Below are 56,998 nucleotides of genomic sequence, written 5' to 3'. Positions count from 1 at the left end.
CGGTGCCGAGCGCCTCGGACAGGCCCCAGCGTGTCACCATCATGCGCGCCAGACGCGTCGCCTGCTCGATATCGGACGACGCACCCGAAGTCACCTTCTCGCGGCCGAAGATCAGTTCTTCGGCGACACGGCCACCCATCATGATGGCAAGGCGCGAGGTCATCTGCTCCAGCGACATCGACAGCTTGTCGCGCTCGGGCAGCTGCATGACCATACCCAGCGCACGACCGCGCGGAATGATGGTCGCCTTGTGGATCGGGTCGGTCGCGACGACGTTGAGGCCGACGATGGCGTGGCCGCCCTCGTGATAGGCCGTCAGCAGCTTCTCTTCCTCGGTCATGACGAGCGACTTGCGCTCGGCGCCCATCATCACCTTGTCCTTGGCTTCCTCGAACTCGGCCTGGGTCACCATGCGCTTGTTGCGGCGCGCGGCGGTGAGCGCGGCTTCGTTGACGAGGTTCATCAGGTCGGCGCCGGAAAAGCCCGGGGTGCCGCGCGCGATGGTCTTGAGGTTGATATCGGGCGCCAGCGGCACCTTGCGGACGTGGACCTTGAGGATCTGCTCGCGGCCGACGACGTCGGGATTGGGCACCACGACCTGGCGGTCGAAGCGGCCGGGACGCAGCAGCGCGGGATCGAGCACGTCAGGACGGTTGGTCGCGGCGATCAGGATCACGCCCTCGTTGGCCTCGAAGCCGTCCATCTCGACCAGCAACTGGTTCAGCGTCTGCTCGCGCTCGTCATTGCCGCCGCCGAGGCCGGCACCACGGTGACGACCGACGGCGTCGATTTCGTCGATGAAGATGATGCAGGGCGCGTTCTTCTTGGCCTGTTCGAACATGTCGCGGACGCGGCTGGCGCCGACGCCGACGAACATCTCGACGAAGTCAGAACCCGAAATGGTGAAGAACGGCACGTTGGCTTCGCCCGCGACCGCACGCGCGATCAGGGTCTTGCCGGTGCCGGGAGGGCCGACCAGCAGCACGCCGCGCGGAATGCGGCCGCCGAGGCGCTGGAATTTGCCGGGGTCGCGCAGAAATTCGACGATCTCCTGCAGGTCCTGCTTGGCTTCATCGACGCCGGCGACGTCCTCGAAGGTGACGCGGCCATGCGCCTCGGTCAGCATTTTTGCGCGCGACTTGCCGAAGCCCATCGCCTTGCCGGCGCCGCCCTGCATCTGCCGCGACAGGAAGATCCAGACGCCGATCAGCGCGATGAAGGGCAGCCAGGAGACCAGCAGCGAGACGAACCACGGCACGTTGTCGCCCGGCGGCTTCGCGGTGATCTGCACCTTGCTGTCATAGAGGCGCTTCACAAGCGTCGGATCGCTCGGCGCATAGGTCTGGAAGCTCGAGCCGTTGGTGAAGGTGCCGTGAATGTCCGGCCCCTGGATGACGACGTCGCGCACATTGCCGCGGTCAACCTCGCTCAAGAGCTGGGAGAAGGCGATGTCCTGCGAGGAGGCGCGCTGCCCCGGATTCTGGAAGAGCGTGAACAACGCCAACAGCAGCAAGACAATGATGACCCAGAGGGCGAAATTGCGCAGATTGGCGTTCATCGATCTTCCTTCGTGGTCGCGCGGATCGCGGCCTGATCCTCGGGCAGTTACTTTGGGCCGTACGAGGAAATCCCAAGGAATCCTCTCGGTTAGACGCATACAATTTAGGTGCCGCCCCGGTCGCTGCCAAGGGAACGAGGTGGGACTATTTATCCCATCTTAGAGCGATTCCCGCTGAAATAATGGCGGCCGGACAGGGGTTTTTCCCGCCTGGTTAAGGTGACCTGACGCCGCGCCGCCGAAACGGCCGGTGTCATGGTCCGCGGCTTAGCTCCCCTTGCGCCGCCGGGCCGGCGCCGGCGCGATGTGGATACGCCCCCCGGCAAGGCTGATCAAGGCTCCCGCAAGGGTCTGCTTCAGCACCGGCCGGCCATTTGCAGCCGCGCGCCCTGCAGCCATACGCCCCGTAGCTATGGCCTGATCGAGCGCACCCAAGAGGGATTCGACCTTGCCGAGTTCCGCCGGCCCCTCATGCCCGAACGCGTTGATGGCCCGCAGCAGGAGCCGCAGCCGGACCTCCTCCGGCAGGGCGGCAAAAGCGGAGGCCTCGAGGCTTCGAACGCCAGCCTGCGGCGCATCGCCGCGATCCCGCAAACGGAGGAAGCGCTCGGCGCCATCGACCAGCACCTCGACGGCCGCATTGGCGCGTGCCAGCCTTGCCGCGAGCCGAGCCAGGCTGCGGGCATCGCCGCCCTCTGCCGCGAGCTGCGGCAGCAGCGCACGCAGCCGCGGCCGGGTGAAGGCAGCGTCGTGGTTGGTGGGATCGTCGGCAAAGCCGATCTTCGCCCGCCTCAAGGTCGCGATCAGCTGCGACTTCGGAACATCGAGCAGCGGACGCGCAAGGACGACGCCGTCGCGCTCCGTGAGACGGGCCATCGCCGACAGCCCGGCAAGTCCGCTGCCGCGGACAAGACGCATCAACAGGGTCTCGGCCTGGTCGTCACGGGTGTGGGCGGTCAGCACATGGCTCGCGCCGGCGGCACGCGCAGCTTGCGCAAGCAGGCGGTAGCGAGCTTCGCGCGCGGCGGCCGGCAGTCCCGTTTTCGGCTTTGCCTCGCGCCAGCGCACGGTCCGGTGCGGCAAGCCAAGCGCGGTCGCCAGACGCTTGACCTCGCGCGCCTCGCGCACCGCCTCCGGCCGCAAGCCGTGGTCGATGGTGACGACGGTGAGACGCGGGCCGCGCGCGAGGCTGCGGTGCCAGCGCGCCGCAAGCCACATCAGCGCGACCGAGTCGGGCCCGCCGGAGACCGCGAGCAACAGTCCCGGCGCGCCTTTCAGGCCTGCGAACAGGCGCTTGGCCTCACGCGCCGAGATCGGTGAGTTGTCCTCTGACATGACGCTGCAATCGTCCGCGGATGGACCGACTGTTTAGCGCAGCACCATCCGTCTTGTCAGGATCAATCGCCGCGGGTCAGCACTTCACCCGCTTCTGCTCGCGGTCCACGGCGGCTTTGACGCCGCCCGAAGCGCGCGGATATTTGCGGCCGATCTCGCCGAAGGCGGCGCAGGCGGCCTCCTTCTCCTTCAGCGCGGCCAGCGACTGGCCGAGCCGCAGCAGGGCATCCGGCGCCTTGGCGGATTTGTCGTATTTGGTCGTGACGGCGAGGAAGGCTTCCGCGGAGTCGCGATATTGCTGGCGCTGGAAATAGCTTTCGCCGAGCCAGTATTGCGCGTCGCCGAGCAGCGGGTCGCTCGGATATTTCTGCGAGAAATTCTTCATGGTCTGCTCGGCCAGCGCATAGTCCTTGCGCTGCATGTAGCCGATGCCGAGGTCGAATTCGTCGCGCGGCGTTGCCGAGGGCGGCAGGGTCGCAAGGGCCGTGCCGCCCGATGGCGTGGGAGAGCCGGATTGGCCCGGCGGATAGCCGGGCTGCGCGGCCTGGGGCGCGGCCGCTTGCGGATAGCGGGCGCCGTTGTTGGCGAGATCAAGTGGTTCGCCGGCGCCACGGCCGCCGGGCGCGCCGGCAGGGGCGCCTGCCGACATCGGCTGCTGACCGCCCCCGAGCGCGCGCGGCGCACCCGGCGCATTCGGGCTCTGGTTCGGATCGAAGGCATCGCCGCGGCGGCGCGTACCCGGCGCGCCGGGCGCAGGCTGCTCCTGAACGATCGGCGCGGGAGAGGCGATCTGCGGCTGCTCGTAATTCGGCTGCTGCGACGGCTGCTGGCGATAGGCCGGCGCGGGCGGCATGGCCGCCGCCTGGCCCGGCGCACCTTGCGCGCCGCCCTCGAGCGCTCGCAGCCGATCTTCGAGCTGGCGGTTGCGATATTGCAGCTCTTCGTTCTGGCCGGTGAGCTGGCGCAGCTGGTTCTCCAGCCGCTCGATCCGCATCTCGGGATCGGCATCGTCCGACTGTGCGAGGGCGGGCGAGCACAAAGAGAGCAGCGCGGCGATCGCCACGGTGCCGGTGAGGACCTTAAATCTGGATGACATCTTGCCCTGACGACGAAAGCGAAATGGCCTGCGACCGAACACTCGACGCGCCACACATTGAAGGGGAGTACGCCAAAACTGTGACTGCAACAAACGGGTTTCTGTCACAGTTCGCTGAAACGAAACCGGCGCCCTGGAGGGCGCCGGCATAATCGGTTTCTGAAGATGAACGGCACCTGACTGATCGTCAGGAGCTCGCGTTCAGCACGGTGACAGCGCGGCGGTTCTGCGACCAGCAGGAGATGTCGTTACAGACGGCCACCGGCCGCTCCTTGCCGTAGGAGATCGTGCGCATGCGGTTCGGATCGATGCCGCGCGAGGCGAGGAACGAACGCACCGACTGGGCGCGGCGGGCGCCGAGCGCGATGTTGTATTCGCGGGTGCCGCGTTCGTCGGCATGACCTTCGACGGTGAAGCTGTAGCGCGGGTAGCTCTGGAGCCACTGCGCCTGCTTCTCCAGGGTCACGATCGCCTGCGGGGTCAGATCGGTCTGGTCGCTTTCGAAGAACACGCGGTCGCCGACGTTGACCACGAAGTCCTGCTGGCTGCCTGGCGTCGCCGCGTTGGCCATCGCATCCGTGGCAGAGTTCTTGTTGGCGCAGGCGCCCATCGACAACGCGACGGCAAGCACCGCGGCCAGCTTCAATCCCTGGAGGATACGCATAGGATGTTTCATTCCGGAGCCTCCACGCTCACGTTTCGTCCACTGCTGTCCGGTCTACAGGGGGTTGGTTAAGCGAACGTTCCGTCAACCTTGATGGAACCTTGCCTCAGCCGATCAAATGCCCCCAACCAGCGAAAAGCAAACGTCATGGTTAATGGGTTGTAAATGTGGCGCGAGGGTGAAGGCAAGCCTCACCGACCGGCAAAAACCCGGGCTTTTGCTGGAATTATGGGCTCGTCACGTGGAGACCCTGGGACCTAGCGTGGGGGCCTAGCGGGCAGAACCGGCTGCCGAGGCCGCTGCGTCCGGGGTCCGCTGCGTGGCCAGCAGCACCGGCCGCGGGGCCGCTTGGCGCGGGCTGCTGCGTTCAAACAACATGCGCCGCTCAAAAGCGCTGGAGCGCATGATCGGAAAGCGCGTCAGAACCTTTTCCCGCTGGTTCCGGAAATCAGACGCCATCAGCACGGCCTTCTTGGTGGGCCAGCCCGGAAACCCACGCGGCTCCGGTGAAATGGTCTCGTGCAGGAAGATACGACGATAAAACGCCTGATGGTCGGTCCGGATCATGGCCAGCCCGGTGTCGGCGTTGAAATGATCGCAAGCCACAAAAGCAAGCCGCACCGTCAGATAGGGCAACTCCGGAAAACGCTGGTGCTTTTCGGGATCAGCAACAAACCGACATGGATCGACGAGAACTTCGCCGCGGTCGAGGCGGGGATGCAGGACGTCGCCGAACACTTCGGTCGTGTAGGACATCCGCCAGTCCGACGTCAGGACGTGAATGCGAACGGAGCTGCAGAGCTCTCCATCGACATAGACCCCGAAATTCCAGGTGTTGGGCGCATCGTCGAAGCGATCGGTCACGCGCCGCGACTCCGACGGCGCGATCAGTCCAGCATGCAGATAGGCCCGGTACCGCATCAAATAGAGGTTGTCTCGGTCCTCTGGTGTTTCGATGAGGCGGTAATCGATGCGGTCAAACAGAGCGGCTCCCCGCGGAAGGAGCACCGTTTGCGGTTCAGCTCCAGACGTCATCAAATACCCCTACACTCCAAAGCAACTTCTGCGAGTAGGAGCGAGATTAATGGTTCGTTAACGGAATTGCAAAGGCTTAGAAACGTTAGGGTTAACCTTTGCGCCCCGCAAAAACACGGGCAAACAGAGCTAAGGGCGTTGAAGGAGTGCGGCAGAGAAAGATCAGGCGATGGATCGCGAGGACACCATGACGATCTGATCTTCGACCCCGCGACGGCCATGCGAGGCATTGAGCAATTGGCGAATCCGGACTGCGGGAACCGGTCGGCTGAACAGATAGCCCTGCCCTTCGGTCACGGTGCCGTCGGCGCTGATCAGCTCGAGCTGATCATTGGTCTCGATGCCCTCGACCACGACGGCCATGCCGAGATCGGCCGACAGCCGCGCCACGCCGCGCAGCAGCGTCAGCGGCCGGTCGGCATCGATGCCTTCGAGGAAGGAGCGGTCGATCTTCACCTTCTGCATCGGGAAATTGTGCAGGTAGCTGAGGCTCGAATAGCCGGTGCCGAAATCATCCAGCGAAATGCGCACGCCGAGCGCGTGCAATTGCGACAGGATGTCGTGCGTGAGCTGGGTGTTGCGCAACAGCGAGGATTCGGTGATCTCGATCTCCAGCCGATGCGCCGGGAGCCCCGAAACCTCCAGCGCGTAGCGGATTTCGCTCAAGACGTCGCGCTGGTGGAATTGCTGCGGCGAGAAGTTGACGGCGACGCTGACGCCCTCCGGCCATTTCATGCATTCCATGCAGGCGCGGCGCAGGATCCAGCGGCCGAGATCGACGATCAGCCCCATGTCCTCGGCGACCGGGATGATGTCGACCGGCGAGACCGTGCCGCGCACCGGATGATTCCAGCGCAGCAGCGCCTCGCACGTGGTGATCTTGCCGGACTTCAGATTGACCAGCGGCTGGTAGAACAGCTCGAACTCCTCGTTGGCGAGCGCCTTGCGCAGATCGAGCTCGAGGATGCGGCGCGCCTCGACGGTCGCCGCCATCTCGTCGCGGAAGAAGCAGAAGGTGCCGCGACCGTCGGCCTTGGCCCGGTACAGCGCCATGTCGGCGTTCTTGAGCAGCGTGTCCGCGCTGACGCCTTCCGGCGAGGTCAGCGCGATGCCGACGCTGGCGCCGATCTCGACCAGGTGATTGTCGATGCGGTAGCGCTCGCTCAGCCGTTCGACGATCCGGCGCGCCAGCGCAGCGGCGTCCTCGGGCGAGGAGATGTTCTCCTGGAACACGACGAATTCGTCGCCGCCGAAGCGGGCGACGAAATCTTCGGGGCGCAGCATCTCGCGCAGGCGGTTGGCGACTGCGCACAGGAGCTGGTCGCCGCAGGGATGGCCGAGCGTGTCGTTGACCTGCTTGAACTGGTCGAGGTCGACGAACAGCAGCGCGGAGAGGCGCTCGGCGTCGTGCGAGATCGCCAGCAGCCTTTCGATCTCGTCGCGGAAATGAACGCGGTTGGGGAGCGCGGTGAGGTCGTCGTAGCGCGCCAGATGCGTAATCTTGGCCTCGGCGCTGCGCCGCTCGGTAATGTCCTCGAGCAGCACCACCGCGCCACCATCAGCCATCGGCTGGACAGTCCAGGACAACGACCGGTTTCGCTGCGTGTCGGGATCGGCGGTGATGATCTCCTTGGCTTGCGAGCTCTCGATGTCCGCGACGATCCGCTCGCCGCTCCCAGCCGAGATGGATCCGGCGCGAACGCACGCCGCGACGATGTCGCGCGCGTTGATGCCGCGCTGCGCGAGGCCTTCCGGCAGATTCATCATTGCGCCGAAGCGGTGGTTCATGACCGCCAGCTGTCCGTCGACGCGGAACATGCAGAGGCCGTGCGGCATGTTGTTCAGCGCCGTGTCGAACTGGCCGGCGAGCGCGGCTTCACGCTCCCGTGCCACGACCGCTCCCATGAAGATTCGGTGCAAATTGACCGAGAGCTGCATGATAGCCATCAGGAACGCGGCGCTGACCACCGCCATCGCGATGTAGTAGGGCGTTCCACGCAGCGCCAAGGCAAGCACGGCCGGGCCGAAAATCAGCACGGCCTGGAGGTGGAAGATCGCGGGCCGGCCATATGCCCTGCCCGCGCCGCCCGCCGCGATACCGGTGGTGACCGACAAGGCTATCATGTGGGCCACGGCGTCGTCCGTGGCCAACAGGGCCGTGGAGCACCAGATGCCGATCGCAGCCGCCTGGATCTTTGCTCCGATCTGATAGCGCTTCTGCCAGCGTGCGGCCGCCTCGACGGTCATGACCGCCTGACGTGCCTGATAGAGGCGCAGGTCGATCGCCCGCGCGGTCCCGGCCAGGACAAGAAGCGCGACGCACGCCCAGATCAGCGGCTCGCCCGTCCTCAGCGCGGTCAGGGCCGCACCAATCGACACGAAAATGAGTCCTGCCAGCAGCGGACCAGGCGCTTCGAACAGCGAATCGATTTGCGCCGCCGAAGATTTCGGCGGCCGCTGTTCCGGCTCTCCGCTCTGACTTGCAAACTGCATCTGGTCTGTACGCGCGTCCTGTCTGGAGCGCAGTCTTACCGATCCGGTATGAAGTCTTTCTGAGGGAACATCGTTAAAGTCGAGTTGTTTTGAGCGGCGAATAGTCGAAATATATCAATAGAAACAAACCCATGGGAAAAGTTTGCCGAGTGCAACCTTAAAGAACAATTATCGCGGGGAAACATCTCGCCAAGTTTTCGACAAAGGCGCGCGGTCAAAGCACCGCGCACCGAGGGGCGGCTAGCCCGATGTCGAGGACAATAGCGGCGACCATGCCGGGTCGGAGGCGAAGCCCGGCGTCGGCACCTTCAGCTCGTTGCGCCCCGAGATGTCGACGGAGAACAGCGACGGACCGCCACTGCCGCCGGGATCGCGGAAGAACATCAGCACGCGGCCGTTCGGCGAGAAGGTCGGGCCCTCATTGTGGTAGCCGGAGGTGAGGAGCCGCTCGCCGGAGCCGTCCGGCTTCATGACGCCGATCGAAAACTGCCCGCCGCCTTGCCTGGTGAAGGCGATGTAATCGCCGCGCGGCGACCACACCGGCGTCGAATAGGTGGCATTGGTGTCGTCCTTGGAAAAGGAGATGCGCTGCGCCTGTCCGCCGCCCGCCGCCATCACATAGATCTGCGACCTGCCGCCGCGATCGGATTCGAAGCAGATGCGGGTGCCGTCCGGCGAGTAAGACGGAGAGGTGTCGATCGCCGGCGTGTCGGTGAGACGCGTGGTCGAGCGCGAGCGCAGATCCATCACGAACAGGTTGGAATTGCCGCCCTGCTGCAGGCTCATGATGACGCGCTGGCCGTCCGGCGAGAACCGCGGCGCAAAGGTCATGCCGGGGAAGTTGCCGACGATCTCGCGCTGGCCGGTCTCGATGTTGAACAGGTAGACCTTCGGATCGCCCTGGCCGAACTCCATGTAGGTGATCTCTTGCGAGTTCGGCGAGAAGCGCGGCGTCAGCACGAGGTCGGAGCCGCGGGTCAGATAGCGCACATTGGCGCCGTCCTGGTCCATCATCGCAAGCCGCTTGACGCGGCGCTCCTTCGGCCCGGTCTCGTCCACGAACACCACGCGGCTGTCGAAATAGCCCTTCTCGCCGGTCATCCGCTCGTAGATCTGGTCGGAGATGATGTGGGCGATGCGGCGCCAATATTCCGGCGAGGTGAAATATTGCTGGCCGGCGAGCTGCTGGCCGGAGACCACGTCCCAGAGGCGGAATTCTGCCTTGAGCCTTCCGTCCGGCTGACGCGTCATGCGGCCGGTGACCAGCGCCTGCGCGTTGATGGTCTTCCAGTTCTGGAATTGCGGCGCGACGTCGATGTTGCTGATGCGCTCGATGAAGGCGGCCTGGTCGATCGGCGCGAACAGGCCCGAGCGCTTCAGATTGTTGGTGATGACCTGCGTGACGCCATTGCCGACGTCGCCGTCGGCCGGCGAGCCCGGCAGGAAATTGGTGATCGCGATCGGGACCGGCTGGAATTCGGTGGGATCGATTCGAAGCCGCGGCTGGCCCTGGGCGAAGGCGTGTCCGCCCCCGAGCACCGCAAGCGTCGATCCGGTCAGGGTCATGAAGCGGCGGCGGTTCATCGATCGGACGTCATTCATCGCAAAATTCTTTTGTTCGGATGTCACAACATATCTTTCAGGCCGAAAGTCATCGGGATGAGCTTCCAGCTCTCGTACTGCGGCTTCGGCATGAACGAATAGACCTGACACTGCACGATGGCGCGCTTGGCGCTCTCTGCCACCGCCTGGGCGATTGACCGCGACGGTCCCCTCACCGCGACGACGACGGGCTCGGAGGCGAGCGATCCATCGATCTTCATGGGAATGTCGATGTCGGCTTCGTACTGATCGGCGTCCTGCCCATTATAGGTCGGCGTGAAGCAGCGCTTGACCGCACCCTGAAATGCGCCTCGCCAAGTGGCGACGTTGGCGACCGCGGTCCCGGTCGTCGATCCGAGCTGCGCGGACGCATTCATTGTCGTTCCGGTAAGCTCGTGCCGGGTCGCAGCGCGCTTGTCGAGTTCGCGCTGGATCTGCGCAGGATCGAAGCTGCGCTCCTTGGGCTTTGGCTGCTGTTGCGGCTGCACCGCCGCGACCTTGGGCTCAGGAGGCTTGGGCGGCTTCTTGGTCTCCAGCTTTTTCTGGAGCTCGGCGATCGGATCTTCCTTGGCCGGATCAGGCTTCTTTTCCGGCGGCTTCGGTTCTTCTTTCGGCTTGGCCTCGGCCACGGGCTTCGGCGGCTCGGGCTTCTTCTCGACCGGCTTCTCGACGGGTTTCGGCGGCGGTTCGGGCGTCGAGTTGGTCTTGATCAGCTCTTTCTTCTCGGTGACTTTGCCGACGGCGTCTTCCTCGGGCTTGGCCTCGGCGATCTTCTCGACCTTGGGCTTCGCCTCTTTCTTGTCGCCGGTCTTCTGCCCGTTGGTCATCTGCGCGAGCTGGTCGGTGGAGATGATGTCGATCGGCAGCGACTCTTCGGGCGCCACGAAAGCCCTGCTGCTAAAGGTGACCAGCCCCCATCCAAGCACGAGGACATGGAGGGCAATCGACGCAACGAGTGTTTTGTCGACCTTCACCTTCACGGTCTACCCCTGATCCGCTTCCGTGACGAGCGCGAGCTTCTTGAAGCCTGCACCGGACAACAGGCCCATCACCCTGGCCACCGTGCCGTAATCGGCCTTCTTGTCGGCGCGCAGATAGATGCGTTCCTCGAGCCCGCCGCGCGCGTCCGTGATCGCCTTCAGCTTCGGGATCAGCTCGTTGATCGCGATCTCGGCGTCGTTGATGAACACCTTGCCCTTGATGTCGACCGACATCTGGATCGGCTTCTGGTCGTTGTTTTCGAGGCTTTTGGCCTGGGTCTGCGGCAGGTCGAGCGGCACGCCGACCGTCAACATCGGCGCCGACACCATGAAGATGATGAGCAGCACCAGCATCACGTCCACCATCGGCGTGACGTTGATCTCGGCCACGACCGGCTTGCGCCGGCCACGGCGCCCACCGCCTCCGGACGAACTCGCGACGTTCATGCCCATGGTCTGGTGCCCAAATTGCCCTTCACACTATACATGCCGTCCGTCAGCCCCGCTCGTCGATCTGGCGCGACAGGATGGCTGAAAATTCATCGGCGAAGCCTTCGAGCCGCTGGGCCTGCCGGTTCACCTCGGAGGTGAACTTATTGTAGAAAATAGTGGCAGGAATGGCGGCGATAAGGCCGACGGCGGTCGCAAACAGCGCCTCCGCGATGCCGGGGGCCACCACCGCCAGAGAGGTATTTTTCGACGCCGCGATCGACTGGAAGCTCGACATGATGCCCCAAACGGTGCCGAACAGGCCGACGAAGGGGCCTGCGGAGCCGACGGTGGCGAGCACCAGCAGCCGGCGTTCCAGCCGCTCGACCTCGCGAGCGATCGAGACATTCATGACCTTGTCGATGCGCATCTGAAGGCCTGCGACCGAGCGGGCCTGGCTCTCGAACGAACGCTTCCACTCGCGCATCGCCGCGACGAAGCAGGCCGCCATGGAATGCGTCGGCTTGGCCGAGAGCGTGCGATAGAGGTCTTCGATCGACTCGCCGGACCAGAAGGCCTGCTCGAAACGGTCCATCGAGCGGCGGGTGCGGGCAAACAGGAAGATCTTGTCGATGGCGATCGCCCAGACCCAGACGGAGCAGGCGAGAAGCCCCAGCATCACCGCTTTCACGATCCAGTGAGCCTGCCAGAACAGCGCGATCAGCGACACGTCCGCGGAAGCGGCAACCGGAAGGGCTGACTGAGCCACGTCGGCCGGATTCATAAGCAGTATCCTCTCAAGGCGATCGTTACCTGATGTCCACGGCGGCAATGGCCGCCGGTTCCCCAATAGCCGCGCCAGAACCGGCGCGGCCGGCAAGCCCGCTCAAAGCCTTGTCTTTCTGGGGTGCAGGGGCTCGTCCAAAGCCGGCCGCCTGCATTCCCTGCCAAGATGTCAAAACTATGGGCCCGGCCCAAGGCTCAGACTTCGAGCTTTGGGCGCGATTGTCCGCAATTACCAGAGCCCGGCGATGGTTAATGCTGGGTTACCGCAGGTGAATTTGGCTGCGGGAAAGGAAGGTAGCACAGGGGGATGGGTCGCGGGTCCGGTTCCGTGGCCCGTACGCACCGCAACGCCCGCGCGGTGATCGGCCCCGGCAGACTGAGCGCGCAGAGCCGACCGCCCGCCGCATAGGCCACGCCGGCCGCTTTTTCGAGGGGCGTCAGGCCGCCGAGGCAGGTTCGGGGCAATTGGTCAGCCGCGCCGGATTGCCGATTGCGGTGCAGCCCCTTGGCACGTCGCTCGTCACGACCGTGCCGGCACCGATTTTCGCAAAATCGCCGATCCTGACGTTGCCGAGAATTGTCGCGCCGGAGCCGATGAACACGCCGCGACCAATGCGAGGCGAGCGCGCCGGCAGTTCAGTGCCGCGACCGATGCTGACATTCTGAAGGATGGTGGCCTCGTCGCCGATCACCACATTGGCACCGATCACGATGCCAGTGGCGTGGTCGAGATACACCGACGATCCAAGGCTCGCTGCCGGATGAATGCTGACCTGCAGGACGTTCGACGCCTCGTTCTGAAACAGCAGCGCCGCGTCGCGATGGTCATGGTGCCAGAGCCAGTTCGAGACACGCCAGGCCTGCAAGGCGACGTAGCCCTTGAAATGCAGCAGCGGCGCCAACAGTCCGGCGATGGCGGGATCGCGGAGCACGATGGCCCGCAAGTCGCGGCCGGCCGCCTCGATCAGATCCGGCTGGTCACTAAAGGCGTCGCGGGAAAATGTCGTGAAGCGCTCGCGTTCGGCCGCGCTGTCGCCAAGCCGGCGCCCGATCAGGTCGGACAGTGCGGCGGTGAAATCGTCATGGGCGAGGATGAGACCGACGACAGCCTTGCCGAATATGGGGTCGGCTGCCGCTGCGCGCTGCGCCTCGTCGCGGATCTCCTGCCAGAGGCTCTCGCTCGCCATGATCGCAGCTTCCGCCATCGTTGCCGCCTGCGGTGTTTTGACGCTTCCTTCTCACCGTCGGATATAGGCCCTCGGCAGCCCGCGCGCCACGCTCCCCGGGAGGCTACGAGCTTGCATGCCTGGCAGCCGGGATCATATATTATCGGTCGAGTTCCCGGGCGAAGCTATGGCCTGAGGTTGGCTTTGCCGCGTGCGGCCGCCTTGGGCCAAGGTTGTCCAGGCAAAGCATCTCGTTCAAGACCCCCGCGGTGGTCAGCCATCCGCGGGTTTTTCGTACACAGCGGCCCTCAATGCTGCCGAAGCGAATCCCGAAATCCCCGTCATCCAAGGTCACGCCAATACATGTCGCCCAACGCCCCCGCCGACGACCAACACGACGACATCATGTATCCCTCCGCGCTGCCGTTCCTGCTGGTCCATCTCGGCTGCGTTGCGGCCATCTGGACAGGCATCACCTGGCAGGCACTCGCGATCTGCGCCTCACTGTACGTCGTGCGCATGTTCGCAATCGGGGCAGGCTATCACCGCTATTTCTCCCATCGGGCTTTTGCGACCGGTCGGGTGTTTCAGTTCGTCCTGGCCTGGATCGCGCAAAGCACCGCGCAGAAAAGCGTTTTGTGGTGGGCGGCCAAGCATCGACATCATCATCTGCATTCCGATACCGAAGACGACGTGCATTCGCCGCGTCACCGAGGCTTCCTCTACAGTCATCTCGGCTGGATTTTTTACCGGGAGCACGATGGCACCGACCTCGTGAAAGTCGGCGATTTCGCCGCCTATCCGGAGCTGATGTGGCTGCATCGGCTGGAACTCCTGCCGGCCGTTACGCTGGCTGCGCTCTGCTTTCTGGTTGCCGGATGGTCCGGCCTCGTCGTCGGCTTCCTGTGGAGCACCGTGCTGGTCTATCACGCGACCTTCTGCATCAACTCCCTCGCCCATGTGCATGGACGCAAGCGATACGTGACCGGCGATGATTCCCGCAACAACTGGCTGCTGGCGCTGTTCACCCTTGGTGAGGGCTGGCACAACAATCACCACGCCTACCAAAGCAGCGTGCGACAAGGTTTTCGCTGGTGGGAAATCGACGTGACCTATTACATCCTGAAGGTGCTGTCCTGGTTCGGCGTCGTCTGGAACATGAAGACGCCGCCCGAACAGGTGCTGCGCAACGAACAGGCGCTCGGCGCGCGGGTCATCCATCGGGCGGCCCGGGAGCTTGCCGGACGGTTCGATGCGCAGACCCTGGCGCACGCGATCTCATCGGCGCTACGCGGAGCCGATTTGGCCCAGTTGCAACTGCCAACGCTGCACGACATCCTCAGTCGCGCGCATGAAGGCGTCGATGCGCTGACGCATCTGCATTTGCCGAAGATTCCGACCCGCGACGAGTTTCTCGCCGAGGCCAAGGCGATGTTCGCGCGAACGCGATCACTCAACGAGATCGTGGACTACGCCTATGAACACTTCCTGGAGTCGGTTCGCGCGCAGCTCGCCACGGCGCGCTGACCAAGACGCTCCAGACCAAGACTTTCCAGACCAAGACAAATCCAGACCTCGCGGCGGCCAGCCGCGCACTTCCAAAAACCAAACCGCCCGCCTGCGGGTTGCGCAGGCGGGCGGCTCGGGGCCATCAGGACTTTGGGGGCATGCGCCTGAAGGCTTTGAGAGGCGTCAGGTCAAGATCAACCTTGCCCGAGATCAACCTTGCTGCTGGTCGGTCGGCGGCGGGGTCGGGCGCGTCTTGTGCTGCGCCATGAACTGGTCGAACTCTGCCTTGTCCTTGGCGTGACGCAGACGGTCGAGGAAGTTCTTGAACTCGACCTGCTCCTCCTCGAGCCGCTGCAGTGTCTCGGTGCGGTACTCGTCGAAGGCGCGGTTGCCGCTCGAGGGCGGGCCGAAGCCGAAGCCGAAACCGTGGCGCTCCATGCGGCCACGCATACGGTCCATCTTGTACTGCATCCGCTCCATCTTGTTCTGCCAGCGATCCTGGTTGCTCCAGCACGACATTCTTCTGCTCCCGAGTGTGAAAAAGAGAAGGGCAAGTCCGATCGGCCACCAGAAGATGAAGCCAAGGATGGTCACGGCGATCCAGCCGGGATGCCAGGGCGTATTGAGCATGTGGGGGCGCTCATAGTGTTGGTCCGAAGGGCCGCGCCATCGATTGACATCAGCGGTGTAGGCCATTTCCCTCTCCATGACGGCATCAGCGCCGTTGTGAATGTAAATAACATTTACATAGCTAGATCATCCCGCGATTTTGTCAAGCCGACCGCCTAACAGGGCAGGCGAATTATTTGGGTAACTTTATTTCGGCTTGCCCCAGGGACCACCGGGCGGCACGCCGGAACCGGAGGATGCCTCCGGTGGTACCGGCGGCGGCTCGGCGCTTTTCGCCGGAGGACGGCGATCGGTCGGGAAGCCGAGGCCGCGCAGATAGATCAGCACCTCAGCTTCGAGCAGCTCGTCCGGCGACATCGGCAGTTTTCGACGCGCGGCGTCGCCGCGGGAGAACAGCGAGGCCACGCCATGCGCCATCGACCAGATGTGCAGCGCCATCATCATCGCCGGCGGCCGCGGCGTGCCCGGCGGCGCCAGCGCGGCAAGCCGCTCCGCCGCGGCACGAATGATGTTGAAAGCACGCTCGCTGGCGGCCTGGAGCGCCGGATTGGCATCCACCGGCACGCCCGATTCGAACATCGCGTTGTAGAACGCGGGCTCTTCGCGGGCGAAGGCGAGATAGGCCCTGCCGACACGCTCGAACGCCGTGACGGTGTCGGGCCGTCCGTCGTCCCAGGCCGCGGTCAGGCGCGATTCGAACTGCTCGAAGCCGCGCTGCGCGATCGAGGACAGCAGTTCGTCACGGTCGCGAAAATGCCGGTACGGTGCCGCCGCACTGACGCCGGCCATGCGCGCGGCATCGGCAAAGGTGAAGCCGGCGGCGCCCTTCTCGGCGATCAGCCCGAGGGCGGCCTGCAACAGGGCTTCCTTCAGATTGCCGTGGTGATAGCCGCGCTCGGCGCGGCGCGTCTCCTTGCGCCAGCTCATGTGAACGACCTTTACATGAGCCGGGCGTGAAGGTCACTAGCGGCGACGGATTTGATCGCCCGTATTCTTCCCGGTCCGGGACGGTGGCCGAAGTCCTAGCCGCCGGGGATCGGCAGCACCGGCATGATCTCGACGCGTTCGCCGGGGAAGATCGTGAAGTGCGGGTGGTTCTCGAACATCTTCGCCGCGGCTTCATGGGACGCTGCGCGCACCACGGTGAAGGCGCCCATCTCGTTGGCGATGTCGGCGATGCCCTTGCCGTCAACCTTCTTGGTCCTGCCGAGCGGGCCGCCCATGGCCTGGATCGCGCCCTGGTGCTTTTCGACCCAGCCTTTCCAGCCCGCAATGCCCTCCTGCTCCTTCGCCTTGCGCTCGGCCTCGGGCATCGCATTCCATGCGGCCCATTTGGAGCTGGTCTTGCTGCCGAGGAAAACGGCGAGATAGGTGTCGGTGCTCATCGGTTCTCTCCCTTGATGATCGGTTGACGAAGACGCGATTTTGTCGCGACCGCTGTGGTTAGTTCTTCAGATCGCCGAAGCCGGCGGCGTGCTGCACGTCGAGCGGAAAGTCGGTCATCTCCTGCACCTGGCGGATCTCGATAATTTCGTTCGCGGAGGCCGGGCATCTCTTGGCCCAGGCGATCGCCTCCGCACGCGAGGCGACCTCGATCATCCAGTAACCGCCCAAAACCTCCTTGGCCTCGGCGAAGGGGCCGTCGGTCACAACAGGCTCACCGGTCGCAAAGGAGACGCGCGCACCCATCGACGGCGGATGCAGGCCGTCGAGCGTGATCAGCACGCCGGCGTCCTTCAGCGCCTCGTTGTAGCGCATCATCGCGGCGACACGCTCGGGATCGAGCTGGACATCCGGCGGCGCGGTCTCATAGCCGAGCGGGATCATCAGCATCATGAATCGCATGGAGGTTCCTTGCTTGCTTGGTCGCCCTCGCCTCCTAGACGAACGAACTCTGGCGGAACCGACAGGTGACGAAAATTATTCTGGAGATTATTGCGCTGGCGCTAGCGCGGCTGCGGCAGGAAACGACCGTCCTGCCGGGCAGCGCCGAAATAGACCTCGATGCGGCGGACCTTGCCTCCCGCGAAGGTGAAGAACTCCGTGTTACGAAAGCTCCTGCCGTCTGTCGCCAGACAGAGATAGGTGACGAAGGCCTCGGCGCCCCGGACGAAAACCCGCTCGATGTCGTGCCGCGCAATCCAGCCGGTGTCCCTCCAGCAGCGCTCGAAATAGGCCGCCTTGTCGAGGTCGTCGTCGAACGGGCTGGTGAAGCGGAAATCATCGGCCAATGCGTCGGCGACCCGTTGCCGGTCGTTGCCGAGATAGGCTGCGAAGAGGTCTCGAATCAGGTGCTCGCGGTCAGTCATCGAACGGTTCCGTGGATAGCATCGTCTTGAAGACGATTGACGCACGGCCGCGCCGACATTGCGCACGACTGTTCCGGGCACCACGACGCGAAAAATACTGCGATCCGCGCTCCGTACAAATACGGCCCGGCCTATGAACTCCGCCGTGCACATGAATCCGGAATGCCTGTAAGCAGAGCGACATGGCCGGCGCATGCGGGAACTACGGAACAAGTGCGAATTGCTGCAAGGGTTTACAATTGCTCAACAAGCTCGTGCAATTTTTCTAAGCAGGCGAGACGGCATGGCGACCCTGCCGCTTCGCTCCGAAGAACATTGCTCGGAGCATCACGTGTTCAATTTCCAAAGCAGCAAGACCCGGCACGCGATCGCAGAAGTCGAAGCACTCGATCGCTCGCAGGCCGTGATCGAATTCGGCCTCGACGGCACCATTCTCGATGCCAATGAGAATCTCCTCAAGATGAGCGGCTATACGCTCTCGGAGATCAAGGGCAAGCATCACAGCATCTTCGTCAGCCCGACTGAACGCGAGAGCGCCCGTTACCGCGACTTCTGGGCCAGCCTGAACCGCGGCGAGTTCCAGACCACGCAATACAAGCGCTTCGGCAAGAACGGCAGGGAAGTCTGGGTCCATGCCTCCTACGCGCCGCTGCGCGACGAGAACGGCAAGGTGGTGAGCTTCATCAAGTTCGCAACCGACATCACGGCTTCCAAGATGAGGACCATCGAGGACGCGGGCAAGATCGCCGCGATCAGCCGTGCCCAGGCTGTGATCGAATTCAACATGGACGGCACCATCGTCACCGCCAACGAGAATTTCCTGGGCGCGGTGGGCTACTCGCTCGACGAGATCCAGGGCAAGCACCACAGTATGTTCGTGACGCCGGAGGATCGCGCCAGCGCGGCCTATGCCGACTTCTGGGCGCGGCTGAACCGCGGCCAGTTCGAGGCTGCCGAATACAAGCGGCTCGGCAAGGGGGGCAAGGAGATCTGGATCCTGGCGACCTACAACCCGATCCTCGACGAGACCGGCAAGCCGTTCAAGGTAGTGAAGTTCGCGACCGACGTCACCGCGCAGAAGATGAAGGCGGCCGACAACGACGGTCAGCTCGCCGCGATCCAGAAATCGCAGGCGGTGATCGAGTTCAACATGGACGGGACGATCCGCACCGCCAACGAGAACTTCCTCAAGGCGATGGGCTATTCGCTGGCCGAGATCAAGGGACAGCACCACTCCATGTTCGTCGAGCCGAACGAGAAGAATTCGGCGGCCTACCGCCAGTTCTGGGAGACGCTCAACCGCGGTGAATACCAGGCCGCCGAATACAAGCGGATCGCCAAGGGCGGCCGCGAGATCTGGATCCAGGCGTCCTACAACCCGATCCTCGACCTCAATGGCAAACCCTACAAGGTGGTGAAATATGCCACCGACATCACCGCGCAGGCGATCGGCCGCAAGAAGGCCGACAACGCGCGCGGTCTGATCGAGGCGGTCGCGGCCGGCAGCGAAGAGATGAGCGCCTCGATCCGCGAGATCTCCGCGACCATGGCGAAGTCGCGCGAGACCTCGAAGGTAGCGACCACCCGCGTCGAGGCCGCCGACGGCCAGGCGCAGCGGCTGAACGCGGCGGCGCAGGCGATGAGCGGCATCGTCGAGATGATCTCGGGCATCACCGGCCAGATCAACCTGCTCGCGCTCAACGCCACGATCGAATCGGCGCGCGCGGGCGAAGCCGGCCGCGGCTTCGCCGTGGTCGCCTCCGAGGTGAAGAGTCTCGCCAACCAGGCCAAGCAGGCGACCGACACCATCACCTCCGAAATCGACGCGCTGAACACCATCTCCGGCGACGTTGCGAGCTCGCTGACGGCAATCAAGGTCGCGATCGCCGGCGTCAACGAGTTCATCGCCTCCACCGCCGCCGCGGTCGAGGAACAGAGCATCGTGACGGCCGACATGTCGGCCAACATGCAGCGCGCCACGGCGGAGCTGGCCTAGGCTGCCTGGCGCGGCTGCAAAAGGAGAGCCTCGAAGAGCTCAAGGCGCGATAGTTTGTCGCGTCTCCTTGCGGCTTTCATGGTAGGGAGACCGCTTCAATTCCCGAACCACGGACAAGCTATGACCGCCTCCCCGCAGAAAATCGCCCTCGTCACCGGAGCCGCGCGCGGCATCGGCCTTGCGACCGCGAAGAAGTTTTTGGCTGAGGGCTGGCGGGTGGCGCTGCTCGACATCGAGGGCGAGCTGCTCGGCCGCGCCGTCGCCGAGATCGGCCGGGACGAGGCCACGCTGGCGCTCACCTGCGACGTCTCGGACGCAGCCGCGGTTGCCGCCGCGATGACGACGATCGAGCGGCGGTTTGGCCGGCTCGACGCGCTCGTCAACAATGCCGGCATTGCCGTGTTCGCGCCGCTGATGGAGACGTCGGAGACCGATTGGCGGCGCGTGCTCGAGGTCAACCTCACCGGCCCGTTCCTCTGCACCAAGGCGGCGGTGCCGCTGATGCGCGACGGCAATGGCGGCGCCATCGTCAACATCACCTCGATCTCGGCGGTGCGCGCCTCGACGCTGCGCTCGGCCTACGGCACCAGCAAGGCGGGCCTCGCGCACCTCACCAAGCAGCTCGCGGTCGAGCTCGCGTCGCTCAACATCCGCGTCAACGCGGTCGCGCCGGGGCCGGTCGACACCGCGATGGCGAAGCAGGTGCACACCAGGGAGATCCGCGCCGACTATCACGACGCCATCCCGCTCAACCGCTACGGCCTCGAAGAGGAACTCGCCGAAGCCATCTACTTCCTGTGCTCGGAACGATCGAGCTACATCACCGGCCAAATTTTGGCCGTCGATGGCGGCTTCGATGCGGCGGGCATCGGCCTGCCGACGCTGCGCGGCGAACGGCGGAACGGGTAGAACCTTGTAGGGTGGGTTACGCTTCGCTAACCACCCTACAGCACCGAATTCGCGGAGGCTTCATGCGACGCGTCACCTTCCTCAAAGCCTTGATGCTCGCATCCGCGCTGCTCGCCGCCGCGCCTGCCTTGGCCGAACTCCGCATCATCCAGTCGCCCGGCGGACGGGTCGGGCCGTTCCTCGATCTGTTCGAGAAGGTGCGCGAGAGCGGCGAGCGCGTGGTGATCGACGGTCCCTGCCTGTCCGCCTGCACGTTGTTGCTGAGCATCGTGCCGGGCGAGCGGATTTGCGTCACCAAGCGTGCCGTGCTCGGCTTTCATGCGGCGCGCTCGGTCGATCGACGTGGGCGCTTCACAGCCGAGCCGGAAGCATCCGAAGCGGTGCTCCAAGCCTATCCCGGCCCGGTGCACGACTGGATCAGCCGCCACGGCGGCCTCACCTCGCGGTTGCTGTTGCTGAAGGGGCGCGAGCTCGCCGCGATCTACCCGCGCTGCCGGTGATGATCAGGCGGACGCAAGCGGTGTGCCCGGGTTGAATCCGGCGCTGTCCGGCGATTAGGCAATCCTTCAAAATTCCGCCTATCCGGGCACGAAATCCGCTCAAGCGTTTCGCAATGGCTGCCCAATTTACGCCGTTTCCGGCTTTTCCCGACCGTCTATGATGATGCCGGCCAGACTGAGGCCGCGGCGGCGTCATATTCTCAGCAGTGGTCACAGATTAGGATGGTTACGCTTTTTCAGGGTTGCTCGTTTTCAAACGGGTCGCAGGCTGTGCAGCCCATCGATTTTCGCTACCGCCTGTCGGACCGGGGACGCATCGTCCTTGGCCCGCTGAGCTCCGAAGAGACCGTCGAATTCGAATTGCTGTCGCGGCGCGAGCGCGAGGGCCTCATGGACCTTGCGTCCGAGCTGCGGCTGCTGGAGCTTTATGTGAAGTACGTTGGCCCTGGCGCAGAAGCTGCGGGCGCACCGACGGAGCCCAAACGGCAGATAGGCGAGCCGCCGCGACGGCGGAGACCGTCCGCACGCACGGCAGGGCCGCGCAACTACATCGTCTCGATGATCGTGATCGCGAGCGTCAGCTTCACGCTCATCGCGTTGCTCGTGAGCTAGCAAACAAGCACGCCGGCAAAATTGCGCCGGGCACGCGCTTCGTGAGGCCTAATAAAACCTCTGGATCATCTGGGTCAATTCCATGCTCGCGCAGATGAGCATACCCCAAAGTGCAAAGTTGATCTGCAGCGCCGCCGCCATCGGTCGCTCCCCTTCCAAGTCCGCCCGCCCCAGTTTGTAGAATTTGTGAAGGAATAGTTATCGATTCTGTCACGGAGTTCACAGCCTAATATTGCGCCAGTTGTTGTGCGATGCGGTCCGCATCATTTCACGAAGCGGCCTCACTGCTCTCGCAATGTGGTGCGACAACAAAATCCATATTCGGCCATGTCGGCCACGCGTTTCCCTTAGGTTCCATTTGAGCGGTGCGACGCAAGCTTCCACATGTGGAGTTTGCGCGTTGCATACAACACCCAAGGGTCCGGCATGATGCGACACGGCTTTGTCTTGCTCACTTTTTGCGCAACGCTCATGGGATGCGCGGTCGCGCCTGCGCAGGAACGCCGTCCGATCGCATGGGACGGCCTCGGTCAGGATCCGAACCGCCCCTCCGTCATAAAGCGTCGTGTGGTGAACCAAGCTCCAGCAGTGAGTGATCCGAATCAGGAGCGGGAAAGAGTGCTCGGCACCTTGCGCCCGTACTCCGCGGCGTGGTGGGCAATCCATGACGAAATCGAAGCGGAGAATGACAGGCAGCTCGGCACGAAGCTCGTGATCTGCCTGCGCTGCGTTCCGTCGTCCGAACCACCGAGCGACGACGTGACCGGATCGATCCGCTGAGAGGGCACGCGGCCCCTCTCCCGCATCGTCGAGGAGAGGGGATCGCTGCTTGGCGCGTCAGGCGATCGCGCCTGTCACATTCCCTCGGCCGGGCAGTTCACCATCCAGGGAATGCCGAACTTGTCGACGCACATGCCAAAGCCCTTGGCCCAGAATGTCTTGGCGAAGGGCATGGTAACGGTACCGCCGTCGGCGAGCGCGTTGAACTTGCGCTCGCCCTCTGCGGGGTCCGCAACCGTGAACGAGATCGAAAAGCCCTGGGGCTTTTGAAAATGCTCGCCCGGTGCGTCGGAGGCCATCAACACGCTGCCGTCGGGCAGCGACATCCGCGCATGCATGATCGTCTTCTCCCGGCCGGGCGCGGCGGCCATCTCCGGCGGCGCATCCGATGAACGCATCATGGCGTCGATCTTGCCGCCGAGAACCTTGGCGTAATGATTGAACGCCGCTTCGCAGGTGTCCTGATAGAACAGATAGGGATTGAGCATCGTTTCACTCCTCTTCACTTCCGTGGGCAGCGGGGGCGCTACTTCTCTGTGAGCTTCTTCAGGCCGGCGAGGCCGGCCTCGAAATCCTTGCCGATCATGCTGTCCATGTTGATGAACACCTGCATGACCTTGGACAGGAACGGGGCCGGACCAGACATCGCCCACGTGACCAATGTGGCATCGCCTTGCGGCACAAAGGTGAACTCGGCGGTGTTGTGGCCTTCGAAAGGCCGCTCGAAATCGAGCTTGATGCGGAGTTTTGACGACGCACTCGCCTCGAGGATCTCCATATGACCGGCGCCGACATTGTTGTTGCCGTCCCAGGCATAGGTCGCACCCCTTCCTTCCGCAGTTCCGCCGAAGGTGCGCTTCATGGCGGGATCGCGGCCCTCGTAGGGTGACCAGGCTGTCCAGCGATGGAAATCGGCGACCAAAGGATAGACCGCATTGGCCGGCGCTTTCACGGCGAGGCTGCGTTCGACGCGGAATGTGTCGGGCTTCGTCAGGGCGATGACGAGCACGCCCACAATTCCGACCACGAACAGGATGGCGATGACGGCAATGGCTTTCAGCATGAATGGGCTCCCTGGATACGGCCCTAGGACGAAGGGAGGAGGTCAGGGCCGACAATTCGGAATGAATTTTTTGGCGCTGCCGTCATGGCCGGGCATGACGGTGTGGGGACATCCTGCGCTACTTCACCTTCGCGCCCTGCCTGGCGCCGCCATTGGCGCCCTTCGGCTGGCTGTCCCGGATCAGGCGATCGAGATGCATGCGGATGTGGGCAGCTTCTGCGGACGTGTTGGCAAGGGCGATCGCCCGGTCGAAGGCGACACGGGCTTCGTCATTGCGGCCAAGCTGCATCAGGAAGGCGCCGCGCACGCCGTAGAAATGGAAGTAATTGGCAAGCTTCGGCGCCAGCGGCTCGATCAGGTCGAGCGCGGCTTGCGGTCCGCGCACCTTGGACACCGCGACCGCGCGGTTGAGCGTCACCACCGGCGAGGGCTGCACCACCTCCAGCGCACCATAGAGCAGGTCGATCTGCGCCCAGTCGGTCTCCTCGGGCGCCGACGCGCAGGCATGCAGCGCGGCGATGGCGGCCTGGATCTGGTAGGGCCCACTGCGGCGATGGCGTATCGCCTTGTCGATCAGCGCGAGGCCTTCCGCGATCATGGTGCCGTTCCACAGCGACCGGTCCTGGTCGTCCAGCAGGATCAGCGAGCCATCCGCGGCAAAGCGCGAGGCACTGCGCGCATGCTGCAACAAGATGAGCGCCGTGAGCCCCATGATCTCCGGCTCGCTCTGGAACAGCCGCAACAGCAGCCGCGCCAGCCGGATCGCTTCCTCGCACAGCGGCTTTCTGATTTCGGCGGTGTCGCCGCTCGCCGAATAACCCTCGTTGAAGATCAAATAGATCATCGCGGCGACACCGGCGAGCCGCTCCGAGCGCTCGACCGCGCCCGGCGTTTCGAACGGCGTCCCGGCCTCGGCGACCTTCGCCTTGGCGCGGGTGATGCGCTGCTCCATCGCAGTCTCCGACACCAGGAAGGCACGCGCGATCTGCTTCACCGTCAGGCCGCAGACGATACGGAGTGCCAGCGCGATCTGCTGCGTCGCCGGCAGCCCTGGATGGCAGCAGATGAACATCAGCCGCAAGATGTCGTCGCGATAGTGCGAGCCGTCGAGCCGCTCGGCGAGCGCGCCCTCGGCGTCGTCAAGATCGGAGATCGCCTGGTCGTCCTCCGGCAGCGGCTGCTGCTTGCGGGTGCGGCGCACCTCGTCGATGGCAACGTTGCGGCCGACCATGATCAGCCAGGCCGCGGGATCGCGCGGCGGTCCGTTCTGCGGCCAGGTCTTCAGCGCACGCAGGCAAGCGTTCTGAAAGGCTTCCTCGGCGGTGTCGAGATCGCGGAAATAGCGCAGCAGCGCGCCGACCGCCTGAGGGCGCGCCGAGGTCAGCGCGGTCTCGATCCAGGCGGTATCGGCCTCGCTCACGTTAGATTCCCTCCGGGCCTGAACACGCCCACGGGGCGCACCTCATAGGCGCCGCCGGGATTGGCCGATCCGAGGTCGCGCGCAACGTCGAGCGCCTCGTCGAGGTTCTTGCAATCGACGATATAGAAGCCGAGCAACTGCTCCTTGGTCTCCGCATAGGGGCCGTCAAGCACCAACGGCGGGTCTTCCTTGCGCAGCGTCGCTGCCGCAGTGGTCGGCAGCAGCCGCGCCACGGGGCCGAGCCTGCCCTGCTTCGCGAGATCTTCCTGCACCACGGCGAGCTTCTTCATCACGGCCTCGTCCTGGTCCTTGCTCCAGGAGCCGACGAAGTCCTCGTCATGATAGCAAAGGATCGCATAAAGCATGGGCAGCACCTTCTCTGAACGCTTGTTTTGAAGACGATCCACTATGCCCCGCCCCGACATGGCTGCGGAAAAAAATTGCAAGAAAAGTCCGACAGATCGTGCCAAGGAGAGGCACCAAAAGCGGAACCTTATGAGGCACTTCGAATGACCGTGGGCATACTGGCCGTCCTGATCAACAGCACGCAGCAGAACTGGCTGCCGGAGCGCTGGAAGGCCCGGTTCGACGCGGTCTGCGGCGGCCGCCGCGTGGTGCTGCTGCCCGATGCCGGGCTCGATCCGGCCGAGGTGCACTATGCCGCAGTGTGGAAGCCGGTGCCGGGCGACCTCGGCTCTTTCCCCAATCTGCGGGCGATCTTCAATCTGGGTGCCGGTGTCGATGCGCTAATGGCGGACAAGAGCCTGCCCGGCGTGCCGCTGGTGCGCGTCGCCGTGCCCGATCTGACCGGCCGCATGACCGAATACGTCGTGCAGCACGTGCTGATGCACCACCGCCAGGAGCTCTATCTGCGCCAGTCGCAACGCGACAAGCGCTGGAAGCCGACATATCAATGGCCGGCGAGCGCCGTCACGGTCGGTGTCATGGGACTGGGCACGCTCGGCGCTGACGCGGCCGATGTGCTGCGGCGGCTTGGTTTCCGCGTCGCCGGCTGGAGCCGCAGCCCGCGCACCATCGCGGGCGTCGATTGCTTCCATGGCGCTGGGCAGATCGACGCGTTCCTGCGCACGACCGATATCCTCGTCAGCCTGTTGCCGCTGACGCCTGATACAAACGGCATCCTCAACCGCGACGTCTTCACCAAGCTCAACCGCAAAAGCCCGCTCGGCGCGCCCGTGCTGATCAACGCCGGCCGCGGCGGCCTTCAAAACGAAGCCGACATCCTGGCCTGCCTCGACGACGGCACACTGGGCGCCGCCTCGCTCGACGTCTTCGTGCAGGAACCGCAGCCGGCGGACAGCCGGTTCTGGACCCACCCCAAGGTGTTGCTGACGCCACACAACGCCGCCGACACCGACGCCGATGCGATCTCGGCCTATGTCGCCGAGCAGATCGCGCGGTTCGAGGCGGGTGGTGTGCTGGAGAACGTGGTGGACCGGGCGCGGGGGTACTGAGACCGCACGTAGCGCCCGAACCCGTAAGATCACGGATCGCTCGCCGGTATCCCGTTCACCCTCTCTTAGCGAGAAGTTGATAGTCGTTCTTAACCAACAGTCAAAGAACGAGTCGGACATGCGGGCGAGCCTCGGCCTCAGGATGCGGATCACGGTTGCGCTGGCGGTGACGGCCGCGGCGACCGCGCTCTTTGCGGTGCTCGGGGCGATGTGGATCATCGCGGGCATCATCGACCGCGCCGACCAGCGCGAACTGCGCAGCCATTACGATGCCCTGCAATCGCGCATCGCCGAGGAATCCCAACGGGCCGCCGCCATGAGCGCCGTCGTGGCCGCGATGCCGGCGACGCAGGACGCGATGGCCAAACAGGATCGCAACGCCCTTGTCAGCCTGTTCGGGCCGGTGTTTGCCGCCACCAAGTCGGAGTACGGCGTCGAACAGTTCCAGTTCCACCTGGCACCCGCGACCTCGTTCCTGCGCGTGCACCAACCCGCCAAATTCGGCGACGACCTCTCTGGCTTCCGCAAAACAGTGATCATCGCCAACCAGGACCGCAAGGTCGTGGTCGGCCTCGAGGGCGGCCTGGCCGGGCTCGGCATCCGCGGTGTCGTGCCGATCGCACAAGGTGGCAAGCATCTCGGTTCCGTGGAGTTTGGCCTGACCTTCGGCCAGTCCTTCCTCGACGATTTCAAGACCAACCGCCATGTCGACATCGCCTTCCATCTCGCCGATGGCGGCGGCTTCAAGCTGTTCGGCGGCACGCTGAAGGGCAAGAGCTTCTTCGACGCGGCCGATTACGGCCGCGCCGCCGGCGGCGACTTCACGGTACGGCAGGCCAAGCTCGACACCACGCCGGTGGCCGCGCTGCTCGGACCGATCAGAGATTTTTCCGGCAAGTCGCTCGGCGCGGTCGAGCTTGTGATGGACAATGCCGACTACGTGGCCTCCGCCGACCGTGCCTGGTTGCTGGCATTCGGCATCGCCGCGCTCGGGCTCGTGCTCGCCGCAATCGTCGGCTATCTCATCGCCCGCAGCATCTCGCGTCCGATCATCTCCATCACCACCGTGATGCGCGAGCTGGCTGACGGACACCTCGATGTCGCGGTTCCCGTCAGCAAGGCAAACGACGAAGTCGGCGCGATGATGAGGGCGGTCGCGGTGTTTCGCGACAATGCGATGAGCTTCAACAAGCTCCAGGCCGATCAGCTCGAGGCCAAGGCGCAGTCCGAAGCGGAGAAGCGACGCGCGTTCGCCGCGCTCGCCGACAATTTCGAAGCCAGCATCCGCGACGTCGTCACCACGGTCTCCTCGGCCGCGGTCGAGATGGAGAACACGGCGCGCTCGATGTCTGATATCGTCGAGCGGTCACGGCAGCAGACCGGCACGGTGTCGTCGGCCTCGGCGCTCGCCTCGGAGAATGTGCAGACGGTTGCCGCCGCCGCGGAAGAGCTGTCGTCGTCGATGACCGAGATCAGCCGGCGCCTTGCGCACGCGACTGCGGTGGTCGGCAAAGCTGCGAGCGACGGACGACGATCGAATGAGCGCGTGCAGAGTCTGGCCGACGCCGCGCAAAAAATCGGCGACGTCGTCTCCTTCATCAGCGGCATTGCCGAGCAAACCAATCTGCTGGCCCTCAACGCGACGATCGAGGCGGCGCGCGCGGGCGAAGCCGGCCGCGGCTTTGCGGTGGTCGCCTCCGAGGTGAAGGCGTTGGCAACCCAGACCGCCAAGGCGACCGAGGAGATCGGCGCGCAGGTGACGGCGGTACAGGGCGAGACCACCGGCGCAGTGGACGGCATCCAGTCGATCTGCGCAACGATCCAGGAGGTCGACGAGATCTCCGCCGCGATTGCCGCCGCCGTCGGCCAGCAGGGCACCGCGACGCAGGAGATCGCGCAGAACGTCCAGCAGGCAGCCGCCCGTACCGGCGAGGTCTCGCAAAACATCGCGGGCGTCACCGCAGGCATCGCCGCGACGGGAACAGCGGCGGAGGAAGTCTTGGGCTCGGCGATCGAGCTGTCAAAACAATCGCAGCGGCTGCGTGACGAAGTGGATCGTTTCCTCGCGCATATTCGCGCGGCGTAGCGGGCTACAAACTCAGTGTCGTCCTGGCGAAAGCCAGGACCCATTACCCCAGGGAGGAGCTGCGGCGCGACGGCGGCAACTCCGAATCTTCGCCAAACCAGATTCGGTGGCTATGGGTCCTGGCTTTCGCCAGGACGACGTTTGGGAGATAGCTCGCGCCACGCAACCGCCTAGCTCTTTCCGCCCACCATCACGTCGATCGCCCCCTTCACGATCGCCTCGAGCTCCTTTCGCGACACACGCGCGCGCGAACGAATGGCGATCGAGTGCACGGTCGCGGATGCGAGCTGCGCCAGCACGGCGGGATCGGCGCTCTCGGGCAACTCGCCCTTCTCCTTGGCGCGGCGGAAGCAACTCGCAAATGCCTTGTCGAGCTCGTTAAGGCCATCGAGCACCATGGCGCGGATGTCGGGATCGCCGACCGCTTCGGAGGCCGCCGTGACCACGGTGAAGCAGCCGCGCGGGCCAGTCTCGCCGGAGAGATAGATGTTCAGCGCAGAGGCGAAGATGCGCTCCAGCCGCCGGCGCACGGGCATCTCCTGGCGAAAGATCTCCACCATCGATGCGCGCGCTTCCTCGCGGTAGCGCTGGTAGCTCTTGATGTAGAGCTCGCGCTTGTCGCCGAAGGCACCATAGAGGCTCGGGCGATTCATGCCGGTGGCTTCGCTGAGATCGTCGAGCGAGGTCGCGGCGAAACCCTGCGTGCGGAACAGGTCGAGCGCCTTGCCAAGCGCGACGTCGGGTTCATAGGCGCGCGGACGGCCGCGGCGTTTGGGTTCACCGGCAGCAGCTGGCGGCTTCGATTTTTGTACCATGTCGCAATTTAATCCTTGACCGCCCCTATAATATGCAAGACAGTACAAAAATCAATCTGGCCAGGTTGAGCGACACTCCAAAAGTCACATCGAAGAATTGCCCAAGGAGGCTCAAGATGGATCTTTATTTCTCGCCGCTCGCCTGCTCGATGGCGACCCGCGTCGCGCTGTATGAAGCCGGCGCCGAGGCCAATTATCTCGAAGTCGATCCGCCGACCAAGAAAGTGCTGAGCGACGGCACCGATTTCCGTACCGTGAACCCGATCGGCCTGGTGCCGACGCTGCGTACCGACGAGGGCGTGGTGCTGACCGAGAACGCCGCGATCCTGCAATATATCGCCGACCGCTTCCCGCAATCGGGCCTCGGCGCCGCGGCGGGCATCGATCGCACGCGGCTGCATCAATGGCTCTGCTTCATCGGCACCGAGTTGCACAAGGGCCTGTTCATCCCGGTGCTCGATCGCAAGGCGCCGCAGGAGATGAAAGCCTATGCGCTGGAGAAGAACCTGTCGCGGCTGGACTATCTCGACAATTACCTGAAGGGGCGCGACTTCCTGCTCGACCATTTCAGCGTCGCCGACGCCTATCTCGTCACGGTCATCAACTGGACCATGGCGACGCCGCCGATCGAGCTCGCCAAATGGCCGAACGTGAAGGCCTATTACGAACGCCTGCGTCAACGGCCGTCGATCGCCAGGGCGATCGCGGAAGAGTTCGAGCTGTACAAGGCCGAGCAGGCGCGGAAGAAGGCCGCGGCGTAAGGACTGAACAATCGCGACGCCGTCCCGGTGGCACCACCGGGACGGCGTAAGTCTAGCCGTACAGCACCCTCGGGAGGATCGTGACGATGCCGGGCCAGAGCGTCAGCAGCAGCACGAAGCCCACCATGATGAGCAGATACGGCATCGTGACGCGCGCGATGTAGCCGAGGCCGTCCTCGGTCAAGCCCTGGATCACGAACAGGTTGAAGCCTACCGGCGGCGTGATCTGCGCCATCTCGACCGCGAGCACGAGGAAGATGCCGAACCAGATCTCGTCGAAGCCCGCGCCCTTCACGATAGGCAGTACGATCGGCAGCGTCATCACGATCATCGAGAAGCCGTCGAGGAAGCAGCCGAGGATCAGATAGAAGATAATCAGCACCACGATCAGCATGAAGGGCGACAGCCCGAGCCCCTTCACGAAGGCGGCGACTGCCTGTGGGATGCCGAGGAAGGCCGCGGCGTTGCCGAGGATCGAGGCGCCGAGCACGATCAGCGCGATCATCGAGCAGGTCACGACCGAGCCGATCAGCACGTCGCGCATCACCTGCTGCGACATCGAGCCTTGCGCCCAGGCGACCAGCGCCGCGCCGAGCACGCCGACCGCGGCGGCCTCCGACGGCGTCGCCAGCCCGCCATACATCGAGCCGAGCACGCAGGCGATCAGGAACAGCGCCGGTGCCAAGTCCTTCAACGCGGCGAAGCGCTCTCCCCACGGCACCTGCGACAGCTTGGCTTCGCTCTCCGGAACCATGCTGGGGTTGAGGGTCGTGTGCAGCATCACCCACCCCATGAAGGTGCCGGCCAGCAGCAGGCCGGGCAGCACGCCCGCCGTGAACAGTTTCAAGATCGAAACGTCGCCCAGCACGCCGTAGATGATCATGATGTTGGACGGCGGGATCAGAAAGCCGAGCGTGCCAGCGCCGGCGAGCGAGCCGATCGCGATGTCGCGGGAATAGCCGCGGCGCAGCAGTTCGTTCAGCGACATGCGGCCGATCACCTGCGTGGTCGCCGCCGACGAGCCGGATATCGCCGCGAAGATGGTGCAGCCGATCACGTTCACATGCAGAAGACGACCCGGCAGAAGCCCCGCCCAGGGCGCCAACCCCTGGAACAGCGAACGTGACAAGCGGGTGCGAAACAGCAGCTCGCCCATCAGGATGAACAGCGGCAACGCCAGCAGTTCCTGCGTCGTCAAAATGTTCCAGGCGTATTGCGGCAGCAGCTTGTCGAGCGGGATCGAGCGGAACATCGCCAGCAACAGCGTCGCGGTGAGCGCGAGCGTGAGACCGATCCACAGGCCGCCCGCCAATAGTGCAAACAGGATCACGAACAGGCTGACGACTTCGATGGTCATGCGATCTTGTGTCCGACAGTGAGCGGTGCGGTCATTCGACGGGAGAGGCCTTCATGCGGTGATCCTCCAGCGGCAGACCGAGCGCCGCCTGAATTGCACGCGCCAGGAACTGCAGCGTGAGCAGCAGCATTCCGAAGGTGACGACGGCCTGCGGAAACCACAGCGGGGTATCGCTCGAGGTCGACACCTGGCCGCGGATGAAGGCGCCCCAGGCGAACTTCGCCATCGAGGACGAAAGGAACGCCATGAAGACGAAACCTGCCAATGCGGCGAGCACCTCCATCGCGCGCTGCACCGGCGCCGGCACGTTCTTGAGCAGCAGCACGACACGGATATGGCCGCCGACGCGCAGCGTCATGGCAGCACCGAAGGTGAACGACGCCGCCATCAGATAGGAGGAATACTCCCACGCGATCGAGATCGTGGGCGGAAAGAACGGCAGGAAGTTCGAGAGGAAGCGCGTTGCGACCTCGCACAGCATCAGCAGCGTCAGCATCAAGAGGCAGCCGCCACCGATCCAGCCGTCCAGCCGGCCAAGACGGTCGATGCCGTCAAGCAGGATGCGCAGCGGCGCGGGCGCCGCTGCGTTGAGACTATGCGGAGCCGCGGGCGAAACGCTGACCATGGCCTGGTTCTCAGCGCTTCATTTCGGCGAGATAAGCCCGCACCGGCTTGTCGGCCGCGGGCACGCGCTTGAGGAACGCGTCGAGCTGCGGCGCGGTCTTGGCTCGGATGTCCGTGATCATCCCCTCCGAAACCGGCACCACCTCCATGCCGCCTTCCTTCAGGCGGTTGAGACTGTCGACGTCGGCCTTGAGCGAGTTCTCCCAGAAGGCCGGCTCCATCTTGGCGGCAATGCTGGAGACAAGCTGCTGCTGATCGGCGCTCAGTGCCTTCCAGGAATCGAGGTTGACGGTGAGCATCTGCGACGACCAGACGTGGTTAGTCGGGTAGACGTATTTCAGGAATTCCCAGAATTTTCCGTCGACGCCCGACACCGCCGAGGTGGATACGCCGGAGACCGCGCCCGAGGCCAACGCCGGGATGGTCTCGCCCCACGGAATCATCACCGGCGCCATGCCGACCACGGCCAGCATGTCGACGGCGTTCTTGTCGGGCACGCGGATCTTGATGTTCTTCAATCCGTCGACATCGGCGACCTTGACCTTGAGGTGCAGATATTGCGTCGGCCACGGCACGATGTAGAGAATTTTCTGGTTGTTGCGCGCGGCGACCTTCTCGTATTCGGGCCGCACATATTTGTGCAGCACCTTCAATTCGTCCATGGAGCCGCAGAGAAAGGGAATGCTTTCGACGCCCATGAAGGGCTCGTCGCCGACCTGCTGGATGTTGAGGACGTCGGCAAGCGGCACCAGGCCGTCGCGCACGGCGCGCAGATGCTCGGGGCCCTTGAAGCCGAGCTGGCCACCGGCCTTCACGGTGATCGCGACCGAGCCGCCGCTCTGCTTCTTCACCTCTTCCGCGAAGGCAAACGCGTTCTGGGTGTGGAAATTGCCGTCGGGCCATACCGTCGACATGTCCCAGCTCACCGTCGCCGCCCGCGCGCGGGTCGAGATGTGGCCGGCTGCGAGCAGCGTCGCTGCGCCCGTGGTAAAATTCCGTCGCGTGATCATTGAGCCCCTCCGTTCGCTACGCGCACGACGCCTGAGGCGTCATCGCGTATACCCATAAACTGCAACCGCGTTGTCGGCAGACACGAGGCCGCTTTCGATGTCGTCGTTGACGGCTGTCGGCGCGCGCTCCCGGGGATCGCCGATGCCGGCGCCGCCTGGTGTCAGCACCACCAGGCGGTCGTCCGGCGGCACCTGCTGAAAGCCTTTTCCACGCAGCTTCTTGCCGGACTTGAGGCCGACATAGCCGGCCTCGCCGTTCTTGCCGCCATCGCGGCCGCGTGGCGGATGATCGATGCGGTCGAATGCCGCCAGGATGTCGAACGGCGCATCGACGCCGCTGCCGACCTCGATGATCTGGCCGAGGCCGCCGCGGGTGCGCCCTGCCCCGCCGGAATCCGGACGCAGTTCCTTGCGCCAGAAGATCAGCGGCGTCTGCGTCTCGGCGATCTCGACCGGCGTGCCGCGCACGCCGCTGGGATAGGCGGTCGCCGACAGCCCGTCCTTCGCGAAACGCGCGCCGGTGCCGCCATTGGAGGTCACCGCCATCGAGAATCCGTAATTGCCGCCGGCGCCCGAGCGGGTCTGTCCGCGCACGTTGAGATTCCACAGGCACGAGGTGCCTTCCGCGGGCACGCGCTCGGGAATGATCTGGCGCAGGCAGCCGAACACGACGTCGGGCAGCATCTGGCCGATAATATGACGCGAGGCGACCGGCGCCGGCTTCGGCGCATTGAGGATCGCGCCCGGGGGAGCCGACACCGTCAGCGGCGAGAGCGAGCCGGCATTGTTCGGGATCTGCGAGGCGACGACGCAGCCGAGACCGAACACGGTGTAGGCGATGGTGTAGGACAGAGGCACGTTGATGCCGAACCTGGACGCGGCCGAGGTGCCTTCGAAATCGACGTGGATGCCTTCGTCCGAGATCGTCAGCGTGGCGGCCAGCGTGACCGGCGCGTCATAGCCGTCGACAACCATGGTGTTGCGCCAGCTGCCCTTCGGCAGCTTTGCGATCTCGGCCAGCACAGCCTCGCGCGAGCGGTCGCAAATGTAGTCGCCGAGTTCGTCGAGCGTGTCGATGCCGAACTCGGTCATCATCTCGACCAGGCGCTCGCAGCCGACGTCGTTGCAGCCGGCGAGCGAATAGGTGTCGCCCTCGGTGTCGATCGGCAGCCGCGTGTTGGTGCGGATCATCGCCATCAGCGTCTCGTTGACGACGCCCTGGTCGATCAGCTTCAGCATGGGGATGTAGAGCCCCTCCATGAACACGTCGGTGGCATCGGGCCCGAAGCCGATGCCGCCGATGTCCATGAGATGGCTGGTGCAGGAAAACAGCGCGACCGGCTTGCCGTCCTTGAAGCAGGGCGTGGTGACGACGAAATCGTTGAGATGGCCGGTGCCCATCCAGGGATCGTTGGTGATGTAGGCGTCGCCTTCTTTCATCGTCTCGATCGGGAAGTGGGCGATGAAGTGCTTGACCGATTCCGCCATCGAATTGACGTGGCCGGGCGTGCCGGTCACCGCCTGCGCCAGCATTCGCCCCTTGAGGTCGAACACGCCGGCCGAGAGATCGCCGCATTCGCGCACGATCGGGCTGAACGCAGTGCGGAGCAGCACCTGCGCCTGCTCCTCGACCACGGCGATCAGCCGGTGCCACATGATCTGAAGGTCGATCAGGCTCGCGCCGCTTGCCTTGCTCATGATCAGGCCGCCTTCCGTTCCATGACGATGCTGCCGGCACCGTCGATATGGGCGTCAAAACTGGTCGAGACGAAAGTTGACGTCTCGTCCTCCGCGATCACGGCGGGGCCGGCGATGGTCGCGCCCGGCGCCATGTCCTCGCGGCGATACAGCGGAATCTCGATCACCTCCCCTGCCCGGCCGTCGAAGAATTTTCGGCTACCCGACGCCTTGCCGGCGGGCATGCGTGCTACATCGGCGACGCGCGGCGGATTGCGCGCCTCGGTGGTCGCGAGCACCGACCAGCTCAAGACCTCGATCGCAGCGCCCGGGATCGACCGCTCGAACATCGCCGCATAATCCGCTTCGAACTTCTGGCGCAGGCCGGCCAGATCGGTCGTCGCCAACCGCCGGTTCGGCAACTCGATCGAGATCTCGTGGCCCTGGCCGACATAGCGCATGAAGGCCGCGCGGCGCTCGCGGACCGGCGCCCCGGCAGCACCCGTCTCAACCAGAGCACGCGCTTCGGTCACCATCTCCTGGAGCAGGTCGGAGACCCCTTCGGTGTCGAAATCGTCGAGCCGAACATGACGGCTGCGCACCAGCTCATAGGCGATCGGAGCCGCAAGGAAGCCAACGGCCGAACCCACGCCAGCATTGGAAGGTACGATCACGCGGGAGACGCCGATCTTCTCGGCGACGCGCGCCGCATGCAGTGGTGCCGCGCCGCCGAAGGCGATCAGCGTGTGCTGACCGACAATCTCGCCGCGTTCGACCGCATGCACGCGCGCCGCACTCGCCATGTTCTCGCAGACGACTTCGTGCACGGCATAGGCCGCGGTTTCCGCCGACAAGCCGAGCGGCTCGCCGACGCTGCGCAGCAGCGCCTGCTTCGAGAGTTCAGGGTCGAGCTTGATCGTTCCACCCGCAAAGGCGTCGGGATCGATCATGCCGAGCGCAACGTCGGCATCCGTCACGGCCGGGCGCAGGCCGCCGCGGCCGTAGCAGGCGGGGCCGGGCTCCGACGAGGCACTCTCGGGGCCGACCGTGACGCGCTTCATCGCGTCGACATGAGCGATCGAGCCGCCGCCGGCGCCGATCTCCACCATCTCGATCACGGGAATCCGCACCGGAAGACCCGAACCTTTCAGGAAGCGCGCGGCGCGATCGACCTCGAACACGCGCGAGGTCTCGGGCTGGTATTTTTCGATCAGGCAGATCTTTGCCGTGGTGCCGCCCATGTCGAAGGACAGCACCTTGGTCTCGCCGAGACGCGCCGCGATCTGCGCCGCGAAAATGGCGCCGCCGGCAGGACCGGATTCGACAAGGCGCACCGGAAAGCGCCGTGCCGTCTCGATCGAGGTGACACCGCCGCCGGAGGTGACGAGATAGATCGCGCCGCGGTACTGCTCGACCTGCAAGGCATCGGACATGCGGGCGAGATAACCGTCGATCAGCGGTTGCACATAGGCGTTGGCAACCGCAGTCGATGTGCGCTCATATTCGCGGATCTCCGGGCATACCGCGGACGATACGGTCACGGAAATGCCGGGCATCTCCTCGCTGATGATCGCGGCCACGCGGCGCTCGTGCTCGGGATTGGCGTAGGAGTGCAGGAAGGCGATCGCGACGCTCTCGACGTTCAGCGCGCGCAATCTTGGCGCGAGCGCACGCACCGCCGTTTCGTTCAACGGGAGGCGGACGGCACCGTGGGCGTCGATGCGCTCGGGGACCGTGAAGCGCAGGGACCGCGGCGCCAGCGGCTTCGGCTTGTCGATGGTGAGGTCATACTGGTCGTAGCGGCTCTCGGTGCCGATATCGAGCACGTCGCGAAAGCCCTCGGTCGCGATCAGCGCCGTCTTGGCGCCGCGACGCTCGATGATGGCGTTGGTCGCGAGCGTCGTGCCGTGAATGAAGACGTCGATGTCGCTGATATGGGCGCGCGCATCAGCGAGAATGAGCCGCATGCCATCGAGCACTGCCTGTTCGGGCCGCTGCGGCGTCGTCAGCAGCTTGCGCGTCTTGCGATCCTGCCCCACGTCCAGCACGATATCGGTGAACGTGCCACCGATATCGACGGCAAGCCGCACCTCGGCTCCCTCAAGCATTCCAAATTCTCCGTGCTGATCGTCAAGACTGAGGCTAAAAGCGGAGCAATTTCCATGCCATGGACGACGAGGACATACCGCTTCCGGCTATTCTGCTTGGCACCTATGCAATAGGCAAGGCGTGTTCGCAGCCCGCGCGATCAGAGCAGGAATGCAAGCGCCGCTTCGCAGCGCTCCTCGACCTTCAGCGTGAGGAGATCATCGGCGCGGGTGCGTCCGAGATTGACCGCAGCGATCGGGATTTGCCGGTGCGCGGCAGCCTGCACGAAGCGGAAGCCGGAATAGACCATCAGTGACGAGCCGACGATGAGCATGGCGTCGGCCTGCGCCAGATGATCCTGCGCGGTAGCGACCACGTCGCGCGGGACGTTCTCGCCGAAGAACACGACATCGGGCTTGAGGATGCCGCCGCAGGCCTCGCAGGCAGGCACCTTGAACGACGAAAAATCCGCATGCTCCAGGTCGGCGTCGCCGTCGGGCGCATCGGCGGCATCGAGCGTCAACCATTCCGCATTGGCGTGGCCGAGCGTCTCCTGGAATTCGCTCCGCGGCGTCTTTTGGCCGCAGCCCATGCAGCGGACCAGATCGAGCCGGCCGTGCAGGTCGATCACCTGGCGATGGCCGGCGGATTGATGCAGCCGGTCGACGTTCTGGGTTAGCAGCATACCGCAACGCCCGCTCGCCTCGAGCCGGGCGAGCGCGTGATGCGCATCGTTCGGCTTCGCCTGGCCAAAGCGCCGCCAGCCGATCAGGCTGCGCGCCCAATAGCGCCGGCGCGTATGCTCATCCGACATGAAGGCCTGGAAGTTCACCGGCTGGGTCCGCTTCCAGTTGCCGTGGCTGTCGCGATAATCGGGAATGCCCGAATTGGTGCTGCAGCCGGCACCGGTCAGCACGAACAGACGTTCGTGCCGGCCGACGAAATCGCGGAGCGGATGATTTGCCAGCGGGTCATTTGCCAGAGGATCATTTGCCATGGCGCAGATGTAGTCTGCGCAGGCAGCTTTTGCCAGATCACGGCCGTTTGGACGGGTGGAATCCCGCAATCAGCTTCACGAGCTCGCTCTGCCGCGCCGTGCCGGTCTTGCGGAAGACGTTATGGAGGTGCGTCTTGACGGTGGCCTGCGTCAGCCCGAGCAGCCCGGCCAGCGCCTTCACCCCGCTCACCTTCATCACGGCCTCGATCAGGCGGACCTCGCTTGCGGTGAGCCTGTAGAGTTTTGCAAGCGCCTCCAGCGGCGGCGGGCTGGCCGGCGAGGCCTTGCGCACGAACACCGCGGCAACCGCGGAATGCAGCGCGCCAGTACGCCGCCGATCCCCCGAGGTCAGCGGCAGCACGTTGGCGAACCAGCGGCCTTGCGAGGTCGCGAGCGGAATCGGGCCACCGCTGTCGGTCGCCGCGTTGCCGTTCTCCGCGGCGACAAGCGCTTCGCGCAATGCGCGCTGCGCGTCGAGGGCAGCAGCGAACAACGTTCCGTTTCTTTCGGTGAGCAGCGCGGCCTCGTCCAGCATCACGCGTCCGGGCGCGTTTGTGAAGGCGAGGCGTCCGTTGGGACCAACCAGAAAGACGGCGGCCGTAACGCTGTCGAGCGTCTGGGTCAACACCGCCTGCGTCGCCCTGTTCTGATCGAACAGCCGGCCAATCGAGACCGCGCGCTGGAAGTGCGGCACGATCAGCGCAAACCGGCGGCGGGCGTCAACGTCGGCAAAACCGTCCTTCTCATGCATCCGGACACTGACGGTCGATGAATGGGTTGCTCCCTTCTCCAGATTCGACCCGAGCGCATCGATCATACCCTGCGGCTTCATCCACTCTTCATAGAAGCGCGTCGCCACCATCTCCTCGAAGGGGACGAAGTCGGTGGATGCATAGACGAGACCAGCCTCGCAGAAGGCGGCCGCTGGAAAGCACGGGTTCAAGGCGAGATATTTCTCGAGATAGAGCTTTGTGTAGCCCGGCTCCTCGTTGAAGAGGTGCAGCACCGTGGTTTGCTCGGTGGACGCGTCATGCCAGAACAGCGCGCCGGAGGAGCCGCCGACAAACAGGCAGGCCTGTTCGAGGGCCCGCGGCCACAAGGCGGGATCGAGCGCAGCGTCGTAAATCAGGCCGATCAGCTCTGAAAGCAAAGCGGCGTCAGATATCACGGCCGGCTCTCCGACATATCGAACAACAGGTTCGGCATTCGCGCCTTGTCCCTCATTGAGTCGAGACCGGAGGCTGTTTCGCAGGCACGCCCGGCTTCGGCGGCGCGGGTTGTTTCTGTGAGACGACGGCCTTGCCAGGCGCAGCTTCGGGCGCGGCGGGCGCCATCGGTGCGGATTGGCCCACCGACAATGACACGCCGAACACGCGCCATTGTCCTTCGACCGGTGCGAACATCAGTTCGAAATTCACCTGAGATGGCACCGACGGAAAAAATCCTGCCATGTGCAGGAGGCCGTTCGGCTCGATCTGCGGCAGCAGCGACAATTGCGGATCGATGACCGCGACGCCGGAGAGATCGAGCTTGTCGCCACGCTGCTTGGCAAAGATCTCCGCGAGCTTTGCGGCGGTGTTGACCTGGAAGCCGGGCGCGCCGAGGTCGCGCAGCACGGTGTAGTTCCCGGTCTTGTTGGCATGGTCGAGCGCAAGCAGCGTCGAGCGGATCAGCATCAGCACGCCGTTGCGGTCGATATTGGCGGGCTTGGCGGCCTGTTGCTGCGGCGGCGATGCCGAGTGCGGTTGCGGCGGCGTCTGCTGTGCTGATGTCGTAACCACCCCCAGGATCAGCAGCCCAAGGACTAGAACACCGAGGCCCGCGCCCAGCCAACGCAGCATCACGGCGACCACGGATTGCCTACCACTGGATCGAGACAGCACCACGCCCGCCTGCAACGTTGCGCTCAAGCCCGATGCCGCCGCCGGCATTGGCGATGACCGCATAACTCTTGCCGTCATAGAGCAGTGCGGTGGCACCGACCGCAAACGCGTTGGCGCCCTCGAAATTGCCGTAACCGGCCGAGAGCGCGAACTTGCGGCCCGCTTGCAGCGCCGGCATCGAGCCGGCCGCAAGCGCGACCGCGGTGCCGCTGCGTGCCTCGAGCCGGTTGTCCATCACTTGCGATTGCAACGAGGTGACCTGCGACTGCAACGAGGTGATGCTCGCCGGATTGAAGCTCGACGTCGCCAGATTGCCGGCCGCATCGGTGGTGACGAAGGAGACCGGCCCGCTCTGCGCCGCTAGGCTGGCCGCGGACGCGACGCCGGCCATGCGGTAGATGTTGGTTGCGGTCCCGATCGCGACCTGATTGGCGGCGGTGGCCGTTGCGCCGGAACCGACCGCGGTGGAGTTGGTAAAACCAGCCGAGGCTCCCGCACCGATCGCGGTCGCATTGAGCGCGGACGCGGTCGCGCCATTGCCGAAGGCAGAACTGCCGGCGGCGGCACTTGCCTTCGCGTTGTCGCCGACGGCTGTATTGCCGAACGCCGCGGCCGAATCTGCGCCAACTGCGATCGATCCGGTCGAGACGGCGCCGGTACCGATCGCAATCGCGTTCGCGCCCGTGCCGGCGGTTGCGCCATCGCCGATCGCGACAGCGCTCGCCCCGGTGGCGTGGGAGTTGTTGCCGGCCGCGAAGGAATTGCCGCCGCTTGCCGTCACCGCGTTGCCCAGGGCGACGGCATTTGTTGTGCCGGCGCTGGCTCCGCTCCCGATCGCGGTGGCGGATACCCCCGCCGCGACGCTGGCAAGACCGATCGCGATCGCCCTGTCACCGGACGATTGCGCACCCAAGCCAGCGGTTCCGTCACCACCGCCTCCGATCGCGATACTGTAAATGCCAGAAGCGGTGGCCGCATTGCCGACTGCGGCTCCGTCTCCGCCACCCATCGCGGTGCTGCCGACGCCCGCCGCGGCGCTGTAGCCGCCGGTCGCCGTGCTGTAGTCAGCGGCTGCTACGCTTTCGATGCCGGTCGCCGTGCTGTAGACTCCGGACGCCCTGCTGCCGAACCCGCTTGCGGTCCCGCCCGTTCCGTCCGCCTTGCTGGCCCCACCGACTGCCGTGCTGGCGTTACCCGTTGCCTGGCTTTGGCCGATCGCCACGCTGCCGTTACCGGTCGCTTGGCCACCACAAGCGACGGCGCCGACGCCAGGCGCAGAACCGAGCGCAGTGCCTGTCACCGCCGCGCCGCAGACCCCTTGCGCGGCGGCGGGCGCTAGATCAAGCGTCAAGACGAACATGGCGAGCACCACGGCCGCAGCCAAGGCTTTGGTCAAACAACACATCGCGTTAGTGATCGCACGAAGCATTTGCGCTCTCAGATCCAGAGGTCGGGTCTGTCCTGATCATTGACCAGATACGGTCGCGAATGTGGGTTAAGACGGCGGGCCGGACATCAACCGTTCGGTTGAGTTCGCCCGTGCGTGTGGCGCCGACAGCCCGGTTTTTCCCGACTGTTGCTGGGGTGCATCGCGAAAAGTCTCGACGATGAGCGTCGGCGCCGCGGGCAGACCTCGAGAACAGCAAGGACGCTCGTGATCTTTGCTAGCTCGCCCAGTTGTCCCGGAACTCGGGGAACAGCGTCAGTCCTCCGCAGGCATAGATCGTCTGCCCGGTGATGTAACTGGCATCCTCCGACGCGAGGAAGGCGAACACGGCGGCGATCTCTTCCGGCGCTCCGACACGTCCGAGCGGAATGTGGCTGCTGACTTCGCCGCGCTTGTCCGGATCGCCGGTCCAGGCCGCATTGATCGGCGTATCGATCGCACCGGGACCCACCGCATTGACGCGAATGCCGCGGCCGGCGAATTCCAGCGCCAGTGTCCGCGTCAGATTGGCCAGACCGCCCTTGCTGATGGAATAAGCGAGATAACCGGGTTTTGGAATGATCTGGTGCACGCTGGAGCAGTTGATGATGCTGCCGCCTCCGCCGCGCGCGACGAAATGGGCCAGCGCCTTCTGGGCGCAGAGGACGGCGCCGTTGAGATTGACGTCGATGATGCGGCGATAGGTTTCGACGTCGAGCGCCTCGCTCGGCGATTCCCGCTGGAAGCCGGCATTGTTGACGAGGCAGTCGAGGCGCTTCCAGCGCGCCAGGATCGTCTCGAACATCGCGGCGATGTCCTGCTCGTTGCCGACATCGGCCTTGACGATAACGTGATCAAGCCTGCCGTGGCCGCGATCGCCCGATGCCGTCCGTGCGAGCGCGAGCGTCTCCTCGGCCATCGTGGGATGATCGAAATAGTTGATGGCGACGGTCGCACCTTCCTGGGCAAGCCGGATGGCGACGGCACGGCCGATGCCTTGCGAGGCACCGGTCACCAGCGCGTATTGGCCGACGAGGCGCGAGTGGAACGAGGTCGAACGATCGGTTTGCGGCATGGGTTATCTCCGGGGTGCCTGATCATCGACGGAACCGGCTTTTTGTTCCATCCCTCAGCGCATCGCTGCGATTCATTCGGCGCGGCGCGCGAATGGCGAAGTCAGTATCTGGTACAGGATGATGGCGCCAAAGGTTGCGGTGCCTATCCCGCCGATCGTGAAGGCGCCGAATTTGAGCGTGAGGTCGCCGGCGCCCGCGGTGAGCGCGACCGCGACGGTGATCAGGTTTGCTGGACTTGAGAAGTCGACCTTGTTCTCGACCCAGATCCGGCCGGCCATCGCAGCGATCAATCCGAACAGCACGATCGAGAGCCCACCGATGACGGGACCCGGGATCGACAGGATCAGCGCGCCGAACTTCGGCGAGAAGCCGAGCACGATCGACACCATGGCCGCGAAGGCAAACAGCAACGTCGAATAGACTTTCGTGGCCGCCATGACGCCGATGTTTTCGGCATAGGTGGTGACGCCGGTCCCGCCGCCGCAGGCCGCCACGATGGTCGCGAGGCTGTCGGCGAGCAGGGCGCGGCCGAGATAGTCATCGAGGCTCCGGCCCGTCATGGCGCCAACGGCCTTGATGTGACCGAGGTTCTCGGCGACGAGGATGATCGCCACCGGCGCGATCAGGACGATCGCATCGGCCTGGAAGGTCGGCGTGGTGAAACTCGGCAGGCCGATCCACGGCGCAGCCGCAAGCTGAGTGAAGTCAATCGGCTTGCCGAAGCCGAGGCCGTTGGCGAACAGCAAGTACAAAAGATATCCGCCGATCGCGCCGAGGATGATCGGCAGGCGGCGCCACAGGCCGGAGCGGCAACGGCAACCACGCCAATGATCAGAACGGTCGCAAGCCCGATTCCTGTGTCGAATGCGCCGGCGCTCACTGCCTTGACCGCCACGGGCGCGAGGTTGAGGCCGATCGCAGCGACCACTGCGCCGGTGACGGCCGGCGGCAACAGCCTCTCGACCCAGCCAACCCCCGACCACATCACGATCAGCGCAATCACGCCGTAGAGGACGCCGGCCCCGACGATCCCGCCAAGCGCAACCGACAGGTTCGGGTTCGGCCCGTGCCCGGCATAGCCGGTGGCGGCGATGACGACCGCGATGAACGCGAAGCTCGAGCCGAGATAGCTCGGCACGCGCCCCGCGACGATGACGAAGAAGATCAGCGTGCCGATGCCGGAAAACAGGACCGCAACATTGGGATCGAAGCCCATCAGCAGCGGCGCGATGATCGTTGAGCCCGACATTGCGACGCAATGCTGGAGACCGGAGACGACGGTCTGGCCAAGCGGCAGCCGCTCCTCGGGCATGATCACGCCGGATGACTTCAGAGTCCAACGCGGGAAATAGCTTTGCGCTCGCGCTTCGGAGCCCGTTGTAGTCGGCATGTTCCCCCCAGTTGCGGTGCAGCGGCCGATCTTCGTGCGAACAGACAAAAATGTGATTGTCGCTTCTGCGGCGGCCATCACATGATGCAAATCAAACAAGATCAATACGTTCCGGGGCCTATTCTATGACACAGATCGCGATCCAGCCAGCCATCCACCGCCGGCACCAGCCCTGGTACAAGATCCTCTACATCCAGGTGCTGATCGCGATCGCGCTCGGAGTGCTCATCGGCTATTTCTATCCCGATCTCGGCAAGGCCCTGAAGCCGCTCGGCGACGGCTTCATCGCGCTGATCAAGATGATGATCGCGCCGGTGATCTTCTGCACCGTGGTGCACGGCATCTCCTCGATGGGCGACCTCAAGCGCGTCGGCCGGGTCGGGCTGAAGTCACTGATCTATTTCGAGGCGGTCTCGACCGTCGCGCTCGCGGTCGGCCTCCTGGTCGGCGAGGTGCTCCAGCCCGGACACGGCTTCAACATCGATCCCGCCACGATCGACCCGAAGTCGGTGGCGACCTACGTCACCAAGGCCAAGGAGGAAGGCATCGTCGCCCATTTGATGGCGATCATCCCCGACAGCTATGTTGGCGCCATCGCACGCGGCGATCTCTTGCAGGTGCTGCTGATCTCGATCCTGTCGGGCTTCGCCATCGCCTTTCTCGGCAAGGCCGGCGAGCCCATTGCGGAGGCGATCGACAAGGCCGCGAAGATGTTCTTCGGCATCATCCGCATCATCGTGCGCGTCGCGCCGATCGGGGCGTTCGGCGCGATGGCGTTCACCGTCGGCGCCTACGGCCTCGGTTCGCTGCTCAACCTCGCGGCCCTGATCGGCACGTTCTATCTCACCAGCATCCTGTTCGTTGTGATCGTGCTCGGCGCAATCGCGCGGCTCGCCGGCTTCTCGATCCTGCGTTTCATCGCCTACATCAAGGACGAGCTCCTGATCGTGCTCGGCACCTCGTCGTCGGAGACGGTGCTGCCGCAGATGATCCAGAAGATGGAGCATCTCGGCGCCTCGCGTTCGGTGGTCGGCCTCGTCATTCCGACCGGTTACAGCTTCAACCTCGACGGCACCAACATCTATATGACGCTGGCAACGCTGTTCCTGGCGCAGGCGACCAACACCCATCTGACCATCTGGCAGGAGCTCGGCATTTTGGGCATCGCCATGATCACCTCGAAGGGCGCCTCGGGCGTGACCGGAGCGGGCTTCATCACGCTCGCGGCGACGCTCTCGATCGTGCCTGACATCCCGATCCAGTCGATCGCGATCCTGGTCGGCATCGACAAGTTCATGAGCGAGTGCCGCGCCCTGACCAATCTGATCGGCAACGGCGTCGCCTGCGTCGTCATCAGCATCTCCGAAGGCGAGCTCGATCGCGATGCACTGCACGAGACCATGGCCCATCCGCTGGAGATGGGCGAAGCGCTGGAACCGGGCGGAGGTGCGTAACACCACGCTCGTCCCGACGCGGTAGTTTCCCGGAGTGGCAAATTGCTGCGGGACGCGTCACAACAGCGGCGTTGGGATCACGGATTGATACTCATTTTTTCTACCCGACGCGCTGGGGGCAGAGCGTCGGGTTTTTGTTGTGAGGACGATGCGCTGGGGCAGCCGACTTAGCCCGCCAGTTCGACCCTGCGCGTGATCCCTATCGCCCGCAAGAACGCCTCGTCATGACTGACGACGAGCAACGCGCCGTCATAGGCCCTCAGACCTGCTTCGACGGCTTCGATGGATTCGATGTCCAGATGATTGGTCGGCTCGTCGAGGATCAGCAGGGACGGCGGCGTGGCTCCGCCCAGCACGCAGGCAAGGCCTGCGCGAAAGATCTGCCCGCCGCTCAGGCTTCCGACGATCTGCAGGGCGGCATCGGCTCGAAACATGAACCGGGCCAGGGCGGCATGGCATTCATTTGCATCCGCCTTCGGATTGAAGCGCCCAAAATTGTCCAGGATGGAGATCGCGGGATCGAGCAGGCTGACCTTCTGATCGAACAGCGCAAGGTCCGGCCTGACCCGCACGGTGCCGGAGAGCGGATGCAGCTCGCCGGCGATGAGTTTCAGCAGCGTCGTCTTGCCGGAACCGTTGGGCCCGACAATGGCCACGCGCTCCGGACCGACGATCGCGAGCGATAGATCGTGCAAGACCTTCCGGTCCGGCCGATAGCCGGCGCTGACGCAATCCAGCCAAGCCACCTCCCTGCCCGCCGGCAGCCGGGTCGAGGTTAGTTTCACCGACAGCGGCTGAAGAATCTCGATGCGCCGGCGTGCCGTATCGACGGCCTCAAGCGCATCCGCGCGCCGCCGCTCGGCGATCTGCGCGGTCTTGCCGCCGGTGTCTTCGCTGCGATCCTTGCGGGCGCCGGCCAGGATTCGCGGCATGTCGCCCTTGGCGCGCTTCTTCTTCCCGCCGCTGTCCCTGCGCGCTTTTCTCTCTGCCGCCTCCTGGGCCTTCCCGTCGATTCCGGACAGGCGCCTCTCGGCATGCGCGAGGTCGTGCTTGACGGCCGCGAGCGCGACGGCTTTCTGCTCGCAATAACTGCTCCAATTGCCGCCGTATCGCGCGGCTCCGAGCGACGTCAGCTCGACAATCGCATCCATCGTTTCGAGCAGGCTCCGATCGTGGCTGACGACAATCGCCCCACCGCGCCAGGACGCAAGGAAAGCGATCACGGCCTCGCGCCCCTCCCGATCGAGATTGTTGGTGGGCTCGTCCAGCAGCAGGAAGTCCGGCTCCGCGAAGATCAGCGCGGCGAGACGAACCCGCGTGACCTGCCCGCCCGATAGGCTGTCGAGCTCGATCTCCGGAGCGACGTCGAACCCGACAAGCGCAAGGGCGGATGCAAGCCGTGTTTCGAGGGTCCAATCGACCTCGGAAACCTCCTCGGCCGAGGCATCCCCGCGCTCAGCGCGGCGAAGAAGGTCGAGCGCGGCTCGCGCACCGAACAGATCGATCACCTTCGCGCCCGCAAGGGGCTGGACGTCCTGGCGCAGCAGACCGACGGTTCCGTTGACGGCAACGCGCCCCGACTGGGGGATGTGCTCGCGCGAAATCGATGCAAGCAGCGTCGTCTTCCCGACGCCGTTGCGGCCGACGAGGCCGGTCCGCTCGGCGCCGAACGTCAGATCGATGTCGGAGAGAAGAGGACGTCCGTCAGGCGTGGACAGCGACAGGTTGGACAGGATGATTGAAGCAGGCATGGAATTCCCCGTGAGCAAGGCAGGTCGGCATTGCGGTCGGGGTAAGATCCATGGCTGCGAATATCCTGATTGAACACTCTCTAACTAGTCTCACTGAAGGGCGAGATCAAGCGAGGCTCGCAGGGACGACGGCGCGCGGGAAGCGCTGACGTCCCCCGCCGGCCTGCGCGATCAGCCCTTGAGCGCGGTGACCACGACCTCGATCAGCGCGCTGCCGCCGAGATCGGCGACGCCGACGGTGGCGCGGGTCGGCAGATTGTCGCCGAAGAACTCGATCCAGACCGCATCCATCTCCTTCTTCTTGGAGAGATCCGTGACGAAGATGGAGGTGCTGACGATTCGGCTCTTGTCGGTGCCCGCTTCCTTCAGATAGCCGGCGATCTTGCCGAGGATGTTGCGGGTCTGCTCGCCCATCGACACCGAGGTGTCGTCGGCGATGGTGCCGCCAATGAAGACAAAGCCGTTGGCTTCGACGGCGCGGTGCATGATGGGCGTGCGGATGCTGCGGGTAATGCTCATGATATCCTCTTGTTGCTAGAGCGTGGAAGGATGGAAACGGTCGATGCCGAGATCGCCGATGCGGGTTTGGGTGCCGCCGTTGACGATCAGCTCCGCCATGACGGCGCCCGCGCCGGGGCCGAGCTGGAAACCATGCAGCGAGAAGCCGAACTGGTGATAGAGGCCCTTGTGGCGGCTACTCGGCCCGAACACGGGCAGATCGTCCTTGGTCTTGGCCTCGATGCCGGCCCAGGCGCGGACGATCGTCGCGCTGCGCATCACCGGGAACAGCTCGAACACGGTGCGGGCGCTGGTCGCGAGGCTCTTCCAGTCCAGCACCGTCTCGTTGCGGTCCCGGTACGGCGTTGCCAGATGGCCGCCGCCGATCAGCACGGTGCCGTTCTTGAATTGCTTGAAGGACAGTTTGCGCCCGCGCAGGATCACGACGGGGTCGATGAAATGCGGCACGCGCGAGGTGATCATCAGCATCGGCGCGACGGTCTCGACCGGAACGGGCTCACCGAGCGCGGCTGCGATGGTCCCGGCCCAGGCGCCGGCGGCATTGACGAGCACCGGCGCGGCAAAGCTCTCGGCGCCGAAATCGACATGCCAGAGGCCGTCGGTGTGCCGGATGTTCGTGGCGGCAATGCCCTCGCGCACGGTCGCACCGAGCTGCTCGGCCTTGCGCCGGAACGCCGTCGTCGCCTGCGCGGGATTAGCCGCACCGTCGCGGCGCGAGACCACGCCGCCGGGACAGGTGTCGGCGACCGCCGGCACGAGGCGCCGCAGCTCGGCCGCATCGATCAGCTCCTCGTGGGTGAAGCCGAGCGCGTTGAGCTCGGCCACACGTGCACGGCAAACCGCGAGTTCCTCCTCGTTCTCGGCGACGAGGACCTGGCCATAGCTCTCAAAGCTGCAATCATCGTCGAGGAGATCGGTGATTTTCTCCCAGATTCCCATCGAGCGGATCGAAAGCGGGATTTCCGGGATGTGCCGCGCAAGCTGGCGCACGCCCCCGGCATTGACGCCGGAGGCATGGCGGCCGGCATAGTCCTTCTCGATCAGCACCGGCTTCAGGCCAGCGAGACACAGATGCAGCGCAGTCGAGCATCCGTGGATGCCGCCGCCGACGACGATAGCATCCACGTTTTTCGTCATCCGCGCACCACCGCCTTGATGTCGTCTTCGCTCTTCGGAACCGCGGCAAGCTCGGCGAGCGTGATCGGCTTGACCGGCGCGCGCAGCCGGTAATAGCCGATCTCCTGTGGGCTCTTGCCCCGCGCCTGCGCCATCAGCTCGGTGACGGTGAGGCCGCAGAGCCGGCCCTGGCACGGACCCATGCCGGTACGGCGATAGGCCTTGAGCTGGTTCGGCCCGGTCGCGCCGATCGCGACGGCGTCGAGAATGTCCTTTGCGGTGACCTCCTCGCAGCGACAGACGATGGTGTCGCCCGCGGGAATGCGAAACTGAGGCGCCGGACGGAACAGCGTATCGAGGAAAACGCGGCCTCGCTCGGCCTTGGCGAGATCGGCGCGGAGCGTCGCCATCGGCGCAAGTCTTGTGGCAGCCGCAGGCGCCAACGCCTCCACTGCCGCGCGCGCCGCGATGCGGCCGCGCACCACGGCCGCGTTCGCGCCGCCGATGCCGGCGCCGTCGCCAGCAATCGCAATTCCGGCGACCGACGAAGTGCCGCTGGCATCGAGCACCGGAGACCAGCACAATTGCAGATCATCCCAACGATGCTCGATTCCGGCCGCCATCGCCAGATTGACGTTGGGCACCACGCCCTGATGCAGCAGCAGGAGATCCGCGGGAATGGTCTCGCGCTTGCCGCCCGCGACATAGCTCACGCTCGCGAGCTGGCCGTCGCCAGATGCCGAAAGCTCGATGACGCCGGAGACGACCTGCACCTTCGCCTTCACCTCGCGCATCATCGACAAACCCTTGGCGAAATAGGGCGAGGTCAGAAACGCAAAGGCGTGGGGGAGAGCCGCAAAATAATTGCCGCGCTCGGTGGTGTCGAGGATGCGATCGATGCGGCCGCCGAGACGCAAAATCTGCGCGGCGAGCAGCCAGAGCAACGGCCCCTGCCCCGCGATCACTGTGCGGCCATCCGGCACCAGGGCCGATGATTTCAACATCGTCTGCGCGGCGCCCGCGGTCATCACGCCCGGCAGCGTCCAGCCGGGAATCGGGAACGGCCGTTCCAGCGCGCCGGTCGCGAGGATCACGCGCTTCGCCTTGACGAACGCGGACGCGCCACCGATCGAGACAGCGATCTCGAGGTTGCGGTCGAGGCTCCAGACGGTGGCACGGTGGATGACCTCGGCATTGCTCGCGCGCAGCGTCTGCACGAGATCGGCGCCCACCCAGTAATCGGCACCGAGCTGGTTGCGGTCGGTCACCGGCGTCGAGGAGATGGCGCGAAACACCTGGCCGCCCGGGCCGATGTTCTCATCGAGCAGCAGCGTGGACAGGCCTGCTTCGGCCGATGTCGCGGCGGCGGCGAGGCCGGCGGGGCCAGCGCCAATCACCACCACGTCGTAATCTTCGCGCTTGGGAGCCACAGTCATCGTCCGATCTCCCGCTTGCCCTTCTGGATTTCGATCTGCATGCCCTCGGCGACGGGCACGAGGCAGCCCTGGCGGTTGCCGACGCCATCGATGGTGACGAGGCAGTCGAAGCACACGCCCATCATGCAATAGGGCAGACGCGGCGCGCCGCTCACCGCGGTCGAACGGCGCGCATCGCAGCTCGAGGCCAGCAGCGCCGCGGAGACGGTGTCGCCCTGCCGCGCCGCGACGGCAACGCCATCGACGAAGATTTGCACTGACGGCCGTTTGTCCTGTTCGGATCGTTTGAACATCTTGGCTCCTTCAATATCTCTAGTAGCCGCTGTTGTTCGCAGCACCGGCGGCGCCAAAACGGCTGGCCGAGAACGCGCCGACCAGCTCCGGCTCGAGCGCGCCCTGCGCGACCATCCGCGCGATCTCGAAAGCGTGGTTGGAGGCGAGCGTCACGCCGGAATGGCAGCAGGCGACGAAGGCGCCGGGATGCGTCTCCGACTGGTCGTAGATCGGAAAGCCGTCCTGCGGCATGACGCGGATGCCGGCCCAGCTCCTGACCACGTTGAGCCGCGACAGATGCGGAAACATCCGCTGGGCGCGATCGGTCATCACGGCGCTGATCGAGTGCTTCAGCGCGCGATCGTCGAGCTCGTCTTCCTTGCTGTCGCCGATCATCACCGTGCCCTCGTCGGTCTGGCGGATCGTGGTCAGCGGATGCGGCAGGAACGGCATGGTGCGCTCGGTCACCACGATCTGGCCACGGGTCGGGCCCATCGGGGCGTAGAGACCGACCATCGGCGCCAGCGTCTGGTTGGCATTGCCGGCGGCGAGCACGATCTTGGCGGCACGGAGCTCGCCCTGCGGCGTCGTCAGGCGGAATTCGCCGCCACTCTTGCTGATCGCCGAGACCGGACGCTCCGGAAGATAGTCGATGCCGAATGCCTTGAAGCCGGTGTGGAACGCACGAAACGTGCGCAGCGAATTGACGTGACCGTCGAGCGGACAATAACTGCCGCCGGAGACCTCAGGCCCGATCAGCGGCAGCGCCTTCTTCACCTCGGACGCCGGCAGCATCTCCATCTTGTAGTCGGCGGCGCCTGTCTGGTTGTGCATGCGCTTGACCAGTTCGGTGCGCTGGCCGAATTCGTCCTCGCCGAGCGTGAGATGAAAGCCGCCATTCTGCTGAAGAGAGACGTCGAGATCGGTCTGTTGCTTCAGCTCCGAGGCGAGCCTGCTCCACGCCTGTGACGCCTGCACCGTCCAGACGGTATAGGCCGGCATGCCGAGCCCCTTGCTCTGCACCCAGACCAGCGCAAAGTTGGCACGCGAGGCACGCTTGGTGATGTCGCCTTCGTCGAGCACGGCGACGCTCTTGCCGAGTCGGCCGAGGCCCCAGGCAATGGCGGAGCCGAGCAATCCGCCGCCGACGACGGCGACGTCGTAATCTGTTCGCATGAATTCTCCTATCGCCCTGTATCGCCCTTGCCGGCGAGCACGCGGTCGAGCCCGTAGAAGCGGTCGAGCAGAATGAGGGCGGTCATGGTGATCGCGATCACGCAGGCCGAGACCGACGTCACCAGCGGATCGATGTTGTCCTGGATGTACAGAAACATCCGCACCGGCAGTGTTTCGGTGCCAGGTGCAGCGAGGAAGACGGTCATGGTGAGATCGTCGAAGGACTGGATGAAGGCGAGCGCCCAGCCGCTGATGACGCCCGGCATGATCAGCGGTAGCGTTACGCGGCGGAACAGCGTCCAGCCGCCGGCGCCGAGCGAGACCGCCGCCATTTCGACCGAGAGGTCCATGCCGGTTGCCGCCGCCAGCGTCAGCCGCAATGCGAACGGAAACACGATGATGACATGCGCGATGATCAGCGCGGCGAAGCTGCCGCCGAGGCCCGCCGAGGTGAAGAAGCGCAGGAACGCGATGCCGAGCACGACATGCGGGATCATCAGCGGCGACAGGAACAAGGCCGCCAGTGCGTCGCGACCGCGGAACCGATAGCGCGCGATCGCCAGCGCCGCAGGCACGGCGAACAGCAGTGCCACGAAGGAGGATAGTGCGCCAAGGCCAAGACTGACCCAGAAAGCATGGACGAATTCGGGATAATTGGCGATCGCCCTGAACCAGCGCAACGAAAAACCGTTTGTCGGCAGCGACAAGAAGCCTTCAGGCGTGAACGCAACGAGGCAGACGACGAGGATCGGCGCCACCATGACGATGACGAAGATGGTGTGGAAGATCAGCGCGAGCGGCCCGTTTCGACTCATCGGAAAACCTCCGCGTAACGGCGCTCGATCAATGCGTTGCTGCCGACGACGATCAAGACCAGCGCGGCCAGCAGCAGCGTGGCGACCGCCGCACCCAGCGGCCAGTTCAGCGTGTTGAGGAACTCGTCATAGGCGAGCGTCGCCGCGACCTTGAGCCGGCGGCCGCCGATGATCGCGGGTGTCGCAAACGCGCTGGCCGAGAGCGAGAACACGATGATCGCCCCCGACAGCACGCCTGGCATGATCTGCGGCATGATGATGCGGCGGATGATGGTCACGGGGCCGGCGCCGAGCGACATCGCGGCATTCTCGATCTGCGGATCGAGACGCTGCAGCGCCGCCCACACCGACAGCACCATGAATGGCATCATCACGTGCGCAAGCGCGACCACCATGCCGGTTTCGGTGAACATGAAGGGGATAGGCGCGCGGATCAGCCCGGCCGACATCAGCAGCTTGTTGACGAGCCCGTTGTTGCCGCCGAACAGCAACGCCCAGCCGAGCGTCCGCGCCACCACGGAAATCAACAGCGGCCCCAGGATGACCAGCAGGAAAACGCTCTTCCAGCGTCCGCCCATGCGATTCAGGATGTAGGCTTCGGGCGCGCCGAGCAGCGCGGTGAGCAGTGTGGTGAGGATCGCAATGCGAAATGTCCGCCAGAACATCTCGGCGTAATAGGGATCGGTTACGATCTCGAGCCAGTTCTTGAGGATGAAGACCGGCTCGATGCCCTTGTACTGGCCCCAGTCGTGGAACGACAGCATCACAGTCATTGCCAGCGGGATCAAGAGCACGCCGACGAACAGCGTCAAAGCGGGCGCGGTCAGCGCCCAGGGCGTGCGTGCGTTTCGTTCCTCGGCAGAAGCGCTCATGCGACGCCCCTCACGCCCATGTCCTCCGGCCGCCAGGTGAGGTGAACTGCCTCGCCCTCGACCGGCTGCGACCGGCCGTCGTTCTGGCGGATCACGGTCGCCGGGCCACATTCGCTCTCGCACTGGAACAGCCAGTGATTGCCCTGGAAGATGCGCGTGACGATCTTTGCGCTGAGGCCTGCGTCGCCAAAGTCGATCCGCTCGGGGCGAATGCTGATGGTGACGGGACCGCTGAGCCCAGCGGGCGCAGGCGCGCTCCACGAGCCGGCGATCAATCGCGCAGGCGCACTCGTCCGATCGATCGTCGCAGCAAAGTCGTTGGTCTTGCCCAAAAACTGCGAGACGAAGGCCGAGGCCGGCTTCTCATAAGTCTCCTGCGGCGTGCCGATCTGCTCGATGCGGCCCTGGCTCATCACCACGATACGGTCGGACAGCGACATCGCCTCGTTCTGGTCGTGGGTGACGAGGATCGTGGTGGTGCCGATGGTGCGCTGGATCTGCCGCAGCTCGATCTGCATCTCCTCGCGCAGCTTGGCGTCGAGATTCGATAGCGGCTCGTCGAGCAGCAGCACGCTCGGCTTGATCACCAGCGCGCGCGCCAGCGCCACGCGCTGCTGCTGGCCGCCGGACATGCGGCGTGGATGACGCTCCTCGTAGCCGGCAAGCCCGACCATCGCGAGCGCGGCGCGGACGCGCTCGGTCCGTTCGCCGCGCGGCACGTTGCGCATCTCGAGGCCGAAGGCGACATTCTCGGACGCGGTCATGTGCGGAAACAGCGCGTAGCTCTGAAACACGATGCCGAGCCCGCGTTTGGCCGGATGGATCGCGGTCAAGTCCTTGCCCTCGAGTCGGATCGCGCCGCGGGAGGGATCGAGGAAGCCCGCGATCATTTGCAGGGTGGTTGTCTTGCCGCAACCGGAAGGGCCGAGGAAGGAAATGAACTCCCCCTTCCCCACCGCGAGACTGAAGTCGTCGACGACAGTCTGCGCTCCGAATTGCTTGGCAACCCCTTCGAGTTCGAGATAGGCCATCGCACTGTCTCCGGTATGGCCGATCAGCGCTCGACCTCGCGATTCCAGCGCTTGGTCCATTCCTCGCGCTTCTCGTTGATGACGGTCCAGTCCGGATTATACAGCTTTGCGGCGCGCTCGCCGATCGGCGCCATCTTGCCGAGCTCCGGCGGGACCACCAGCGATTTCAACACCGGGCCATAGCCATAGTCCTTCAGCAACACGAGCTGGATTTTTGGGTCGAGCAGCATCTTGATGAAGCTCGACGCGAGCGGCGAGGCGTTCGGCTTGGTGATCGGACACGCCGTCGTCAGCAACGTCGCGGCGCCTTCCTTCGGATAGACGAAGTCGACGGGGAAGCCGGTATTGGCAAAGCTCTGCACGCGGCCGGTGCCCCACACCGCGATCACGGCCTGGCCGGACTGAAACAGCTCGGTCATCTTGCCCGGCGACGGCTCATAGGCGAGCACGTTCGGATTGATCTGCTCCTTGAAGATCTTGAAGCCGGAATCGACATTGGACTCGCCGCCGCCGTTCATCTTCGACAGCATCACCAGCGCTTCGAGGCCATAGGTGTTGTTGATCGGCGGGATCACGAGCTGCTTGGCGTATTTCGTGTCCTTCAAATCGTTCCAGGAGGTCGGCGGCGCCCAGCCCTTCTCCGCAAACACTTTGGTGTTGTACATCAGGCCGGTCGCGACGATGCCGATCGCGACCGCGCGATCGTCCTTGAAGCGGGCGGTGTCGTAGAGATCGGTCGGCAGGCTGTCGAGCTTGCCGCAGAAGCCGAGCTGGATCGCCTGGTACATCGGGCCGTCATCGACGATGGCGACGTCGATCTGCTGGTTGCCCTTTTGCGCCTGGAGCTTTGCCAGCGTGTCGGTGGAGTTGCCGGCGACGTACTCGACCTTGACGCCGTTCTCCTTCTCGAAGGTCGGGATCACCTCGTCGCGGATGGTCTTCTCGAACGAGCCGCCATAGCCGGCGACATAGAGCGTCTTTTGCTGGGCCGTGGCGACCGACGGGGCGGCAATGAGAGCCGCGATGCCGACCGCTGTCAGAAGGCGAAAAGTCTTCATGTGGTCCGATCTCCATACCGGGATGAGGTGACGTGCCGACGAGTCTCTTTGGCTGAGCCTTCCGCATTTCCTTCCGCGCAAATCCCTCTCCAACCAGGGCTCCGGCCCCTGCTCGGCGGATTTTGGCGCGATCCGGAGGTTTGAACTCCTCCAATCTGCCGAAAAAGCGGGCTGTCTCCAGTCCTGATGAAAAAGATCGCAAACTCTGGCTTCCATCGTCCAATGAATAATGGCACCGTCTGCATGCCTAAATGTTATGAATGGAATTCGGGATGGCGCGGATCAATTCGCGGCAGGTGGAGGCCTTCCGGGCAACCATGCTGACGGGCAGCGTGACTGAGGCGGCGGCGCTGATGAAGGTGACGCAGCCGGCAGTCAGCCGGTTGCTGCGCGACCTCCAGGCGCTGCTGAAGATGGAGCTGTTCGAGCGGCGCGGCACAGGCCTCGTGCCGACCGCCGCGGCGATGGCGCTCTATACTGAAGTGGAGCGTTCCTTCGTCGGCCTCGAACGCATCAGCGCGGCGGCGGAAGAAATTCGCGGCCGCCGCACCGGCTCGCTCCGGATCGCAGCACTTCCAGCATTGTCGAACGGCTATCTGCCGCGGCTCACCGGTCACTTCCTGAAGGAGCGGCCGAACCTCAACCTTGCCTTCTTCGGCGTGATCTCGCCGATCGTGGTCGATTGGGTGCTGAACAACCAGTGCGACGTCGGCTTTGCCGAGGTGCCGATCGCGCATTCGGGCCTTCCTAGCCAGAAGCTGCCGGCGCCGGCGCGCGTCGCCGTGCTGCCGACAGGTCATCGCCTCGCGGAAAAGGAAGTTTTGGAGCCGCACGACTTCGAGGGCGAGACCTTCATCTCGTTGTCGGCGGGCTCGTCGAGCCGTCACCTCGTCGACCAGATCTTCCATCGTCACGATGTCCGCCGCGTGCTGCGGGTCGAGACCGCGCTGTCGGAGATCATGTGCGGCATGGTGTCGTCGGGGCTCGGGGTCGCGATCTGCGATCCCTTCACCGCGCAGGAATTTTCCACCCGCGGCGTCGTCGTGCGCCGCTTCCTGCCCCGCATCGACTTCGAATTCTCAGCGGTCTTTCCGGCGCAGCGCAGCCCCTCGCCGGTGGCGCTGGATCTGGTCGAGACCATGCGCAAGGCGCTCGCCGAATTCGACGAGCCAGCCCTCAGCCGTTGAACGCAGCCTGCGCCTCCGGCAGATCCCAGATCTTGCCGATCGCAGCGGTCCCGGCAGCTGTGATCGCTGCCTCGTCAGCACCGAGATAACGGCCGGCATCGACCAGCACGCGGCCGTCGACCACGACCTGATCGATATTGGCGCGATTGGCGAGCGCGATCAGCGCACGGCGCGGGTCGAACAGCGGCTGAAGATGCGGATGAGTGAGATCGACCACAGTGAGGTCGGCGGTCGCGCCGGGCTCGATGCGGCCGAGGTCGGGCCGCTTGATGACATCGGCGGCAACCGCCGTGTTCGCCTCGATCAGCTCGGGCGAATTCGCGACATCGGCGCGTGCTGAGGTGATCTTGGAGATCAACGAGGCGGCATTGAGCTCGCCGAGCAGGTCCATGTTGTAGCCGTCGGTGCCGACCACGGTGCGAACGCCGTGCTCCGCAAACCGGCTGAACGCGGCAGTGACGCCGGCGCGCGCGAATACGCGCGGGCAGTTGAGAACCGTCATGCCGCGCGCGGCCATCAGCTTGAGATCGTCGTCGGTGCTGAACATGCAGTGCGCCGCCATCAGATCGGGCGCCAGCAGGCCCAGCCAGTCGAGATATTGCGCCGGCGTGCGGCCGCCATAGCGCTTGCCGATGGTTTCGACCTCGGCGCGGCTCTGCGCCATATGCGTCGTGATCGGCACGCCAAGCTCGCGCGCCCGCGCGGCGCAGGCCTTCAACAGATCGGGGCCGCAGGTGTCGGTGGCATGCGGACTCATCGCAACGCCGATGCGA

The 56,998-nt window shown here is 64.8% G+C and carries 53 protein-coding genes and 1 pseudogene (2 of these 54 running past the window's edge); 11 read left to right on the top strand and 43 right to left on the bottom strand.

Going from position 1 to position 56,998, the window contains the following annotated elements; translation table 11 throughout:
- The 11 genes from ftsH to JQ591_RS03715 form a co-directional block, all read right to left on the bottom strand.
- Positions 1–1,558, bottom strand: partial view of an ATP-dependent zinc metalloprotease FtsH gene (gene ftsH, locus JQ591_RS03765; RefSeq protein WP_007596301.1) — the 5' portion only. The gene continues 365 nt to the left of window position 1, outside the view; only the first 1,558 of its 1,923 coding nucleotides appear in the window; its start codon is at positions 1,556–1,558; its stop codon lies beyond the left edge, outside the window.
- A 267-nt stretch (positions 1,559–1,825) separates the two neighbouring features.
- The gene (gene tilS, locus JQ591_RS03760; RefSeq protein WP_211394686.1) at positions 1,826–2,893 is read right to left on the bottom strand and encodes a tRNA lysidine(34) synthetase TilS; all 1,068 of its coding nucleotides are present in this window, start codon (positions 2,891–2,893) and stop codon (positions 1,826–1,828) included.
- A 76-nt stretch (positions 2,894–2,969) separates the two neighbouring features.
- Entirely contained in the window at positions 2,970–3,989 is a 1,020-nt protein-coding gene (gene ybgF / locus JQ591_RS03755; protein ID WP_211394685.1) for a tol-pal system protein YbgF, read from the bottom strand.
- 187 nt (positions 3,990–4,176) lie between these two features.
- Entirely contained in the window at positions 4,177–4,665 is a 489-nt protein-coding gene (pal, locus tag JQ591_RS03750; protein ID WP_026232595.1) for a peptidoglycan-associated lipoprotein Pal, read from the bottom strand.
- A gap of 258 nt (positions 4,666–4,923) precedes the next feature.
- The gene (locus JQ591_RS03745; RefSeq protein WP_211394684.1) at positions 4,924–5,688 is read right to left on the bottom strand and encodes an N-acyl amino acid synthase FeeM domain-containing protein; all 765 of its coding nucleotides are present in this window, start codon (positions 5,686–5,688) and stop codon (positions 4,924–4,926) included.
- A gap of 162 nt (positions 5,689–5,850) precedes the next feature.
- On the bottom strand, positions 5,851–8,181 hold the full coding sequence (locus tag JQ591_RS03740; protein WP_211394683.1) for a putative bifunctional diguanylate cyclase/phosphodiesterase: 2,331 nt from the start codon (positions 8,179–8,181) through the stop codon (positions 5,851–5,853).
- Between the two features lie 240 nt (positions 8,182–8,421).
- Positions 8,422–9,765 carry a Tol-Pal system beta propeller repeat protein TolB gene (gene tolB, locus JQ591_RS03735; RefSeq protein ID WP_211394811.1) on the bottom strand — a complete coding sequence of 448 codons (1,344 nt, stop codon included), beginning with the start codon at positions 9,763–9,765 and terminating at the stop codon, positions 8,422–8,424.
- Between the two features lie 41 nt (positions 9,766–9,806).
- Positions 9,807–10,763, bottom strand: a complete 957-nt coding sequence (locus JQ591_RS03730) for a protein TolA (RefSeq protein WP_211394682.1) — start codon at positions 10,761–10,763, stop codon at positions 9,807–9,809.
- Positions 10,764–10,766: 3 nt separating this feature from the next.
- Complete coding sequence (gene tolR, locus JQ591_RS03725) at positions 10,767–11,216, bottom strand: protein TolR (protein WP_211394681.1); 450 nt, start codon at positions 11,214–11,216, stop codon at positions 10,767–10,769.
- A 43-nt stretch (positions 11,217–11,259) separates the two neighbouring features.
- Positions 11,260–11,976 (bottom strand): protein TolQ, encoded by a 717-nt coding sequence (tolQ, locus tag JQ591_RS03720; protein ID WP_007596319.1) that lies wholly within the window; start codon positions 11,974–11,976, stop codon positions 11,260–11,262.
- A gap of 439 nt (positions 11,977–12,415) precedes the next feature.
- On the bottom strand, positions 12,416–13,183 hold the full coding sequence (locus JQ591_RS03715; protein WP_211394680.1) for a serine O-acetyltransferase: 768 nt from the start codon (positions 13,181–13,183) through the stop codon (positions 12,416–12,418).
- A gap of 324 nt (positions 13,184–13,507) precedes the next feature.
- On the opposite strand from JQ591_RS03715, the gene JQ591_RS03710 reads away from it, so the two are divergent.
- Positions 13,508–14,671 carry an acyl-CoA desaturase gene (locus JQ591_RS03710; protein WP_211394679.1) on the top strand — a complete coding sequence of 388 codons (1,164 nt, stop codon included), beginning with the start codon at positions 13,508–13,510 and terminating at the stop codon, positions 14,669–14,671.
- 192 nt (positions 14,672–14,863) lie between these two features.
- On the opposite strand, the gene JQ591_RS03705 is transcribed toward JQ591_RS03710, so the two are convergent.
- From JQ591_RS03705 to JQ591_RS03685, 5 genes are all read right to left on the bottom strand, one after another.
- Positions 14,864–15,349: a DUF2852 domain-containing protein gene (locus JQ591_RS03705; protein ID WP_211394678.1), complete on the bottom strand. Its 486-nt coding sequence runs from the start codon at positions 15,347–15,349 to the stop codon at positions 14,864–14,866.
- A 120-nt stretch (positions 15,350–15,469) separates the two neighbouring features.
- A complete protein-coding gene (locus tag JQ591_RS03700) occupies positions 15,470–16,210 on the bottom strand; it encodes a TetR/AcrR family transcriptional regulator (RefSeq protein ID WP_211394677.1) in 741 nt (246 codons plus the stop codon).
- A 95-nt stretch (positions 16,211–16,305) separates the two neighbouring features.
- Positions 16,306–16,668, bottom strand: coding sequence for a hypothetical protein (locus JQ591_RS03695; protein ID WP_211394676.1), 363 nt, complete (start codon positions 16,666–16,668; stop codon positions 16,306–16,308).
- A gap of 58 nt (positions 16,669–16,726) precedes the next feature.
- Entirely contained in the window at positions 16,727–17,128 is a 402-nt protein-coding gene (locus tag JQ591_RS03690) for a YciI family protein (protein WP_211394675.1), read from the bottom strand.
- A 101-nt stretch (positions 17,129–17,229) separates the two neighbouring features.
- Positions 17,230–17,592 (bottom strand): nuclear transport factor 2 family protein, encoded by a 363-nt coding sequence (locus JQ591_RS03685; RefSeq protein ID WP_211394674.1) that lies wholly within the window; start codon positions 17,590–17,592, stop codon positions 17,230–17,232.
- 331 nt (positions 17,593–17,923) lie between these two features.
- Between JQ591_RS03685 and JQ591_RS03680 the strand changes: the two genes are divergently transcribed.
- From JQ591_RS03680 to JQ591_RS03660, 5 genes are all read left to right on the top strand, one after another.
- On the top strand, positions 17,924–19,588 hold the full coding sequence (locus JQ591_RS03680) for a methyl-accepting chemotaxis protein (RefSeq protein WP_211394673.1): 1,665 nt from the start codon (positions 17,924–17,926) through the stop codon (positions 19,586–19,588).
- A 120-nt stretch (positions 19,589–19,708) separates the two neighbouring features.
- Positions 19,709–20,497, top strand: coding sequence for an SDR family NAD(P)-dependent oxidoreductase (locus JQ591_RS03675; RefSeq protein ID WP_211394672.1), 789 nt, complete (start codon positions 19,709–19,711; stop codon positions 20,495–20,497).
- Between the two features lie 62 nt (positions 20,498–20,559).
- Entirely contained in the window at positions 20,560–20,997 is a 438-nt protein-coding gene (locus JQ591_RS03670) for a hypothetical protein (protein ID WP_211394671.1), read from the top strand.
- A 270-nt stretch (positions 20,998–21,267) separates the two neighbouring features.
- The gene (locus tag JQ591_RS03665; RefSeq protein ID WP_211394670.1) at positions 21,268–21,609 is read left to right on the top strand and encodes a hypothetical protein; all 342 of its coding nucleotides are present in this window, start codon (positions 21,268–21,270) and stop codon (positions 21,607–21,609) included.
- A 426-nt stretch (positions 21,610–22,035) separates the two neighbouring features.
- Positions 22,036–22,389, top strand: coding sequence for a hypothetical protein (locus JQ591_RS03660; protein WP_211394669.1), 354 nt, complete (start codon positions 22,036–22,038; stop codon positions 22,387–22,389).
- 74 nt (positions 22,390–22,463) lie between these two features.
- On the opposite strand, the gene JQ591_RS03655 is transcribed toward JQ591_RS03660, so the two are convergent.
- The 4 genes from JQ591_RS03655 to JQ591_RS03640 all read right to left on the bottom strand — a co-directional run bounded on the left by JQ591_RS03655 (position 22,464) and on the right by JQ591_RS03640 (position 25,237).
- Positions 22,464–22,877, bottom strand: coding sequence for a VOC family protein (locus tag JQ591_RS03655; RefSeq protein ID WP_211394668.1), 414 nt, complete (start codon positions 22,875–22,877; stop codon positions 22,464–22,466).
- 38 nt (positions 22,878–22,915) lie between these two features.
- Complete coding sequence (locus JQ591_RS03650) at positions 22,916–23,452, bottom strand: SRPBCC family protein (protein WP_211394667.1); 537 nt, start codon at positions 23,450–23,452, stop codon at positions 22,916–22,918.
- Between the two features lie 118 nt (positions 23,453–23,570).
- Positions 23,571–24,872 (bottom strand): RNA polymerase sigma factor, encoded by a 1,302-nt coding sequence (locus JQ591_RS03645; RefSeq protein WP_211394666.1) that lies wholly within the window; start codon positions 24,870–24,872, stop codon positions 23,571–23,573.
- Entirely contained in the window at positions 24,869–25,237 is a 369-nt protein-coding gene (locus tag JQ591_RS03640) for a YciI family protein (protein ID WP_211394665.1), read from the bottom strand. Before JQ591_RS03640 ends, JQ591_RS03645 begins: the two co-directional genes overlap by 4 nt.
- Positions 25,238–25,381: 144 nt before the next feature.
- Here JQ591_RS03640 and JQ591_RS03635 point away from each other — a divergent pair, with 144 nt between their 5' ends.
- Together JQ591_RS03635 and JQ591_RS03630 are read left to right on the top strand one after the other, a co-directional pair.
- Positions 25,382–26,347, top strand: coding sequence for a 2-hydroxyacid dehydrogenase (locus JQ591_RS03635; protein ID WP_211394664.1), 966 nt, complete (start codon positions 25,382–25,384; stop codon positions 26,345–26,347).
- 118 nt (positions 26,348–26,465) lie between these two features.
- A complete protein-coding gene (locus JQ591_RS03630) occupies positions 26,466–28,433 on the top strand; it encodes a methyl-accepting chemotaxis protein (RefSeq protein WP_211394663.1) in 1,968 nt (655 codons plus the stop codon).
- A gap of 170 nt (positions 28,434–28,603) precedes the next feature.
- Here the strand turns inward: JQ591_RS03630 and JQ591_RS03625 are convergent, their stop codons facing one another.
- Positions 28,604–29,248: a TetR/AcrR family transcriptional regulator gene (locus JQ591_RS03625; protein ID WP_211394662.1), complete on the bottom strand. Its 645-nt coding sequence runs from the start codon at positions 29,246–29,248 to the stop codon at positions 28,604–28,606.
- A gap of 116 nt (positions 29,249–29,364) precedes the next feature.
- Between JQ591_RS03625 and JQ591_RS03620 the strand changes: the two genes are divergently transcribed.
- Complete coding sequence (locus JQ591_RS03620) at positions 29,365–30,009, top strand: glutathione binding-like protein (protein ID WP_211394661.1); 645 nt, start codon at positions 29,365–29,367, stop codon at positions 30,007–30,009.
- Between the two features lie 52 nt (positions 30,010–30,061).
- Here JQ591_RS03620 and JQ591_RS03615 read toward each other — a convergent pair whose 3' ends face one another.
- The 11 genes and pseudogenes from JQ591_RS03615 to JQ591_RS03565 all read right to left on the bottom strand — a co-directional run bounded on the left by JQ591_RS03615 (position 30,062) and on the right by JQ591_RS03565 (position 43,537).
- The gene (locus JQ591_RS03615) at positions 30,062–31,366 is read right to left on the bottom strand and encodes a TRAP transporter large permease (protein WP_211394660.1); all 1,305 of its coding nucleotides are present in this window, start codon (positions 31,364–31,366) and stop codon (positions 30,062–30,064) included.
- Between the two features lie 31 nt (positions 31,367–31,397).
- On the bottom strand, positions 31,398–31,991 hold the full coding sequence (locus JQ591_RS03610; protein WP_211394659.1) for a TRAP transporter small permease subunit: 594 nt from the start codon (positions 31,989–31,991) through the stop codon (positions 31,398–31,400).
- A gap of 10 nt (positions 31,992–32,001) precedes the next feature.
- On the bottom strand, positions 32,002–33,000 hold the full coding sequence (locus tag JQ591_RS03605; RefSeq protein WP_211394658.1) for a TRAP transporter substrate-binding protein: 999 nt from the start codon (positions 32,998–33,000) through the stop codon (positions 32,002–32,004).
- Between the two features lie 39 nt (positions 33,001–33,039).
- Positions 33,040–34,698 (bottom strand): hydantoinase B/oxoprolinase family protein, encoded by a 1,659-nt coding sequence (locus JQ591_RS03600; protein ID WP_211394657.1) that lies wholly within the window; start codon positions 34,696–34,698, stop codon positions 33,040–33,042.
- A gap of 2 nt (positions 34,699–34,700) precedes the next feature.
- A complete protein-coding gene (locus tag JQ591_RS03595) occupies positions 34,701–36,785 on the bottom strand; it encodes a hydantoinase/oxoprolinase family protein (protein WP_211394656.1) in 2,085 nt (694 codons plus the stop codon).
- A 140-nt stretch (positions 36,786–36,925) separates the two neighbouring features.
- Positions 36,926–37,762: an NAD-dependent protein deacetylase gene (locus tag JQ591_RS03590; protein WP_249136379.1), complete on the bottom strand. Its 837-nt coding sequence runs from the start codon at positions 37,760–37,762 to the stop codon at positions 36,926–36,928.
- Positions 37,763–37,799: 37 nt separating this feature from the next.
- Entirely contained in the window at positions 37,800–38,930 is a 1,131-nt protein-coding gene (locus tag JQ591_RS03585; protein ID WP_349630361.1) for a helix-turn-helix transcriptional regulator, read from the bottom strand.
- 52 nt (positions 38,931–38,982) lie between these two features.
- Positions 38,983–39,606 carry a hypothetical protein gene (locus JQ591_RS03580; RefSeq protein ID WP_211394808.1) on the bottom strand — a complete coding sequence of 208 codons (624 nt, stop codon included), beginning with the start codon at positions 39,604–39,606 and terminating at the stop codon, positions 38,983–38,985.
- Between the two features lie 16 nt (positions 39,607–39,622).
- Positions 39,623–41,041: a YadA family autotransporter adhesin gene (locus JQ591_RS03575; RefSeq protein ID WP_211394655.1), complete on the bottom strand. Its 1,419-nt coding sequence runs from the start codon at positions 41,039–41,041 to the stop codon at positions 39,623–39,625.
- 268 nt (positions 41,042–41,309) lie between these two features.
- Positions 41,310–42,146, bottom strand: coding sequence for an SDR family oxidoreductase (locus JQ591_RS03570; RefSeq protein ID WP_211394654.1), 837 nt, complete (start codon positions 42,144–42,146; stop codon positions 41,310–41,312).
- A gap of 72 nt (positions 42,147–42,218) precedes the next feature.
- Positions 42,219–43,537 (bottom strand): annotated as a pseudogene (locus tag JQ591_RS03565) (solute carrier family 23 protein).
- 125 nt (positions 43,538–43,662) lie between these two features.
- On the opposite strand from JQ591_RS03565, the gene JQ591_RS03560 reads away from it, so the two are divergent.
- Positions 43,663–44,991, top strand: a complete 1,329-nt coding sequence (locus JQ591_RS03560; protein ID WP_211394653.1) for a dicarboxylate/amino acid:cation symporter — start codon at positions 43,663–43,665, stop codon at positions 44,989–44,991.
- A 167-nt stretch (positions 44,992–45,158) separates the two neighbouring features.
- Here JQ591_RS03560 and JQ591_RS03555 read toward each other — a convergent pair whose 3' ends face one another.
- From JQ591_RS03555 to JQ591_RS03510, 10 genes are all read right to left on the bottom strand, one after another.
- Positions 45,159–46,742 (bottom strand): ABC-F family ATP-binding cassette domain-containing protein, encoded by a 1,584-nt coding sequence (locus tag JQ591_RS03555; RefSeq protein WP_211394652.1) that lies wholly within the window; start codon positions 46,740–46,742, stop codon positions 45,159–45,161.
- Between the two features lie 171 nt (positions 46,743–46,913).
- Positions 46,914–47,261 carry a RidA family protein gene (locus tag JQ591_RS03550; RefSeq protein ID WP_211394651.1) on the bottom strand — a complete coding sequence of 116 codons (348 nt, stop codon included), beginning with the start codon at positions 47,259–47,261 and terminating at the stop codon, positions 46,914–46,916.
- Positions 47,262–47,276: 15 nt separating this feature from the next.
- A complete protein-coding gene (locus JQ591_RS03545) occupies positions 47,277–48,398 on the bottom strand; it encodes an NAD(P)/FAD-dependent oxidoreductase (RefSeq protein ID WP_211394650.1) in 1,122 nt (373 codons plus the stop codon).
- Positions 48,395–49,813 carry an NAD(P)/FAD-dependent oxidoreductase gene (locus JQ591_RS03540; RefSeq protein WP_211394649.1) on the bottom strand — a complete coding sequence of 473 codons (1,419 nt, stop codon included), beginning with the start codon at positions 49,811–49,813 and terminating at the stop codon, positions 48,395–48,397. The genes JQ591_RS03545 and JQ591_RS03540 overlap by 4 nt, the downstream gene beginning before the upstream one ends.
- A complete protein-coding gene (locus JQ591_RS03535) occupies positions 49,810–50,106 on the bottom strand; it encodes a (2Fe-2S)-binding protein (RefSeq protein WP_211394648.1) in 297 nt (98 codons plus the stop codon). The genes JQ591_RS03540 and JQ591_RS03535 overlap by 4 nt, the downstream gene beginning before the upstream one ends.
- A 19-nt stretch (positions 50,107–50,125) precedes the next feature.
- Positions 50,126–51,262 (bottom strand): NAD(P)/FAD-dependent oxidoreductase, encoded by a 1,137-nt coding sequence (locus JQ591_RS03530; protein ID WP_211394647.1) that lies wholly within the window; start codon positions 51,260–51,262, stop codon positions 50,126–50,128.
- Positions 51,263–51,270: 8 nt separating this feature from the next.
- Positions 51,271–52,077, bottom strand: coding sequence for an ABC transporter permease (locus JQ591_RS03525; RefSeq protein ID WP_211394646.1), 807 nt, complete (start codon positions 52,075–52,077; stop codon positions 51,271–51,273).
- Positions 52,074–52,949, bottom strand: coding sequence for an ABC transporter permease (locus JQ591_RS03520; protein ID WP_211394645.1), 876 nt, complete (start codon positions 52,947–52,949; stop codon positions 52,074–52,076). Before JQ591_RS03520 ends, JQ591_RS03525 begins: the two co-directional genes overlap by 4 nt.
- Entirely contained in the window at positions 52,946–53,980 is a 1,035-nt protein-coding gene (locus JQ591_RS03515) for an ABC transporter ATP-binding protein (RefSeq protein ID WP_211394644.1), read from the bottom strand. The genes JQ591_RS03520 and JQ591_RS03515 overlap by 4 nt, the downstream gene beginning before the upstream one ends.
- Before the next feature lie 23 nt (positions 53,981–54,003).
- Entirely contained in the window at positions 54,004–55,038 is a 1,035-nt protein-coding gene (locus tag JQ591_RS03510) for an ABC transporter substrate-binding protein (RefSeq protein ID WP_211394643.1), read from the bottom strand.
- A 272-nt stretch (positions 55,039–55,310) separates the two neighbouring features.
- Here JQ591_RS03510 and JQ591_RS03505 point away from each other — a divergent pair, with 272 nt between their 5' ends.
- The gene (locus tag JQ591_RS03505) at positions 55,311–56,225 is read left to right on the top strand and encodes a LysR substrate-binding domain-containing protein (RefSeq protein ID WP_211394642.1); all 915 of its coding nucleotides are present in this window, start codon (positions 55,311–55,313) and stop codon (positions 56,223–56,225) included.
- On the opposite strand, the gene JQ591_RS03500 is transcribed toward JQ591_RS03505, so the two are convergent.
- On the bottom strand, positions 56,215–56,998 hold the 3' portion of the coding sequence (locus JQ591_RS03500; RefSeq protein WP_211394641.1) for an amidohydrolase family protein. Its footprint extends 590 nt past the window's final position; only the last 784 of its 1,374 coding nucleotides appear in the window; its start codon lies beyond the right edge, outside the window; its stop codon occupies positions 56,215–56,217. The genes JQ591_RS03505 and JQ591_RS03500 overlap by 11 nt on opposite strands.

This window comes from Bradyrhizobium canariense (genome assembly GCF_018130465.1).
GTDB classification, from domain to species: domain Bacteria; phylum Pseudomonadota; class Alphaproteobacteria; order Rhizobiales; family Xanthobacteraceae; genus Bradyrhizobium; species Bradyrhizobium canariense_C.
The sequence above is the reverse complement of the archived record's forward strand: the minus strand, read 5'-3'. Positions and strand labels throughout refer to the sequence as shown.

Coding starts and splice junctions, on each gene's coding strand:
- JQ591_RS03520 (WP_211394645.1), bottom strand. CDS start 52,949: ATGAGCGCTTCTGCCGAGGAACGAAACGCACGCACGCCCTGGGCGCTG.
- JQ591_RS03590 (WP_249136379.1), bottom strand. CDS start 37,762: ATGGCAAATGATCCTCTGGCAAATGACCCGCTGGCAAATCATCCGCTC.
- JQ591_RS03715 (WP_211394680.1), bottom strand. CDS start 13,183: ATGGCGGAAGCTGCGATCATGGCGAGCGAGAGCCTCTGGCAGGAGATC.
- JQ591_RS03630 (WP_211394663.1), top strand. CDS start 26,466: ATGCGGGCGAGCCTCGGCCTCAGGATGCGGATCACGGTTGCGCTGGCG.
- JQ591_RS03640 (WP_211394665.1), bottom strand. CDS start 25,237: ATGCTTTATGCGATCCTTTGCTATCATGACGAGGACTTCGTCGGCTCC.
- JQ591_RS03705 (WP_211394678.1), bottom strand. CDS start 15,349: ATGGCCTACACCGCTGATGTCAATCGATGGCGCGGCCCTTCGGACCAA.
- JQ591_RS03635 (WP_211394664.1), top strand. CDS start 25,382: ATGACCGTGGGCATACTGGCCGTCCTGATCAACAGCACGCAGCAGAAC.
- JQ591_RS03615 (WP_211394660.1), bottom strand. CDS start 31,366: ATGACCATCGAAGTCGTCAGCCTGTTCGTGATCCTGTTTGCACTATTG.
- JQ591_RS03610 (WP_211394659.1), bottom strand. CDS start 31,991: ATGGTCAGCGTTTCGCCCGCGGCTCCGCATAGTCTCAACGCAGCGGCG.
- JQ591_RS03675 (WP_211394672.1), top strand. CDS start 19,709: ATGACCGCCTCCCCGCAGAAAATCGCCCTCGTCACCGGAGCCGCGCGC.
- tolB (WP_211394811.1), bottom strand. CDS start 9,765: ATGAACCGCCGCCGCTTCATGACCCTGACCGGATCGACGCTTGCGGTG.
- pal (WP_026232595.1), bottom strand. CDS start 4,665: ATGAAACATCCTATGCGTATCCTCCAGGGATTGAAGCTGGCCGCGGTG.
- JQ591_RS03685 (WP_211394674.1), bottom strand. CDS start 17,592: ATGACTGACCGCGAGCACCTGATTCGAGACCTCTTCGCAGCCTATCTC.
- JQ591_RS03555 (WP_211394652.1), bottom strand. CDS start 46,742: ATGCCTGCTTCAATCATCCTGTCCAACCTGTCGCTGTCCACGCCTGAC.
- JQ591_RS03540 (WP_211394649.1), bottom strand. CDS start 49,813: ATGACTGTGGCTCCCAAGCGCGAAGATTACGACGTGGTGGTGATTGGC.
- JQ591_RS03655 (WP_211394668.1), bottom strand. CDS start 22,877: ATGCTCAATCCCTATCTGTTCTATCAGGACACCTGCGAAGCGGCGTTC.
- JQ591_RS03695 (WP_211394676.1), bottom strand. CDS start 16,668: ATGAGCACCGACACCTATCTCGCCGTTTTCCTCGGCAGCAAGACCAGC.
- JQ591_RS03510 (WP_211394643.1), bottom strand. CDS start 55,038: ATGAAGACTTTTCGCCTTCTGACAGCGGTCGGCATCGCGGCTCTCATT.
- tolR (WP_211394681.1), bottom strand. CDS start 11,216: ATGGGCATGAACGTCGCGAGTTCGTCCGGAGGCGGTGGGCGCCGTGGC.
- JQ591_RS03745 (WP_211394684.1), bottom strand. CDS start 5,688: ATGACGTCTGGAGCTGAACCGCAAACGGTGCTCCTTCCGCGGGGAGCC.
- JQ591_RS03545 (WP_211394650.1), bottom strand. CDS start 48,398: ATGACGAAAAACGTGGATGCTATCGTCGTCGGCGGCGGCATCCACGGA.
- JQ591_RS03570 (WP_211394654.1), bottom strand. CDS start 42,146: ATGCCGCAAACCGATCGTTCGACCTCGTTCCACTCGCGCCTCGTCGGC.
- ybgF (WP_211394685.1), bottom strand. CDS start 3,989: ATGTCATCCAGATTTAAGGTCCTCACCGGCACCGTGGCGATCGCCGCG.
- JQ591_RS03620 (WP_211394661.1), top strand. CDS start 29,365: ATGGATCTTTATTTCTCGCCGCTCGCCTGCTCGATGGCGACCCGCGTC.
- JQ591_RS03530 (WP_211394647.1), bottom strand. CDS start 51,262: ATGCGAACAGATTACGACGTCGCCGTCGTCGGCGGCGGATTGCTCGGC.
- tolQ (WP_007596319.1), bottom strand. CDS start 11,976: ATGAATCCGGCCGACGTGGCTCAGTCAGCCCTTCCGGTTGCCGCTTCC.
- JQ591_RS03595 (WP_211394656.1), bottom strand. CDS start 36,785: ATGCTTGAGGGAGCCGAGGTGCGGCTTGCCGTCGATATCGGTGGCACG.
- JQ591_RS03505 (WP_211394642.1), top strand. CDS start 55,311: ATGGCGCGGATCAATTCGCGGCAGGTGGAGGCCTTCCGGGCAACCATG.
- JQ591_RS03670 (WP_211394671.1), top strand. CDS start 20,560: ATGCGACGCGTCACCTTCCTCAAAGCCTTGATGCTCGCATCCGCGCTG.
- JQ591_RS03515 (WP_211394644.1), bottom strand. CDS start 53,980: ATGGCCTATCTCGAACTCGAAGGGGTTGCCAAGCAATTCGGAGCGCAG.
- JQ591_RS03650 (WP_211394667.1), bottom strand. CDS start 23,452: ATGCTGAAAGCCATTGCCGTCATCGCCATCCTGTTCGTGGTCGGAATT.
- JQ591_RS03535 (WP_211394648.1), bottom strand. CDS start 50,106: ATGTTCAAACGATCCGAACAGGACAAACGGCCGTCAGTGCAAATCTTC.
- JQ591_RS03525 (WP_211394646.1), bottom strand. CDS start 52,077: ATGAGTCGAAACGGGCCGCTCGCGCTGATCTTCCACACCATCTTCGTC.
- JQ591_RS03690 (WP_211394675.1), bottom strand. CDS start 17,128: ATGCGATTCATGATGCTGATGATCCCGCTCGGCTATGAGACCGCGCCG.
- tilS (WP_211394686.1), bottom strand. CDS start 2,893: ATGTCAGAGGACAACTCACCGATCTCGGCGCGTGAGGCCAAGCGCCTG.
- JQ591_RS03600 (WP_211394657.1), bottom strand. CDS start 34,698: ATGAGCAAGGCAAGCGGCGCGAGCCTGATCGACCTTCAGATCATGTGG.
- JQ591_RS03550 (WP_211394651.1), bottom strand. CDS start 47,261: ATGAGCATTACCCGCAGCATCCGCACGCCCATCATGCACCGCGCCGTC.
- JQ591_RS03560 (WP_211394653.1), top strand. CDS start 43,663: ATGACACAGATCGCGATCCAGCCAGCCATCCACCGCCGGCACCAGCCC.
- JQ591_RS03700 (WP_211394677.1), bottom strand. CDS start 16,210: ATGAGCTGGCGCAAGGAGACGCGCCGCGCCGAGCGCGGCTATCACCAC.
- JQ591_RS03740 (WP_211394683.1), bottom strand. CDS start 8,181: ATGCAGTTTGCAAGTCAGAGCGGAGAGCCGGAACAGCGGCCGCCGAAA.
- JQ591_RS03625 (WP_211394662.1), bottom strand. CDS start 29,248: ATGGTACAAAAATCGAAGCCGCCAGCTGCTGCCGGTGAACCCAAACGC.
- JQ591_RS03710 (WP_211394679.1), top strand. CDS start 13,508: ATGTCGCCCAACGCCCCCGCCGACGACCAACACGACGACATCATGTAT.
- JQ591_RS03605 (WP_211394658.1), bottom strand. CDS start 33,000: ATGATCACGCGACGGAATTTTACCACGGGCGCAGCGACGCTGCTCGCA.
- JQ591_RS03660 (WP_211394669.1), top strand. CDS start 22,036: ATGATGCGACACGGCTTTGTCTTGCTCACTTTTTGCGCAACGCTCATG.